This window comes from Borrelia maritima (assembly GCF_008931845.1).
Classification (GTDB): Bacteria; Spirochaetota; Spirochaetia; order Borreliales; family Borreliaceae; genus Borreliella; species Borreliella maritima.
On record NZ_CP044536.1, the window covers coordinates 1 to 52,594 of the forward strand.

A 52,594-nucleotide genomic window follows, 5' to 3' on the forward strand; every position below is an offset into this window, starting at 1 on the left:
TTATATTAGTATACTAATAAATTCTTATATATATAAGAATTTATTAGTATACTAATATAATTTTACTTGATAATAACATACTTATCAAAGCTATTAATATAGCTGTCATTTATATTATAAAGATGTAATTCAATAAACATATCTCGAACAACTTTTAGCATTAAATCTAATAATCTTTCCAACCTAATTAATTAACCAAAGAAATTTACTATTTTATATTAACTTCTTGGTTAAAAGAATCTCAAAAACATGTATAACTGGTAGATAGTACTATTCCCCCCATAAAAGAGCTTTGACTTAATATAGTTGCAATTTTGGTTTCTAATCTACATTAAGAATTGAATTTAATATTAATAATATCTGAGTAAGCTTTCAAACTCATTTCTAACAAAATAAAACGAAAAAACTTAAGACCACATATCCGTCCATTCATTTTATTAAAGAATACTATAAACACTTCCAAAAATTTGTTTTTCAATCTAAAATTGAACTTTTTAAAAATCTTATTTTATTTTTTTAATTCATATTACTATTTTATTCACTTAGATATTTTTTAAAAATCTATTGCCACGGTAGCAAAATAATTTCTAATAGAGACTAAATAGGAATATTTTCAGTAAAACATTAGAATAATTGCTAAAAATAATTTCAAAACCCCAAACTCATATGAATCGTAAGCTAAAAAATATAATTTGCCCTTATACTTCCCTTTTGCATTCATTTACAACTTACAATTAACCCGCAAAAATTAAATATATTTATATTTTTATTAAGATTTTTTCAAAAAGTTTTCCTATTTTGTCCTTAATGTCAGCAAACATTAATAAAAATGCTAATTTAAGCTTCAAAAAACTCAATAAATGCTTAATTAAAGTCACAAAAAATCAATTTTGGCAAACTATGGCTTTTTTTGCTTATAAAAAGCTGATGTTAATTATAAATTGCGCTAATATTTTACTTGTCAAACTTATTATTAGGAGATAATAAAAATATGAAAAAAATTTTCACATTAATATTAATTTTTGGATTGACAATTCAAACCTTTGCCACAAAAGATAAACAAGATAGAATTGAAAAAGGCATTGAAAGTTTCAACAAATATGATAAAGAAAAAAAAGATCCGACAGGACCATTTCTTTTAAATTTATTTTTGCCTTTTGGAATAGGATCCTTTGTCCAAGGAGATTATATTGGTGGTGGCTCAGTACTTAGCTTTAATTTACTAGGAGCAATACTTTTAGGAACTGGAATGATTCTTAAAACTAGTGAAACACAATTAACAACTGGGTCCATACTAATAGGAGTAGGAGCAAGCATAATTTTAGTATCCCATATAACCTCACTTATTATTCCATTTACATTTGCAAATTGGCATAATTACAATCTTAAAAAAAGACTCAGTACTGAGCTTGCGGGTTTTGAGCCTAATTTTGATATTGGGACAAGTGGATTTCAACTGTCGTTTAAAAAAAGTTATTAAATAAATCAATCAATAATAAGAAAAAAATTTTTAAGACCTAAATTAATATTAAGATTAATTCGCAAGTATTTTAAATACCAAATTTATTCAATATTTTTAACAATTAATAATTAAAATGTTCTAAACATAATATTAAAATGATATAATTACTAATTAATAACAATTAAAATACTTTTTAAGGAGACTATTTTGAAAAAAACTATTATTATTTTTATCATATTGGCATTGCTGTCTAATTGTACAAAAAAATCTAATGATACCAAGCCAAATAATGATTTAGATGAAGAATCTAAAAAATTACAATCTAAATCAAATCTAGTTGATGAGGATAGGATTGAATTTAGTAAAACAACACCTTTAGAAAAACTCATAAGCAGATTAAATTTAAACCATACAGAAAAAGAAACACTAACATTTCTAACAAACTCATTAAAAGAAAAACTAGTAGACCCAAATATTGGTTTAAATTTTAAAAATACTGGCGGAGATGAGAGCAAAATAGAAGAAACTGTACACAAATTTCTCTCAAATCTAAAAGAAGACGAAATAAAAGAAATGCTTGAAAAAATTAAAGAAAATAAAAATACAAACGAAAAAAATCCCGAAAAGTTAAACACCTATAAAACCGTACTTGCTAGCGGATTTGATGGAATTTTTAGCCAATCTGATTCAAAGACTATATTCAATACCCTCAAAGACGCTCTATAATACCAAAATAAATTAAAAACTTACAATTTGAAATCTGTAAATTGTAAATTACAAATTGTAACTTACAATTTACAATTAATTAAAAAAAGCTAGTGGTTAAAAACTACTAGCTTTTAAATAGCTTGAAATAACTTTTTAGTTAATCAAAGAATTAAATGCAGGACTTGCACTTTTTATCTTAGGATATTTTTCAATTATTTTTTTCATAGTAACATTAAAAAGCTTAGAATCAAGTGAAATTCTGTAAACTTTTTCATTTTTTGGATATTGCTTAGATTTAATGCTAATCTCAGCAATCATATCGATCCAAATTCCATTATTATAAAGAGAAGTAAAAGCCTCAACCACTTTTTTAGCATCACTAGAGCCAAAAGGATATGCGGTTACAAGTCCAAGCTCAACTGATTTTTCAGACATTGGAAGTCCCCCAAAAAATTTGCCCTTATTTTCATTAAAATTTATATCGCTTCCCTTGTTTATCAATTTAAATCCAGAAACAGAATAAAACGGATCACTCTCATCAGTAGTTTCAAAAATTATTAAAGGCATAGCATAAGAAATGTAGTTTCCGTCAACAGGAGAAACAAGATAAGAATATTTAATCCCCTTAAGCTCCTTAATAAAATTTCCACTCTCATTCAACAAATCTCTAGCTTTAATTTTGATCCAACGAACGTAAACCGGCCAAAAAAAAGTATTTATTGATTTTATTCCTTCCAAAAGCTCTATTTGATTGTAATCAATAAATTTATTTTTATTTTCAAGCGCTTTTAAAGTCTCATAATTTTGAAAATCGGAGGCCAAGCTAGAATCATCTGAAAATCGCCTAAAATTTAATGTGCCTAGATCTCTTTTTTTTTGATCTACCCCATCAGGTCCACTTTCTCCAAAAAGCCTACCACTACTTTCTCTCTCCATTTTTGAATTATCATCTAAATTACAACCTAGAATTAAAACCACAACAGATACAATGACTCTTTTCAAAACGCTCCCCCTTAAACTTTTATTTAATATTTGAAATATTAAATAATATTATTAGAAGCAAATGTAGATCAATTAACAAAAAAAGCAAAACAAAATCCTTAACGCCTGCTAATCTCTTTTATTAAACCGTTTAACATGTGATTTATATAATCATAAAGTTTTTTATTCTTGCCAATATTGTTGTAATAAAGTTTAAAAATTTCTAAAAGAGTACTTCTAGCTTTAAAAATTAACACTCTTTTGTTTTTGTTCCTAATAGCACCTAATGCTTGCTTGAAAGACTTGCGAGATTTCTCCATTTCTTTTAAAAAATTATTAACATCATAATTTAATGTTATTTCTTCTAGCTTTCTCAATATTAACCTAGAATATTCCTTGCCAAGTCTTTTAAATAAATCGTCAAGATTGTCAAAATCTAATTCCCCGTCTAACAAAACCCTGCAACATTGCAAAGTCTCATCTTCTTCGTCTGTTAAATTGCGCTTCCAATTTAAATGCCAGTCAAGCTCTGACTTTGTGGTAAGAGAAAAATTTTTTAATTCAAGAAGTTCTTTACTAACACTACTAATTTGCTGATCAATTGTTTTTTCAAGAGCAATAAGTATGTCCGTATTTGAACCACCAGCATTAATTTTAGTTAAATAAAACTGTTGACATAAATTCATGTCTAAAAGAGAAATTTCATCTTCTCTATCACTTTTATCGGAATAATTTTCAATTAATCTCACTAAAATACTTATTTTGGAAGACAAATCCCCCCAACGCTTTTTACCTATATCAAGCAAAAACTGATTAACATCTTTCTCGCTGTATCTATATTTTGCCAAAACTTCATCATTGTTTAAAAGCCAACCACCAAGAGCATATCTATTCTCATCATTTTGCAAAGATTTCTTGAAAAACTCAAAATTTTTGTCTTCTTCCAAATTTAAATGGGGAATCCAAATTTCATCATTGTTATTTTTCAGTAAAGCTTTACTGTGTCTTGACTTGCCAATATTATGATTTAAAGCACTTTCTTTCAAAAACTCAGCATTATCTAAATTAGCCAAATCATTGCTAGACTGATCCGAATCTTTAGAATTTCTTAAAGTTTGTGAATCCTTTTTAAGGTCTTTGAATTCTCTCAAGCCTGCTTGGCTATTTTTTTTGCTTTTTGAATTAATTAAATTCAAATCTTTAAGCTTATTTTTTCCAAACTCTAAAGATTTTTTTTCATTGTTGATTGATTTTTTTTTATTGTTGGAAATCGGAACTTTTAAATCTTCTTCTGTCGATTTTCTATTACAATTAACAAACAATAGAAGACTAATAATAAATGCAATTTCTATTTTATTCATAAATTAAATTTCCTCTATTTAATTATAGGTTTAAATAAAAATATAGCTCATTTTATATACACTAAATGTATGCACTGCTTTAATTCTTACCACAAAAGGAGTTAAGCTCACAATTAATTTTAATAATTGTTTTTTAAAATAAAAAAACGAATTAAAATAGCGCTAATTAAGCATTAAGCTTAATTTATTTTAAATAATACCTTTAATACAAATTAGTATTAATAACCTGTATTATTTAATAAAGTTATAAAATTTCACAAGTAAGTCAAAAACATTAATATCTACCAAATCATGGAAATTTGAATTTTCAAATCTAAATATATTTAAAAAACAGCAAGAAAAAATAAATATAAATAGAAAGATCAACTCTCTAAAGGAGAGCTAATCTAAACATTAACTACCATGAAAAAAGTTTAAAACGAAACAGATATATCATAGTTTTTAACAAGAGTACAAGCCTCCTCAATGCTTTTAGCAGTAATAAAAGATTGTCTCAAATTCTCTATGTAAGTTTTTTCAACCTGTAACAACTGCTGCTTAACATTAGCAACATTTGCAGCATTTGAATTCTCAAGAGATATTTTGGCCTTTCTTTTAGCTTGTAAACACTTAACAACAGTAGCAAGCATTTCTTTTACTTTCTCTTCATTAACATTAAAAATTTGATTAAACTTATCAGGATTGCTATCAAGAACCACTTGTTTAAGAAAAAACAAAGCTTCTTTTTGGTTATCATTTAATGAATCTACAAAAGAAGTTTTAAGTTCATTGCTTGATGCACCACTAGAAGAATTTAAAAGCTTTGAAGACCTCCTACTAAGATCAGGATAATTAAATTCTTTACAAGAAAAGAATAATAAAACAACAAATAATAAAATATTTTTCATACAATCTCCCGCCAATGCGATTATGAAAATATTTAAATATCAAAATTAAATAAACTTTTTTAAAAAAAATATAAATTATAATATATCTCAACATTTAAAATAATAAACATTTTGTAAAACTTTATAGCAATATCTAACAAAATATGCTAAAATGATTTTGGTAGTTAAAAATGGAAATTAAAATTGATGAAAAATTTAATATAGTATTTAACAATGATCTTAAATTAATAGAAAACATTGAAGAACAAAAACAGAGATTATTCCTTTACCTTAAGACACCAAAAGGCAGATTTAAGGAAAATCCAAGTTACGGATTTGACTACAACTTTTACTCTAAGCTTTGCAAAGCCAATAAACTAGAATCTATTAAAAATTTTTTCAAACCTTTCAAAAGAACTTAAAATAGATCTTATTAATGTAAAGTCAAGCATTAAAAACAATAACAATAAAATTTTTCTTTTTGGGGAAAACTCTTTAAAAATGGATTTTAAAACATGAGTATAATTTTTGATAAAAACTTAGGAATATTAGAAAAAACAATAGAAGAAATTCAAAATGAAAAAAAACATATTTTGAGAACAAAATATGGCATAAACATTAAAGAAAATTCAATTTACGACATAATTAACTTTCCAAGCCAAGTATTGATAAATAAATATTAGAAGTCTTAAAAGAGCTTTTCCCAAAATAAAAGAAAATGGAAGCTATTTTAATGCACTAAAAGAAGATTTAAGTACATCCAAAAGCTCCACTTACGAAGCAATAAGAAAAGCTCTACTAAATATTCAAGGGATTAAATAAATATTTTAAGTGGGCCTGGAACAATTAGCCTATACTTAATACTACAAGACGACTGTTTTAAAAACAAAGAAAAAATCAAATTAAAATTGAGACTAAAAAAAATATTTGGAAAGCAATATACTATACAGCACCAAGTGGAACTGTTTTTAAAGGCGACATTGAGATTGAATTTTTAAACAAACACAATCAGAAAAAACATACAAATTCAGCTTAGACAAAAAAATATGCATATCTTAAAGCAGTCTACAAAACAGAAGCAAAAGACACAATCTACAAAGAAATAGATACTCAAATTAGAGACATTTACAATAAAATATTAACCAAAAAATACATTGAAATGGGAATATCTCTTAGATATCAAGACTTTCTTGAACCAGTTAGCATTATTAGAGGAATTAAAGAACTAAAAATTGGAGTTTGTATTAAAAGTGATGACGCAAAAAAATCACAGAACTTAGTGATGGTGATTTTGCATTCAATAAAGACTAAAACACTAAAGAGAATGAAATCATTATTTTTAATACAAGCAAAAGACTACTTATTAACAGAAAATAAAAATGAACAAAGAAATACCCAAATTTTTAGAAAATACTCAGATTGAAAAATTCATTTACAATGAGCTTGATTACAAAAAAGAGATATTAAGAGAACTAAAAGAACTGCTTGAAAACTTTAACACAATTAATATTAAAAAGAGCATTAACTCTAAATACATTGCATTACTAATACTTTCAATATTTAATGCATTTCACTTTAAAAAAGAACTAGACAAAAATCTTGTCAACTCTTTAGACGCTATTATTTTTGAAATCAAATCTATTGGCACTGACGAGAGCTTTATTGTGCTCTTTAAAGCATTTTTACACGCAAATGTAGAAGTCAACTCAAACGAAAACGCTCCGGGCGAAATAATAATAAAATTAATTGGAAACATTAAGTCTCCGATTGAATTTAATATTGCTGTAAAAATCAAAACAAACTAAAAAAATAACTGCAAAGCACTCTGGATTTAAAAAGCTCTAGCTTCTAGCTATATGCCCAAAGATTACAAAAATTCAGTATATGAATTTATTAAAATATTAATTTCCATAAGAAGGATAGTAAAAATCATAGACAAAAAACAAATAGAAATAAAAAGCACAAGAACAAAAAATTTAACACATTAGATCATTTTTTTGATCTAATGTCTACTAGCACGTGTAAATAACAATTTAAAACTAAAAGAAATTTAAAAAGGAGAATTTATGAATACCAACGAACCGCAAGAAAGTGTGCAAATAAAAGATTTAAACAGAAAAACAAAAGTTAATCAAAGTGATCTTATTCCTATTGATGACATAGTAGAAGATACTTATGCAATCACATATAAAAATCTCCTGGAAGAAATACAAAACGATACATTTTACAACAGCGAATTTCAAAGCTTTAAAAAAGCAATAAAAGACGTAATTAGCAAGGAGCTTTTAAAAAATAAAGAATATATAAAAAACACTTACATTAAAGTAATCTCTAAGCTTTTAGGACTAAGCGAACCACTTGAAAGCATAGATTTGACAATGTTTTTAGAAAGGTTAAATCTACTTTTATTTCAAGCCTAAAGCACACAAACACAAAATTGTCTTCAAACAAAATTTCAATTTATAACTCAGACACAAAAGATCTTGAACTTATTCAATTTGAAATCTTGATTGAAAGTTTAAAAGAAGTTCTTGCAGAAAAATCTGATACAAATAAACTAAAAAACGACTTAAATAATTACTTACAAATAAACAATTTTACAGATAAATTCCAAAGTTTTTTTATATCAATATCTAAAAAAACTCTTGATACAAAAAATGAACAAATTTTAAGCTGTTACCAAAACGGAATCCCACAAATTGTAGATATTCCTATTTGGCGGCAAGGAAAACCACACAACTTTGGAGAAGGAGGAGCACACACAATAGTTAATGACGATACAATAATAGAATTTCAATATAAAAACAAAGCTACAACCATTGTACTTAAAAATAAAAGTAGCACATCAATTGTAATAAACGAATCTTACAAAGCAGATTACATTTACTTACAAATTGACGCAGAAATTAGGCATTCAAGCTCAACAGAAGATCACAACAAACAATTTTACCTTCAATTTATAAAAAGCTCTGCAAAAATTCTAATAGCTTCATTTTCTTCTCAAAACATGCCCACATTTAAAACACCAATTTACAATGGTTGGTACTACGTTGGATCAGGCAGACTAAGCAAAGGAGAAGAAATGCCAATACTATACAAAGTATAAAAATAAATAAAAGGAAATATTTATGGACACAATACTTATTTTTTTGTCAACAATTGACAATACAAAACTCATTATATTAGAAGGATTTATTGTACTAGCAATAATGCAAATCATTTCGACAATAAACCCACAATTTAGAAAAAATTTAAATTTTCTCATAAAAAAGCTTTTAAAAAATAAAAATAAAAAGGAAACAAAATGAATAGTAAAATAAATATTAAATCTGGAATTGACGCTTTAAATAATTTATACGATTTTCTCAAAAATGGAAATTCTCCAACAGAAATGAAAGTAGAAAAGAGAATATATTTAGGACTTAATCTTTACAACCTAATAATGAGCATTTACAAAGACAAAATAAATACCTTGGAAAAGGAAGAATCAATAAAAATATTAAATGACATTGAAAATGTTAATAATAAAATCTCTCAACTTATATCAAGCATTAATGACGAGAGAGATGAAAGCATTATTGAGCATTTAAGAGAAGAAAGAAATTAGCTAATGGCAATCAAAACTCAAGAGATCCAAGAACAACAACTAAAAAAGTTCGCAGAAGATCCACAAAAAAACACCGCCAATAACAAAGATCAAAACTTAAAAGAACCCAAAGGAGATAAAATTGCAAATTAAAAATTTCCCTTTTTTGTTTTTATTAAACACTTTTATAATCTTTTCATGCTCTACAATAGCAAACCTTCCAGAAGAACCAGAATGCCAAAAAAAAAAGAATCAACATTAAAGGCTTTAAGCCTGTACGAAGCACATCCTTCAAGCTACATTATATACTTACAAACATTTCTTGTGAAGACTAAACAAAAAGTAAATGAAAAAATTATCCTGAATTACAACTTTTTGACGCTAGTAAGTTAGAAAAAGATCAAAATCTAAAATCAATCAAGGCTAACATTGCTAATTTAAAAAATCACATTGACAAAATAAAACCAATTGCAATGCAGATTTACAAAAAATACTCTAAAAATGCACCTTAGATCACTAAATAATTAAAATCATTTAACTTCTCTTTTTTCCTAAAGTCCCAAAATTGAGACTTTCTTTTTAAAGAAAAGTACATATTTAATCTATATCTAACTAAAATTTATTATCATTTGATTTTTTTTCAATTTTCTATTTGTTATTTATTAATCTTATAATATAATTATATTTGTATTAAGTTATATTAATATAATATAAAAGGAGAATATATTATGAAAAAATATTTATTGGGAATAGGTCTAATATTAGCATTAATAGCATGTAAGCAAAATGTTAGCAGCCTTGATGAAAAAAACAGCGTTTCAGTAGGATTGCCTGGTGAAATGAAAGTTCTTGTAAGCAAAGAAAAAGACAAGGACGGTAAGTACAGTCTAATGGCAACAGTAGACAAGCTTGAACTTAAAGGAACTTCTGATAAAAACAATGGTTCTGGAGTACTTGAAGGCGAAAAAGCTGACAAAAGTAAAGTAAAATTAACAGTTGCTGAAGATCTAAGCAAAACCACACTTGAAGTTTTAAAAGAAGATGGTAAAACATTAGTATCAAGAAAAGTAACTTCCAAAGACAAGTCATCAACAGAAGAAAAATTCAACGAAAAAGGCGAATTATCTGAAAAAACAATAACAAGAGCAGACGGAACAAGGCTTGAATACACAGAAATCAAAAGCGATGGAAACGGAAAAGCTAAAGAAGTTTTAAAAGGCTATGCTCTTGAAGGAACTTTAACTGCTGAAAAAACAACATTGGAAGTTAAAGAAGGAACAGTTACCCTAAGTAAGAACATTTCAAAATCTGGAGAAGTAACAGTTGCGCTTAATGACACTGCATCTGGTATTGCTAAAAAAACAGCTACATGGGAAAGTAGTACTAACACCTTAACAATTAGTGCTAACAGTAAAAAAACTCAAGACATTGTCTTTACAAAAGAAAACACAATTACAGTACAAAAATATGACTCAGGTGGCACCAAATTAGAAGGTAAAGCAGTTGAAATTAAAACACTTGACCAACTCAAAACCGCTTTAAAATAAGGAGAATTTATGAGATTATACTTACTAGGATTTGCTTTAGTATTAGCTTTAATGGCATGCGCACAAAAAGGTGCTGAACCTAAAAACACTACTCAAAAACACAATGATCAGGAAATTTTAGATTCCACCAAAAAAACATCAACACAGGCTGCTGAACAAGTCCTTCCTGCAGCAACAGAAGACTCCGTATCTTTGTTTAATGGAAAAGAAGTTTTCGTAAGCAAAGAAAAAAATGGCACTGGAAAATATGATTTAAGAGCAACAATTGATGGGGTTGAGCTTAAAGGAACTTCCGATAAAAATAATGGTTCTGGAAGCCTTGAGGGCGCAAAACCTGACAAGAGTAAAATAAAAATGTTGGTTTCTGAAGATCTAAATACAATCACTGTAGAAACATATGATGCTAGCAGCCAAAAAACTTCAAGCAAAGTTACTAAAAAACATGATTCAATAACAGAGGAAACTTTCAAAGCTAATAAATTAGACTCAAAAAAATTAACAAGAGCAAACGAAACTGTGCTTGAATACTCCCAAATGACAGATGCCGAGAATGCTACAAAAGCAGTAGAAACTCTAAAAAATGGCATTAAGTTTGAAGGAAACCTTGTAGGTGGAAAAACAACAGTAAAAATAACAGAGGGTACTGTTACTCTAACAAGAGAAATTGAAAAAGACGGAAAAGTAAAAGTCTTTTTAAGTGACACTGCACACAGTGCTAAAAAAACAGCTACATGGCAAGAAAGTACTAACACCTTAACAATTAGCGCTGAAAGCAAAAAAACTAAAGATTTAGTGTTCTTAACAGACGGTACAATTACAGTACAAAGTTATGACACAGGTGGAAGTGCCCTTGAAGGATTAGCAAAGGAACTTAAAGATATTTCAGAACTTAAAGGTGCTTTAAAATAATATATAAGTAAACTTCCCGCAAAGGCATTCGCCAATGTAGGAAGTTACTCATTACTAAAAATTGAATTTATAGATTTTTCAATTTGTTACTTCTGGAAAAAGTCTCTTAGGAGACTTTTTCTCTTATAAAAATAGAAAACATAAAATAATACAAAAGTCAGACATTTAAGCCTTTAAAATCAAAATAAAAAGCCTTAACAGGCTGAATACATATATCTAAAATCAAGAAAACTAATGGGGCTAATTCCCTCATCCAAGACCAGCTGCTCCCTGAGTGAAGGATCAATATAAATAAAACAATCTAATCGTAAATTTTTAATACAATTGAACCCATCGCTAATAAGCTCACTATTTAAAATAAAAATTAACGCATAAATAACTTACTCCTAATATAAGTTTATTTTTTATTATATTTTATTACAAAAACTTAATTATTGAAAGTATACTTAACAAGTATACTTTCAATATACTTTTTTTTCTCTTTTTTATATGAAAATACTTTACTTTTTTAAGAAACTGTACTATTAATTAAATTAGAATCAAAGAAATTACTTATATTAGGAGTATAAAATTGAAAACAATAAAACAAAATCCGCTAAACACTACAAAAAAGATAAAAAAAACTACAAAGAACTTTCAGCATAACTTAATTGTATTAATCTCGACTCTCAACTTTATAAACTTAAACTTAAAAAAATATACACAAAAACACATACTTTATTTTCTAAATAAAAACCTTGAAAGAAATAAACAAAAACCAATAAAACTAAAAACACTACAAAACTATTTATACATACTAGAGAAAAAATTTAAAGTCACACTAAATTACTGTAAACATTTGGGAAAAAATTCTGGAAGCGAAACTTACTATAAACTTAAATATGAAAAAGAAAAATGCTATTTGATAATTAATACATACTTCAAAGAAAAAATAACTAATAAGATTAATGAATTTATACAAAGAATAAAAAAATTTAATAAAACAAATGGGAGTGTTAAATGGGAGTGTATTAATAATACTAATAATATATATAAATATAAAGAATATAGAAACATACACAAAAATTCTAAAAAAACAATAAATAATGAAATATTAAAAAAATATTTGAGCAAATGTAATTTTAAAACAGAAATTCCGTCTTTAATAATGAATTTAGAAACAACACATAGTATTAAAATACACCACTTAAGAAACTTAAAACATATTGAAAACGACCTTAAGGAAATAGATCCTGAGAACATTGAAAAGCATGTATCAAATGCAATAAAAGAAAATATAAATAATCCGGGATATCTGTGTAAATTTTTTAAAAAAAATGGCTACAAAAAGTTAATAAATAAAATAAAGGAAACAAATAAAAAAAATAAAAAAGAAATTTTAAGGAAAATTCTTAAAGAAAAAATAAAAGAGTTAGAAAATGAGCAATACAAAAAAGAAGATCTTGAAAGGTTTTTTAACAAAACATATGAAATTTACAAAACAAAACCACACTTCATAATAGAATATAAAAAATATCCAGATTTAAATAAGTTGGTTAAAAGAGCAAAAAAGGAAATCTTTAAGATCCAAGACAAAATACTAAGACTAAAAAGTATAAAAAACAACATTTTTAGTATATTATTAGAACAGTTAAGGCATAAAATAGAAGAAGATAAACTCATTCCCGCTTTAAAAAAATTTATCGAGAATGAGCCTAATCTTAGATATAGTAAGGTATTTGACAATTCTTACTATAATAATTTGATTAAAATAGTGAGCTAAAAAAATGTACAGGTTAGCTTTGCTATTAAGGAAAAAGGAAAACAATGACGGCTTTACTTGAACGATTAAAGCAAAAACAAAAAGAATTAAAATTAGACATAGATAATAAACCTAAATTCAAAAAAGAGAAAAAGACCAATGTCTTTTCTAAAATTGAGGAGGCTAAGGGCAGAAAAATATACCACACTAAAATCTTTAATGACTTTTATACATTTGGAATAAGTAAAAACGAACCTACAAAATTTTTCATTTCCTTAAGAGGAATTTTCAACATAGAAGACATAAGCATGTTTCATTTATTCTCTTTAAGAGAAGATGATGAATTCATGGGAATTCACTATGGAATAAGAAAGCTTGACAAAGCTTTTATTGTAAAGAACTTCAATAAAAAAGAAACTTATACTCTGAGAAAGTGCGAGTACATTGAATTTAGATTTAAGAAAGGCTCTGTTTTTTGTTATTTGAATGGTCTTCATATTCTACTTAAAAGGGATAGGATTAACAGTCCCTATTACAACACGCTTTTAAATATTATTTTAGAATTAGAAACTGGACTCTATAATTTTTACAACAAAGAATTATCGAAAGGGGGAATTATTCCTGAATGGATAAAAAAGAGACAAAAGTAATAACAATTGCAAGTATAAAAGGCGGTGTTGGTAAGAGTACAACAAGTTTAATTTTTGCAACATTGCTGTCAATCAAATGTAAAGTTCTTTTAATAGATATTGACACTCAAGCCTCAACAACAAGCTATTTTTTTAATAAAATTAAAGACAATAATGTAAACCTAATAAATAAAAATATATACGAGGTATTAATATCGAATTTACACATAGATAATGCATTAATAACAATTAACGAAAATTTAGATTTAATTCCAAGTTATTTAACGCTGCATAAATTTAATTCAGAATCTATTCCTTACAAAGAATTTAAATTAAAAGAACAACTAAAGTTGCTTAGCAATAATTATGACTATATAATACTTGATACAAATCCCAGCTTGGATTTTACTTTAACAAATGCTCTTGTATGTAGCAATTATATAATAATACCAATAACAGCAGAGAAATGGGCTGTTGAGAGTTTAGATTTGTTTAGTTTTTTTATGGATAAGCTATTATTAAATTTACCAGTTTATTTAATAAATACTAAATTTAAAAAAAACAATACTCATAAAGAACTTTTAAAGGTTTTAGAGAAAAATAATAATTTCTTGGGGACAATATCTGAGAGAGAAGATTTGAATAAAAGAATAGCAAAAAACGATAGATTTGATTTGACGAAGGATTACATAATAGAGTACCAAAATACACTTACTGCGTTTTTAAATAAAGCAGGTACGTACACTAAGTGTACTCAATTGTAAAGGAGGAACACGTGGAAATAAAGATAAATAAAAGGAATTTATCTGAGAGTGCTGTAGGAGAAGAACAAGCTCTTATTCATTATAATAAGCTTAAAGAAAAATTAAACATCAATTTTCAAAAAGAAATTTATTGCAAACTAGAAGCAATGAAAGTTCTAAAAGAAATTAAAGACAAGGAATATTATAGGCTGGATAACTATTCCAGTTTTGATGATTTTGCAAAAGACTATAGGCTTGCTAGAACTCAAACATATAAGTATCTCAAGATTGCAACAGCAATAGAAGAAGGTTTAATTGAAGAAAAGTATGTGGTTAAAAATGGGATTAATGATACAATTTGTCTACTTAAAACAAAAGAGAGCCCGAGTTTAAAAAAATCTAACCAAAATCCAATAAAACCACTAAGATTTCAGCTTAAAAAGGAAGAGTCTTATTCTTTTTATAAAAAAAATGCTAAGCTTACAAGCTTTCTTTTGGAAAAAATTTTTTTTGAGGAAAAAGATTTTTTATTAAAAATAATCAGTGAATTTGAAACTTCAAGGAATAAACGAAAATGAAATATTTATTTTTATTTGCAAAACTTGAAAAGTTAGTGTATACTTTATAGGTACAGACTGACACGCAATGTGTCGCTCTTAATATAAGGACCTGTTACCTTAAAGGGTTTATTGGCATTTCTTGCAATAGAAATCTCAATAAACCCTTTAACTTTTAATTGAATTTTTTATTTTTTAAGATCAATTGTAAAAAAATTTAGAAAAGTATTTACAAAGCACAAATTTTTTTATACTATAATATTAGTAAAAAACTTATATTAAGGGTTGAGATGAAAAGGCTTAATAAGGTCAAAAGAAAAGAATGCTGCAAGTTTTTAATTAAAACTTTTGCCATTAAAAACAATGGGGTTGAGTGGTTTGGTTTTAGTAATATTAAAAATTGGTTTTAAACTAAATATTTTCTTATTAAGCTTTAGATTTTAAATCGAGATTTATTATTGATTTGAGGACTATTAAAATTTAAAAACAAAATATTAGATTTTTAATGTTTTGGAGATTTTAATAGCATCTCTTAATAAGAGATCTCAAATGTGTGCTTCTTGTAAATAAAAATGAAGAAGACACATTTAATGATTTAAATATAGCAATACTTAAGGTGTAAAATACATATTTTAGCGGCTCTGATTAATAAGTTTTAAGAAGTTTGATTTAAATGAAAAACATTTTTACAATTTAAGATTTTAGGAGAATTAAAAAATGTTTATTGAAAAAATATTGCAAAGCAATCAAGAGCTGTTTAAAGATATTCAAAAGTCTGGGTGTTATTTTTTATCTCTACACTATTGGATATTTGTTTTAACAGGTTTTGATTTTAAGGTAAAAGACGTTAATTTAAATTATCAAAGGTTTTTAGAATTAGGGTACATTAGAAATGATTGTTATATTTTAAATCCATGTAAAATTCTTAGCTTTTATAAAAATATTTTCTAAGGTTAGATATGAGAGCCTATTTTATTTGCCTGCAGCTGGCAAAGAGTTTGAAATAATAGAGATCAAGCTAAAAGATCAGTCCTTTGTTCATTTTATTGCAATGGATAACAATAAGGTGCTTTATGATAGTCTTGATTTAAAGTCTAAAGGAAGGAAATTTGAAATAATATCAAAAAGAATATTTAATTATTTTGTTTGATATTGTTAATGTTATTTCTAAATAGTTTTTTCTCATTATTTTTTATTAGATTCCAGAAATGAATTAATCTTTTAGTTACTTTAATTTTTTTATTTCTTGATTATTTACTGTAGAGTTAGACGTATGTCAATTTTTAAGGTTTAAAAAGTTTATATTATTTTTATAGTTTTTACTTCTCAATTTTTGATATTTTTTAATATGTTTTATTGTAAGTTAATTAGTGTAAAATTTGAATGTATTAAAATCATTAAGATTAAGGCCAAACAACCTAAAACTAGTTTTAGGTTGTTTGGCCCATTGTTAGCTAAGCCAAGTACCGAAAATTATTTATTTTTTAGCACTTTTGCCGGCTGATTGGTCTTGTTGTTGTTTTAATTTAACTCTGTATAATTTTTCTTCCATTTTTTTTGCAATCTCAAGTATTCCTCCACCTGTGTTTGCAGGACTGTTTTCAGCCTCCTCTAGGAGTGTTTTTTGCAAGTGTTGTATTCCAACATCTTCTAGCGCTTTTGAGACTTTAAGCATTAAGTCAAACATTGCTGAGAACTGCCAGCTACTTCCACTCTCTTTAATTTTAGTGGCTTCCTCTTTTATTGCTTGTATGAATGTTTCTGCTACCGCAATAGCTCGCAGCTTTGCATTTCTTATGACATCAGGCTTTCCTGATACCCCAACACCTGTTTTTGTATCTGTAAAAGCTCCAAAATTTACGCCTTTTAAAGCAGCATCTTTTCTGATTTGATCTATTTCATCTTTAACGTTTTTAACTGATGATTCTAATTTAACTTTCATTTCTCCTGTTAGTCCACATGACATGAGCAGGTTAACAAGTAGAGCTAGTGTAAGTAAATTTTTAAAAATTATTTTATCTTTATTCATATAATATCCTTTTTGAATTTTAATAAAAGTATTAAATTAAAATAAACATTAAATTGCAAATACTAGGACAAGCTAAAATTTTATTTTTAGCTAATTCTAATTACAATATTTTAAGATTTATTTCTTTTTCTTACTTTTACTATTTTTCTTTTCTCCATCAATATTTTGTTTTGCTTTAATTGCTTCTAGCTGATTTTCTATTTTCACCTTAGCCTTAATCAATCTTTCAGCTGTGTTTATAGGATTGCTTTCAGCTTCTTCTAAAACATGTCCTTTTACATCTGTTATTCCAATTGCTTCTAGTGATTCTACAACTTCAAGCATTAAGTCAAACATAGCGAAGAATTGTTCACTGTTTCCATGTTCTTTAAGTTTTAAAGCCCCTTCTTCTATTTTCTTAAGAAACTTTTCTGTTTCGTCAATAGCTTGTACTTTTGCTTTTCTTAAAGTCTGTCCACCATTTGTCACTTTAGAACCTGTTTTACTGTCTGTAAAAGCTTCAAAATTTACATCCTTTTCGGCAGCTTCTTTTTTTATTTGCAAAATTTTGGTTTTTAAATTATTAGAAGATGATTCAAGGGCTGAATCTATTTTTTTCATGAATTGAAAATTACATGCCCTTAATAGAGAAACAAATAAAGCTGTAATTGTTAAATTCGTTTTTTTCAACTTTATTACCTCCTTTACGATGGATATTTTAAACCTAAATTTTAGTTCATTTTAATAGAAATAAAATAAAATAGATTAATCAATAAAATTAACAAAATTTTTGAGATTTGCACTAAGTTTTAAAACTGTTGAATTGGATTGAATTAAATTAAATTGGAGGCTTAATATTTTGATTTTTTAAGACTTATTTTAAGACTCATAAATTTGTTTTATTCAAATATAGCAATAATATTGTCTGGAATTGCAAGAATCTTTTGTATTCTAGTTGTACCTAGCGTTTTTTGGTTTTATGATTTATTTATAATGACCAGGGCGCTTATTACAAGTTGGTTATTTTATAAATTGAATCAAAGATCTAAATATTTAGGTCTTAAAAATAAAAGAGAAGCCTGCTCCCGCAATTTATTGGCTTCTCTTTTGAGTATTTTGACTATTTTGACATTAATTTTAAAAAATTAAGGAGCAGGACAAGCCTTCTAAGCTTTGTCCTTTTTTTGTGCTCCAGAGACTATTTTTATTTTTTTCTTTGATTACTATTTCTAGCAAACCCCCATTAGGTGTTTTGTTTTCAGCAATTTTGATTGCGCGTTTTATTTTTTCGTTTTGCTTGTTAACAACGATTTCTTTAATTTTTATTTTTTGTTCTTGAGTAAATACCTTGTCTGCATATTGCAGGATAATGTTAAAGATGTTAATAAAATACATTTTCTAAACTTATTTTTTCTTTGCCATCTATTTTAATTGATTTTATTCTATTTAAAAAGTATATCTCGTTAAATTAATTATTCAAATGAAAAACATTTAATTTTTCTAGGGTTTTTAAAAAAACTTAATTAAAATAAAATAATGATATTTAAAAATAGAAAAGAAGAATATATTTTTTTATTTAAAAAAGGGTTAAAAGATTTAGATATTTCAAGTTTTAGGTGTTGGCGAATCTTTTGTAGCAAAAGTCCGAAACAAATATTTTAAGTCCAATGATTCTGTTTGTAAAAGAGACTCTTTTTCTAGTGATTTAGCAGTAGAAAATGTTTCTGGAGTATCTTTTAATGAGGATAATTTTGACAATTTGGTACTACTTGCTACAAAAAAGGCTTGTGAGCTGGAAAATACTAAAAACGAGACCGAAAGACTATTTTACGAGATAGTTTGTTCTTTTATTAATTCTCATCACAGATATAAAAATTTAAGTTTGAAATCAATTAAAAAAGATGCATTAATCTTAGATTTAAAAATTAGCAAGCTTCAAAGCGAGCTTGACACACGCCAAATAAAAAAAGAGGTCTTAATGGGCAAGAAAGCCTTGAAATAGAGCTTGCTGCTAAGATTAAGGAGAGAGAAGATCTTCAAAAAAAGCTTATTAATATTTGCATGAGAGAGGATTTTGATGCTCTTGTTAAGCTTAAATTTGTTTTAAGTAGTAAGAATTTAAAATTGGAGTAAAATTTGAAATTCTTGAGATCCTTAACATTTCTCAATCTTCAGAAAAAGTTTAAAAATAAGTTTAATATTAACATTTTGGATTATATTAAACCAACCAACATTTGTTTTAAAGATTTTGAAAACAAATATTTAACTGCTAAGCAAAAAAAAGTGCTTTTTGACATAGAAAGTCACAATTATTTAAAAGTAATATTTAGGGCGGGATTGCAAGTGGTAAGACGTTTTTAGCCTCATATCTGCTTATTAAAAAGCTTATTGAAAACAAATCTTTTTATGAGCAAGATACTAATAATTTTATTATAGGCAATTCTATTGGCTTGTTAATGACAAATACCATAAAGCAAATAGAGAAAATTTGCGGTTTGTTAGGATTGATTATCAGAAAAAGAAAAGTGGGCAGTCTTTTTGTAAAATAGCAGGTCTTAAGCTTAATATTTATGGGGGTAAAAACAGAGATTCTTTTTCTAAGATTCGTGGGGGCAATAGTGCAATAATTTATGTAAATAAAGCAACAGTAATTCACAGAGAAACTTTGCTTGAGGCAATAAAAAGGCTTAGAAAGGGTAAAGAGATTATTATTTTTGATACAAATCCGGAAAGTTCAGCGCACTATTTTAAAACAGACTATATTGAAAATACAGATGTTTTTAAAACATATAATTTTACAACGTACGACAACCCTTTAAATTCAGCAGATTTTATTCAAACTCAAGAGAAACTTTACAAACATTTTCCTGCTTATAAGGCTCGTGTGCTTTACGGAGAGTAGATTTTAAATGAATCTACACTATTTAATGAAATAATTTTCAATTAAGATTATGAATTTAAAAGCCCAATATATACATTGATCCTGCATTCTCAGTATGTGAAGACAATACAGCTGTTTGTGTTTTAGAGCGCACTTTTGAGAAATTTTATGCATATATTTATCAAGATCAAAAACCAGTAAGCGATAGTTTAATGCTTGCCTCTATTCAAGTTTTAATAGAAAATTTCAATGTAAATACTGTTTACATTGAGGAGAGAGATAGCATCAAAGGGGATGGAATTTTAACTAAAACAATTCTTTTTTTAAGAAGCAAAAGCATTAACTATTTTAAAGTTGCACCAATAAAACCCTTGAGCAATAAATTTAAAAGAATATGTACTCTTATTCCTTTGTTTGAAAGCCGCAAAATAGAATTTTTAAAAATAATAAGTAATAAATGTAGTATCTGATATTTACAACTACAAAGGAGACGGCAAAACAAAAGATGATGCACTTGATTCTCTTGCAAATTCTTATCTTCTTTTGACGCTAAATTATAAAGAAAAATTATTTCATTTCGGCAACTTTAAATATTTATGATTTTATCTAAGTTTTTAGTTAGCAGTTTAAGTTTACACATAATATTTATTTTAAAATTTACTCTCTTTATGAGCTCTTTCAAAAAGAATTTAATTTAAAACAATTAAAATAATTTTTTAAAAAAACAATTTTTTTTAAAAAAAATAAGAGGAATATTAAATCTTTTAAAAGTTTTTAAAAATTTTTTAAGTTTAAATTTTTTTGAAATGTCATTGATGTGATTTATAATTAAATGCTTATTAATTTTTATTTTAAATAAATTATTTTTTTAAAGGCGTTATATGAGAAGTAAATTTTTATTTATTTATTTGTTTTCGGCTATAATCTTTTTGTTTGGCTGTAATGCTTCTTCAGAGGGCAAAGAAAGAAAACAATTAGATTTTTCAGATGCGCAAAGGCAAAAAGCTTTAAATGCTGTCAAAGGTCACTTTAATGGTGATTCTAAGAAAATAGCCAAAGTTGATCAATATTTTGAGCAAGTTGGTGATTCTAAAAGAGATGTTATTTTACAATTATTTATGATTGGTCTTGAGTATGTAAAATTAAAAGAATCAAAAGAAGAATCAAAAGAAGAATCAAAAGAAGAATCAAAAGAAGAATCAAAAGAAGAATCAAAAGAAGAATCAAAAGAAGAATCAAAAGAAGAATCAAAAAATAAAAATCCCGATTTAAAGGCCCTAAAAAGCACTTTTGAATCCAAGCTAAAACAATTTAATTACACAGAAGATGATTTTTATAAGTTAGTAGAGGAGTTTACTAGGTTTGTTGAACCTTTATCGGTTTAATTATTTAATTTAAGAGATTTTAAAATAAGTTTATTTTAAAATTGTATTATTTAAAAATTTTGACCATTTAAAAAGACATTAGATATTTTATTATCTATTCAGGTGTATTTCAGGGGAGAGAAATATGAGAATAGCCTTTTTCCATTTTTTTTTAATATTTCTTTTTGGATGTAGTTCTGTTAAATCAAGCAATAATAATACATTATCTAATAATAAACAGAGAGTTTCTAATTATAACAGAGAATATTATCAAAAAAACAGAGAGAAACTTAAATTAAGAGCTAGAGAACGATATCGTAAAAATAGAGAGAAAATTAAATCAAATAAAGAGAATTAAACTTATTAAAATTTTAAAGCAATTTTATTATTAAGTAATAAATTTATGATTTAAATCTATTAGTAGATTTATATGAAAGATTTGTGTTTATTGGTTATTTAAAATGTTTTATATTTTTAAAATAATTTTTAGCTTTTGAAATAATTTTGTGTTTTTGAAATAAATTGAATTTTGATTAGGAGAATATATATGAAGATATATATTTATATATTAGTAGTAGTACTAAGCTTGTTATTTAAACAATTTTTCTATTATGAATAAAGGTGATCCTAATAAATACAATTTAAACTTTTCTAAGTTTTCTTTAGCCGAGAGAGAGAGTGCTATTTTAAAGATTCAAAGAAAATTTAAAAGTCTTACTGATAGAATAAGCTCTAGAATTTCTAATTATAGTGAGATTAAAGTTAGCAATTTCTTTAGTGAATTTAGTGAACAAAAAATTAATCTTTTAAATAAAATATTAGAGATTTTAAAAGTTCAGCACGGGCTAATGGAAAAAAGTAGTAATAGTTTAAGTAAGCTTAGCACGCTAAGTAGCGGGAATTATACTGTTCTTGATCCACAACCAGAACTGAGACTTTTAAATCAAAAATATTCAGATATAGATGAAAAATTAAGAGAAATATGTAGTTACATTCTTAGTAATAGCATTGACTTTAATAAGGTTTTAAAAGATTTAACCTATTTAAAAGAGAGTTCTTTAGCATTAATGCAAAAATAAGTATTAAAAATTAAACATTTATTAATTTACATATTTAAAAAATTTTTTATAAATAGAGCCCGTAATTTTAGACTCTATTTATAAAAATCATTTATTCTTCTAAAGGCTTTATTTCTGATAGGGCAAATCTTTCTGAATTGTTTGTGCTCCACCCCGTCCATCTGTCATTTTTGAAAAGATAGTTCCCCGAAACATTGTATATAGGAATTATTGGGTAATCGGTTTCAATAATTATTTCTTCGATCTTTTTTAATAGTTCTAATCTATTTTTTTCATCCGCTTCAAGATCAGATTTATTAATCAGCTCGTCAAGTTCAGGATTTGAATATCCGTAAGATGAAAAATGCGAGTTTTTAGTTTCAAATATATTAAAGAATGCCATGGGATCTAAATAATCTCCTTGCCAGGACCTTATTGAGATCTCATATTGTCCTTTTATAACGTTTGACATATGGGTATTCCATGTTTCAGGCTCAATTTCTACATTAATATTTAAGACTTTTTTCCAGTGGCTTTGAATGAAACTGGCAACTTCTTTTTCAAGGTCGCTTTTATTGTATTTTATTGTAAGAGTTGGAAATTTTTTCCCATCCGGATATCCAGCTTCAGCTAAAAGTTTTTCTGCTTTTCGTGGGTTGTATAATTTTAATTTTTTTCCATAATTGTAATCTTTAATGTTGGGGCTAATTTTTCTTGTCGCTTTAAAGTTATTATCAAGCACTCTGTAGACTAGAGTTTCTCTGTCAACTGCAAGAGCCAGCGCTTCTCTAACTTTTACATTGTCAAGTGGCTTAACACTTGTGTTTAATGCAAAAAAACCAATTTGGTTAATGTCAGCTGAATAAAAGTCTTCTCTTAAGATAAGTTCATTAATAAGGCTTAATGGTATATTGTTAAAAATAGCATCTATTTCATTGTGTTCATACATGCTGTAAATTCTGCGTGTGTCGTTTATAGTAACAAATGTAATCTCATTAATAGCAACGCTTTTAGCATCGTAAAACTTTTTATTCTTTTCAAGAGATATTTCTTCGTTTAAAATTCTTCTTTTTAGTTTAAAAGGTCCACTTGTAACTATGTTCTCAGGACTTGTCCATTTATTTCCAAATTTTTTAACAATGTGAGTAGGAATGGGTATAAATATTGGGTTTGTAAGCATATCAAGAAAATATGTTGTTGGGTGAGAAAGAGTTATTTCTAAAGTTTTTTCATTAATTACCCTTATCCCAACTTCATCTGCATTTTCTTTTGTTGTTCGAAATTCTTTTGCATTTTTTATTTTTGATGTTAATAGGTTAATATTTGGGATGTCTAACTCATTTTCTAAGGCCATTATGTATGAGCTTCTAACAGTTTCTGCTGTTATTTTAACGCCATCACTCCAATAAATATCGTCTCTTAAATAGAATGTATAGCAAGTGTTGTCAAAGGAAATGTCCCAATTTTTTGCAAGTCCCGGCCTGTATCCACCAGTTTTGGGATCTCCTCTTAAAAGTCCAATAAATAGTTCATTTATAATTAAACTACCCAATCTGTCACTACAAAATTGTGGATCAAGCGATGTTGGCTCATCTCCAATTCCAACCCCAAAGACAAGGTCATCTTTTGCTTTAGAAATTGTGCACGAGATTGCAACCATAATGCCCAGTATTAAAATTAGTAATTTTTGCGATAACATGTTTTATTCACCTCTCTAGTTATATTTAATTGCAAGAATTAATAGGAAATTATATTGCAATATATTTTTTAAAAACATTTTATGCTTTTGTTTAACGTCTTAAAGTTTTGTTATTTTTGTTTATTTGGCAATTTAATTAATGTTTGTATTAAGAATTTTTATTTTTATCTAATTTAATCTTTTTAAATTAAAAAATTAAATTAGATAAACTTAAAATTTAAGTTTATATTTAAAGGTTATAAAACTCCAAACAAAGGTTCAAATTTTATTTGAAAAAAAACAAAGAGAGATATACTTGTTTATTGTTATAAATCAACAATTCATTGAAAACTTCTTTAAAACTACAAATGAGGCCTTTAAGCCCCATTTGTAGTTTTAAATTTTTATAATTTATTGGGAATGTTAGAAAGTGAACTATAATGACGACTTATTTTAGCGGAGGTTTTAATGCGAAAGATAAGAATTTTATCAATGCTATTATTAGTGTTTTCTTGTAAACAATTTGGTGGTGTTAAGTCGCTTACAGAAATTGATTCTGGGGATGGTAATTCTATCGTTGTTGTTGGCAATACAGTTAAAGATCCTATTATCAAAGAGATTTCTTTAACAGAACAGGAGGCTAAAAAATTAGAGACTTTAAAAAGCTTTTTAAAAGATGCAATGGATTCTAATGGAAAAAAAGAAGAAGATTTAAAAGCAGAGTACGAGAAATCCTATAGAGAATTTTTTGATTGGCTTTCTAAGGATGTTAACAAACAAAAAGAGTTATTAAATTCTTTTGACAATGTTTCTGAAATTCTAACTAAAGCAGTAGATGTAAGTAAAAAACAAAGACCTACTGAACAACAATCTTTAGGGCTTGAAGAATACATTACCCACAAAATTAAAAATAGCACTGGCGGGTATTTGAGTTTATTTTTCCAAAAGGTAGCTGATGCATTTGGTACTGAAGAGTACAAAAAGGGTGATGATGAGAGTGTGCAAAAACCTGTAAAATGTAATGAAGAGATTTTCAAAGTAATTAAAAGAGTGTTTACAGAAAGCGATAGTAATAAAGAATTGAAAAGTTTAAAAAATTGTGAAAATAATAACATTTGATATTATATTTATTACAAGGACAGGTTCTGTTGGGGACTTGTCTTTTTGTTTTTAAAAAAACTTTTAAATCATTTTTCAAGATAATATTTAGGTATGGGTAATAATAATTTAAAGAGCAATTTTCCAGATTTTAAGTTTAATATTAATGATGTTGAATTTGCCAAAGAGTTATCAACTCAAGTTATTGAGTCTTCTTTAATAATAGAGACTAACTTAAATCAAATTTTAAAGGCAAAAAATTTGCATGATGCTCAATTAAAGGCCCAAGAATTAAAATTAGGACTTGTTTCTACGATTAATTTAGCTAAAAAACTCAATAATCATTTACTCTTAGAATTTGACAAAATTCCTTTTGAATTTGATATTCCTATAACATTTAGCATTGTCGACAAGATTTTAAAAATATTTTATTGGACAATAGTCAATTTTGATTCTCACACAGTAAAAGAAATTGAATTAGTAGGGTTAAAAGAGATTAATTTTTTAGATGAAGATGAAGAAGGAATCAAATCAGTCGAGCAAGAGATTAGTAGCATTAAAAATTTTGAGAAAAGAGAATTTCTTTTCGGGTTGCTTTTAGTTATTAAATGCACATTTCAAGCAGACAAGGCGTTAATCAAAGCAATTAAGGCGTCTCTTTTAGCTACATCTTTTATTGCTCAACAGGGAATAGAATGCAAACAGATTTTATTTTTTTATAGTTAGTTTATATTAATTTGATTTTCAGAAGTTTTTAAAATTTTTAAAAGCGTTTAAATATTAAAAGGTAGAGAAACAGCGCTCTACCTTTTTATATTTATTGGGATTGGATAAAGTATTAATTAATTTTCTTTTTAATGTCATTTTATTAATGTTTATCTTTTAACAATGCGTGCAACAACAATTAGAATATTTTGTAAATTTTACTTAGTATTCTTAAGTTAATATTAGCATAAATACTCTCAAACGTATTAATTTTATATAAAATTTTAAATGAATTTTGATATTTAAAATTTTATATAAAATTATCATTTTGTAATTGATATTAAATAATAATAATTTGCATAAAAAATTGTTTTTGATATAATAATGTATAATGATATTTGAAAAGATGATTAATGAATTTAAAATGGAAATAAAAAACAATAAATCCCAAATTAATCCTGTTGATCTTTACAGGTATTCAAATTTTTTTAGGAATTACATAGACAGTGCAGCAGAAGATGCACTAAAGAATGGAATTAATTTAAGTTTAATTGAAACTTCTTGCTTGAGAGAATGCAGTGAATCTCTTTTAAGCTTAAAGGTGGAGTTAAAAGAAGCTCTTCTTGAAGCAATGATAAGCTATAGATTTAATGGAGCAGGCTATATTTTAGTAAAACCCAAAGGCGAAGACGAAGATTTAAGTAAAAAGGTTAACAGCGAATTACCCACAGGTTTTAAATATTTAGATTTTCAAAAAATTATTAACAAAAGAGAGTCTGATTACATAGAGTATTTCTTTGTTTCCTAAGAATTAGGTGTTGAGAGCCAGAAAGCAAAGGTTGTAAAAATAGATAAAAGCAGAGTAATAATTTATGAGAATTATGATTATGTTTTAGGATCTCACGAGTCTGTTTATACGTAAAGTTTGCTTCTTAATATTTCTCTTTTAGAGCAAATTTATTTAGAGATAAAAAAAAGAATAAGAAATTATAATTTTTTGTTTTACAAAGACGAACATTTAGTAGGACTTGTTGAATCATTAGAGATTGCAAAAGAAGAAATTAATGTTTTGGTAAACAGTAAGGGTAAAATATTTTCTACCTTTTTTAAAGCTCAATAGCCAGACAAAAGTTTCCAGGCATTAAGTAGCGTTTCTGATCAGCTTAGCAGAGAGCTTAGCAAGATTAAAAGCGCTCTAAACAATGATGGAATTTTTTATACAGTATCAGAGAATGCACGCCTAAAGGTAATAAAATATGATTTAGAGTTTTTAAAAGACGCATTAACTTGTTAAAGCAAAAATTGGCGCTGATACCAAAGAACCCCTTACTAGAAGTTTTAACGAACAGGTCAAAGGACTTGGCAGCAGTGGCAAGGGAGACAAGAGCAATTATTCCGATTATTTAAAAGGCGTACAAGAATCTGTTGCCAATGCTTGCAATCTCAAACTTAGCAGATATTACAGATTAAATATGAAGTTTAATGAGCTTGAAGTTTTAAGCTATGAGCAAAGACTTCAAAAAGACAATTTACTTCTTGATGTTTATTCTAAATATTTAGAGTTAATTGCAAATGAAAATCTAAGTCTCAAAGCAAAAGAAAATTTGAAAGAATAATTAAGTTTAGTTATTTAAAATTAAAATGAGTAATTACGAAAAAAATAGCTGCAACGGCTTTAAGCTCAGACAAAAGCAGTCAGGAAGATTTAAAAGAGCTTAGCAGTGAAAGAAATGAAGTTTTAAATAGTTCTTTGATTAAGGAGTTTTTAGAATATAAAAATCTTAAAAAAGCAAATAATGCAGTTGGTAATTTTTCTCACAATGATTTTAGAGAATCTGTTGAGATAAATAAGCTTGCAAATGATAATTTAAGTTTTGAATATAATACAGAAAATCTTTTAGCAAAAGGGTCTTCTTTTAAAGAGATTGTAAAAGGTCAAGCTGAAGAGCTTATTAGAAAGTACGTAAAAACAGCTCAAATCTTGGCAATAGTTGGAACTAACAGCTTTGATGAGATTGACTTACGTTCCCGTGCAATATTAATAAGGGTCGCAAAGATTAACATTTATCAGAATAAGAATGCAGAAAATTCGTACAAAACAATAAATTTTCAAAGAATAAAATTAAATAAAGAAAATAATTTAAGAGCCGAAAATGGTTTTTTTAGTACGCATTATGATTTAAGAAAAGCAATGCTTAATGAATGGGAAGAGATTAAGCATGAATTTTATTGTAGTAAAAAAGTATTAGCTTAAATTTTGTAATTTAAGCTTTTAATAAAAAGTTAATTTAAAAAGGAGATATTTATTAATGAGTGATTCAATTAATTTTCAAAAAGAGATAGAAAAACTAAAAGCATCAAAAGTAGAACTTGAGAGTCAGCTTGAAAGTTTAAAGAAAAATCAATCTCAAAAAGTTGTTTTAGACAAACTTCAAAGTGTTAATGCTACTAGCTATCCAGTGTTTGAGAGCCATAAATTTCAAGATGAAGGGCTTTATTTTGTTCAAAAAGGTGGATTTAAAAGCTCTCCTGCTAATAAGTTTGAAAATTATCAGGCTTTAGATTTTTGCTACAAATATGGGGGTCAAACTTATTGTCAATGGTCCACATTTACAAATAGCAAGAGGCGGAGGTAGCGATCTTTACGGAGGTTTGCGTTGACTTTGATGATTTTTCAAGAACTGGCACAGTTGTTCCCATGACTTGTAGTTTTGAATGTGTTTTGATTGCTAAAGACAAAACAATTAAAGCAGAAGATAAATTAATAATAAACAACTAAGGGTTTTTGGAAAAAGCTTTAAAGAATTCACCGGTTATTCACGCTTTAGCATTAAGTCCTGCTGAAGAATTTAAAGACAGAAGAGATGTTTATGGTGTTAGAGTTCTTTTTTTAGTCAAGCAAATAAAAGATGCAATTTAAAATAGGAGAATTTAAAATGGATGAGAGTGTATTAAATAATGACGAGTATGTAAACACAGTAAGGGATGTTTTGGTTAAAGAATGTCCAATTCAAGAATATTATCATTTTTTAGATTCACAGCAAATAGAGAGCAGTAATATTTCTCTTGGAAGTGATAGAATTATTAAGTGGTATTCTAATTTAACAGACATTCCTACATTAAAGGTTAATGATTTTAACACAGTCTCAACAATAAAGTTTCAAAGACAAATAGTAAAAATTAATTATTTGCCTTTTCAGCATGCATTTACTCTTACTATACACCAGATGGAAAATTTAGTGTATAGGCAAATACAAACATTAACATGAGAGAAGGGCTCTTAGGAGCAATAATTGAGATATAAAAGTTAATGAGTGCTCATTATTTAAGGAGTGGGCTTACACTTTCAAAAGATAATAAAAGAACTCTTCTTGTTGATGAGTCTAACAATGAAACTATGTACAGATTTTTGAATCTTCCAAACCAAATAGACAAAACAGTTAAACATGCAAACATATTAGATCGAATAAAATCAATAAATGATGATCTTGGAAAGATTAATTTAGAAGATGAGAGAACATTGCCTTTTAAAATACTTACAACTAGTAAAATCAAAGGTCGTTTGCTTGAAAGACTCCCAAATAATAATTATTCATACAAAGACATGCTTTTTGATTTTATAAGTGCAATTAACAATGATACAAATATTGCCTTGAGACTACAAATTTATTAGACGATGAAGTTTTAATATATCCTAGAAGTAGCAAACTACTACTTTTGCGAGACGGTCACCAACCAATATTAAATTTATACACAGAAGTTTCAAGTAGCAATTTTAGAACAAGTTTTCTTGACTTTTCTATTGGAACAATTTTGGCAACAAAAAATTTAATCCTTAGAATAAAATTGAGCTAAAAAATGAATGAAAACAAAGTAGATGCTAATAATGCCTTAAGTGCAAATTTAAAAACTCAAGAGAGCAAGAATCTAAGCTTGGCTTTAAAAGAAGTTTATGAGCGAATACTTGAGCTTTTAATGCTTGATTTTAAAGATCTTAGCATTAAAGAATTTTCTTTATATTTAAATTTACTTGAGAATATTTTAATTCTTAAGAGAATAAGAATTAAAAGTTTAAATGATTCTACAATGTTTGTTCTGATTTATTATTTTGTTGGTTGTGAATTAAAAAAAACGAAACAGATTAAAAGGTTTTAATTTAAATGACATTAAATCTGAAAAATTTAAAGAGATATCATTAGAATATTTCCCTACAAATCTTGGCATTAGCAGTAGTTGTGGGGGTGATTTTTGCAAATGCTTGGACAGTTTAATAGAAAAGTTGAAATAAAAAAAAAAGACTCTTTAATAGGAGTAGTTAAATGAAATCTTTAGAGATGATTAATAGATCTTTAATCAATATTATAAACACATATTCACAAGATCTTTTTTTCTGTAAATTTAGCACAATCAAAGATCCAATTAATGCATCTTATGAGACCAGGTTTGAAAGCTCTCAAGCTGTTATTTTTAAGGGAATGTTTTTACTAATAAGTCCAGAAGAAGTAGTTGAAGTTGAAGGTGTGAATATTTTTGAAAAAAAGTATACTCTTAAGAATTTTGAATTTGAGTATGGAGATTTGATTAAAGCTTTTGATGATTTTTATTCGATCTTAGGGGACAAAAGATCTACAAAGAAGGTCTAAATTACAACACGCTGGTTTTAAGGAGTTCTTGTTGAGCGTAAAAATTAAATTTAAAGACATTCCTTTTAATGCAGAAAATAGTATTAATATCAAATCCGAAGAACTTGAAAGAGAGATTACTTTCAAACTGGCTAAGGATGCTTACAAAGAGTTTTATTCTAAGATTTTTTCAAACAAAGGAATAAAATCAGCTTTTAGAAAATCTATTCAAAAAGGATTTTTTGAAATAAAGGATCAGTTTAGAGTTTTTTGTAAAAATTATTTACTTAGTAAACAAATGGGCTTTCAGTCAAAAAGATCTTTTAAGCCTGCAAGGGTTAAAGAATTTAAAAGTTTTCTTAACAATATTGAAAAATACAGTCTTTTAAAAGGCAAAAGAAAAGGGGAATCCTGATTGTAGGACTAAATGAATCTGTACAGTTTTTAATAAAAATACTTATGAAATTTAAAAATATTTAGATTTTAAAGAAATAGAAATAGAAATCTTAAACACTTACAACCACCCGTATTTGGAAAAGTTTGCTACAAATACTAGTAATTTAATTGTATTAAAAAGTGAATCTTTCGAAGGGCTTACTCCTAGAAATCTAAGGAGCAAGAATTCTTGTAAAGAGTCTAACGAGTTTAGATTAAGGGTTTCGCTTTATTTTTTGTTTTTCTTTACTTAAAGCTTACAGAGATTCTTATGAGAGTGCGTGCAAAGTGTACGAACACTTTTTAGAATTTTTACATGAGAATAGATTTAGATTTGAGTTTACAAAAGAGCTTGAGAGTGGTTCTTATTTGCTTTTAAATTATTATCTTTGCTCAATTAGCAATTTAAATAATGATGGGCTACTTGGAGTTTCTAATATGCACACCAATATGTGTTTTAGTTTTAATCAGATTTTTTTGCAAATATACAGGTTTTAAAACAAGAAAAATAAATATTTAAAAAACAAAAAAATAAAAATTTAAAAAAGAAATTTAAAAAAGGAAGATAAATGCCAAAAGATACAATAAGCGTTAGTTTGGTGCAAAACAGACTAGTTGCCAATAACATTAATTATTACAATCCGTTTTAATCTACAAAAGCAGTGTTTTAGCAAGTAAATACTTGGCATTAAGTGTTACAAATTTTGAAGATTCGCATAAAAAACTTGAGATGCAAAAAACTCAAGAGTCTGATTCTTCTAAGAAAAGAATAGCAGAAGAACAGTTAAGTGGTTTACAAAAATCAATGGCTGATTTTTTTGGTTAAGCCTGTTAATCCTTATGGGATGATTTTAAATGCTACTCCTGTTTATGATGATACTCTTATTGATTCTTTTAGAAAATCTAATATTAATTTTTATTCTCTTTTAAATGAAACCGGCAATGACGGCATTTTGGCTTTCAAAGAAGGAGTTAGTCTTTCGGGCAATCCGATTTCCCATGTACGAATGGGACAATGTTTTGGGATTTGATGTTGAAAGAGATGAACTTATTAGAAAGCTTAATGATCTTCAAACATTAAAAGAAATAACCAAATTAATGATCTCAAAAGGGTTTTTAGATGAATTTTACGAGATCTTAAACAAAGAGAGAGAAGATATTCTGAGCTTTACAAGTATGCTCTTCCCACAATTCTTTTTCAGTCCAGTATTCACTTTTTAAAACAATAGAGGGTTTTAAACAGCCCGGGTTAGTTTACATTGAAAGTTTTCAAGATAGAAACGGCGATTATATTAAATATGACTACATTAATGAGCGTTGGATTTATGATTTTTTAATTAAAAGTAGCAAGTCTTTAGGCTTAAATCAAGAAGATTTTCTGGAAACCGATTTTGAATCTGTTTTGCAAGAATGTGTTAATGAATAGGCAAGAGATTGTAACAAGTTGTTTAAAATACGTAGACTATTTGACAAGAGAAGCTAATAAGTATTATTTCCCTGTTGTAATGGGTATTTGCCACATGCAAAGATGTTAAAAAATGAGCTACAAGAGCTTGTAGAGGTTAACCGAGTGACCAATTTAAAGCTTAACAAGGAAATTTACGAACGGTTTTTGTCCTTTAGTGGCATGTTTTAAAGGGGTTTATGTACGAAGAAAACAATAATGATGATAAATTTACAATTAAATTAGAAGGCGTGCTTGACAGAAATGCCACTAAGAGCAATTTAAAAAAAGATTTTTTAAGTCTAAAGAGTGAAAATTTTTTCAATCAGATTGGTCTTAGTGGTTTGAGTGTAAAAGTAGTAAAGATTTTTTATCTTTAAGTCTTGAGAGGCTTCAAAGTGACAATCTTTACTCTTTTTTCAAACCAGAAGTAAATAAATTAGATTTAAATTCTAGCAAGCAGTATTCATATTTTAAAACTGAAAATATTAAAAATGCTTTTAAGTAGAATTTTGTTAATAATTCTGGCAATGATAAAATTGGCGTATTAAAAGATTTTAAATTAAATTCCGATTTTGACAAGTACCCCTTTAAAGGTGATTTGCAAGAATGACTAGGTTTGGGAAATTGAAACATTAAGAATCTTTGGGAAGATTTGCGCTCTTTTAGAAATCTTTTTAAAGAATCAGGTTTAATTGATTTTTTTAATGTAAAAAATAGTTTTAACAATTTTAAATTGTCTTTAAAGGAATTTCAAAATTCAAAAGATCAAAAGATCAAAAGATCCCAAAACTAAGTCTTGAAAATTTTATTTGCAAAGATGTTCAAAAAGATAGTGTAAATCAGCTACTAAAAGGGAAAAGGTCTTTTGAAACAGAGCTTGAGAGAAATAATTTTTTAAGAAAATTTTATGTTCTTCAGGGTTCACAAAATTCAAATTTAAATGATTTTTCTTTTATGGTAGAGCTTGCACAGAAATTGAAAAAGGAAGGCTACGCAAAAAATGATTCAAAAGCAATTAGCCTGGTAAGTGATTTTCTTAAGGGTGAGAATAATTTAGAAAAAGTTTCAAGTCTTCAAAGGCCAACAATTTCTTTAAAAAATCAGCTAAAAGGTGAGCCTGAAGTTTAAAACAGCAATAAAATAATAAACAGTGCTTCTGAGCCGGGATTAGATCCACTTTAAGAAAAAATTTTAGAGCTTTTGGAATGGGCTAAAAATTACGATTTTACCAACAATGTATTAGACCCACTAAGAAATACTTTTTCAAATCTTGGCAATATTTTAGCGCAAGCTTTTGAAAGCTTGCCTTTGGTTGAGCACATGAGAAATGTACTAAACGGTAGTGGGTTTAATTCAAGGGGAATTGATAATGATTCTAGAATGCCTTAGCAAATTAAAAGAAGTTTTAAGTGATTAAAGAGCAACCTACTAAGTTAATAAAAGATGTTGTAAATCAAATTTCAAGTTTAGCAAGCATTTCTAATTTTGTTTTACTTTTTCCAAGGCTTGATTTTAAAGGACTTGGGTACATTCCCTAGCTGTTTTTTATTTTTGTAAAGCATGACCTAATAGAAGAAAATCTCTTAAGCGTAAGCTCGGATCGTGCGGTAATTGATTTTACAACTACAAAAAGTGAATATGTAAACTTTAACATTACTCCAAGGCCTGAGATTGTAACAATTAATAAAGGTATTTTGTCATCTATTTATGACAAAACTTTAATAAGAGTGCTAAAAGAAACCCCATTTATGAACAGTGCTTTAGAATTTAATAGCAATTTTATAAAAATGCAATTCAGGCAAAGGTTTAACTTAGGGGTTTACTACAGTATGTACAGCCCCTCAGTAGGATTTCACAAGGTAGTAAGTATTAATTCATTAAAGCTTAAAGACACAGTTTATTTAGAAGAGGTGGAAGTTAGTTTGCAATTAAAAATTTGCAAAACATTTAATATTTTGACTTATAAAGGTTAAAATATTAATTAAAAACATCTAAATATTAGGAGAATATTAATGCGGCAGTTTAAGCTTATTTTGATATTTTTTTTATTTATTGTTTCGATAACATACGCAAGCATGGCAAGACCATTTGATTTTAAAAAATGGAATTTTAAAAAAGACATAGACTTGGCTTATGTATTAATGCATGATATTGACAATGGGGTTTTAACCAAATCTCAAGATAAAGCTGGCAGTATTAAAAGTCAAGAAGTACTTGCTAAGCTTAATAAGTTAAATGTTTATTCTAATAGTTTACAGAAAATAATAAAAGATAGACTTGCTAGGAGTAGGTTTAAAAAAGAAGTAGAATTACCGCTGTTTAAGATCTTTAAAAAGTATAAATATTTAGCAAGAAATTACAAGAACAAAAAATTGATTGAAAATCCAGAATATACAAAACTTATTGCAGAAAGGATCATTAAAAAAGCTCTTTTTCTGGAAAACTATTTTCAATCTAGGATTAAGAATGTAAAATCTAGTGAAAATATTAAAAACAAAATAGATTTTAATCAGAACAGCTTTAAGTCTTCAAGGGATAGAGCTAAAATGCCTGTTAGATCAAAGTTTTCAAGTTCCAAGGATTCAAAAAGCTCACAAGGTGTTAAAAAATGTAGCAAAAAACTAATTTTGGACAAGTATAATCTTAACCGGACAGAGGGAGAGTTTTTATACGAGTCAGAAAGCGAAGATGTAGATGAACTAGAAAGCGAAGATGCAGATTACCCAGAAACTGAAGATCTAGATTACCTTGAAACTGAAGATCTAGATTACCTTGAAACTGAAGATCTAGATTACCTTGAAACTGAAGATCTAGATTATTTAAGTAAAGACTACAAATTTAATCAAGAGATTAAAGGCGAAGATGAGTTTTTTGATTCTTTTGAAGAAAAACTTTAAGCACAAGTTTAACTAATTTTTTAATTTAAATATTATTTATTATTATTTTGATTTACTTTTTAAAGGCTTGCCAAGCCAAAATAATTTTTACTTAGAGGATATTAATGAGGCAATTAATTTTAATTTGTTTTTTAATTTTGAGTTTAAATGCGTATTCTTACAATCTTAAAGATGATGAAGAAATAGCAGTAAAGTTTTTATACAATGAAGTGCAAATTGGTGGCAACTTAAGTGAAGATCATTCTGTCTCTTCTGTTGAAAGTTTAATACAAAATGCAATTAACAAAATAGGAGCTGAGAATATTTTAAACATTGAACATAGTCTAACTTTCAATGGCGTATCTGTAATGGTGGTCTATAAAGTTAAAAAGTAAGCTTGGCAAGCAAGTATTTTAAAGTTTAAGGGAAGTTGGTAAGATTTGTGAGAGAATTTTTTACAATTTTTATTTTATTTTTTTGTTTAGTGTTTAATTTGCATTCCTATTCTGTTAGAAATGATGAAATGATTAAGGTTGAAATTTTCAATTTTAAACTAAATCAGCAGAGATCTTTTGAAGAATTGGAGAGAGATTTAAGACTTTTTATTCGAAAGGTAGGTTCAAAAAATATTTTAGACATAAATCACAAGATCTTGTTCACAGGGATAGAGGTTGCAGTGATAGTAATTTATAAATCAAATAAAGAGTAAAAAATTAAATTTTACTGTTAATGTTTATTTATTAGAATAACAAATAGTTTGTTAATTAAAAAAGGGAGTTTTGTTTAAAAAAGATGTTAATATTCCAATACGATTTTAAGATTGAATTTTACAATGCAGTTGATTCTAAGAACAGCATTGGTGGTAGTCTTGCAGGCCTTAGGCCCAGAGTTGTTATTGTCACTCAAAATGGTGTACCCGATTTAAATATTTTTATTCAAAATACATATTCTGAGAATAATTTAATAGTTGATAAAAAGACTAAACTTCAAATTTTTAATGTACCTTTAAATTTTTCTGATTTTTTAAGACTGCAGATATTGTAAAAATTTATTATAAGAAATTTGCAGATCAGCAAGATTACCAGTTTATTATGGCTGGGTATTTGGGAGCGCCTGTTGAAAAAATTGGTGGGGCTGAGAATTTTAGCTTTAAATGTGAATTGTATCTTTTGTCCAGGGCGACCTTTTTAGAGAGAAAATTTAAGTATAAAAATTTCAAAGACAGCACTATTTATGATGCAATAAAATACGTGTTTAAAGACAAAGCAATATTTTGTATGGACGAACTTGAAAAAACAAAGGAGATCAAGGAAAGCTTTGCTTGCAATTCGCCAAAAGGATTAGTATAACACCTAAGACGACAAGGATACGTTGATTCTGTTGTTGTTGATATTGGCAATTCTGGGCAAGATGTTGATTCAAAATTTATTTTTATGAATTTTGGTAAATTTGTTTCTGGTGAGTGCAAAAGGCTTGAAGATTATGGGCTTTTGTTTTTCCCGCAACAAGATTCAGGCAGTTTTGAGAGTTCCAGTTTAAGTTTGTACCAAGCGCAAGTGATGTTTACTCACAAAATTAGGATTGGAGACAATCTAAGTTTTAAAGACAGGCATGCGAATATTGTTGAGGGCAAGGTTAAAAACACTAGTGCTAGATTAAGCAGTACTAAAGAGTGTGTTTTAAATCTTGAGCTTTATTCTAAGGTTAAAAAGGATGTATTATGAAAAATAATGATTTTTGTGTCGAGAAAGGCAGCCTAAAAGGGTTCTTCTGTTAGTGCTTTAAAGCAGTTTCTTTTTGAGAATGTTTTTATTTGCAGAATAGGCGTTGTTAAAAGTTTTGATTATGAAACTCAAACTGGCGTTGTTACTATTAAAGAATACGAAGGCCTAAATATTAGCACTAGAAATATATCTAACTTTAATTTTGATTTATCAGAAGAAGATGAAGTAGTTTTGTTTCAAAGTAATTTTAATATTTTCCAAGAAAGCGATAATAATCATTTTGACAAAAATTATTTTTACATTTTAAGCGTTCTTAATCCTAAGAAAATTGGCATTAAGCTTGATCAGTTTAAGGTAAGTGTAAAAGAATTTGATACACAAATTGAAAATATAAAATTTGAAGCTAATAAATTGATTATTGATGTAGATAATATTGAAATTAAAGGCAATTTAAAGATTAATGGAATTAAATTTGAAAATCATACGCACAGCTCTGGTACTCTAACTTATGTTAATAGTAGTGGTTTGCCAACAACTACAACCGGGAAACAGGTCCTTTTGCTTAAAGCACACAAAATTGCTTGTTGCTTGGTAAGTGCTTAAGCATAAATTTGCCAAAGATCTATTGATTAGAGTTTTCTACTAACAAGATCAAATTTATTACTTGGTTTGCAAATTCTTTTGTTGCAGCAATTATTTTGCTGATGTTGTTGGTTGTTAATTTAGATTCAACTTCTAGTTGTTCTTTTGTGTTTTTGTATTCATTTTTTACTTCGGTGAATTTTTCAGCTAAAACTTTATACTCTTGAGCTACCAATTTGTTGTATAGCTTTTGGTTTGGGTGAAACTTTGATCCTAAGTCCCAGTTTATTTGACTGGAATTTTCTTTGTTTTGCCATTTCTTAGCAGCATCTATTGTTTGCTTTATGGTTCTTTCTCCAAGGGGATCTTTAGTGTCTTCAAAAATAAGTTCGCTTTTTTTTAGCTCTTCGAGTAATTTATTTTTTATTGTTTCTATATTCTTGGTATTAGTATTGTTGAGATTGTTCTCAGTTGAGTTTTTTGCTTTGCTTCCGGGAGTTTTTTGATCTTTTGGTAGATTTTTCACCTCAAGATTTTCAAGATCTCTAGATTTTTCTAAATTTTTTATTGCATTTATTGCTTTATTTAGAGATTCTCTAACTTCTTCTAGGTATTCTTTTGTTATTAAGTTGTCATTTTTTTCGAATTGATTTTGTGTGTAGTTTCTTGTATTTTTGTCTAAAACTTTATTTTCTTCTTTTTGATCAAAAATTTCGTCTTTGTCGTTATTAATATTTTCTTTTTCGATTGGATTAAATATTGTTTGTCCGTCGGCGGTTCTTGAAATTTTAAATTCTATTGTAGTTGGATTTAAAGATTTTTTTTGTACATTTGTGCCCAATTCTTGTTCTGAGATTTCATCAGAAGCTCCAATTAGCAATAATTGCTCTTGTATTTTTGCAATTTCTTCTTCTGATTTTATCATATTTGCTTCTTCTAGTTCTTCTGGAAGTAATAAGTCTTTGTCTTCTTCAGATTTTAAATCAATCTCTTGTTTTTCAGGTTCAATTTTTTCAATTTCTAAAATAGGAGCAATATTTTGATTTTTGTTTACTTCATGCTCTTTTTTAAGACTAAGGTCTGATTCAAATTGTAAGCTGTTCTTAATAACTTCTGAAATATTTTTTAATTTATCTTCGTTTAAGGCTTTGTTTTTGTCATTTGCGTTCATATTTGTGTTGCAGCTAATAACTAGCAGCAGTGCAAATGTCAAGATGTTTGGAGATTTTCTAAGCTTGCCTTTCAAAGCCTTACGCTCCTTATAAAACAAGAATATTGAGAAACATTATACCACAATTTATTGGATTTTAATTTTGTTTTAAAATATAAAAATCCCCTTTTAAGGGGATTTAAGGGGGTATCATATATTTTATATTATTTTTTTAAATTTTTTATTCTTTATATTTGTAAAAATTAAAACTTAATGCTTTTTTGTGTTTTACCTTTAATTTGGCGCTGAAGCAGTGGCGCTGTTTTAATTTTTCTAACATCTCAGCACCATTCTTCTCTTTATATATCGATGCAAAGGAGTTGCTTTGTACTAAGTGTACAGCAGACTTTAAGTTTTTCAGGATTTACTAATAAAGGAGAACATCGGGTGAAAATCGATGTTCCTTTGAATATATTAATATATTTAAATGTAAGCTTAAAAATTTTAAATACTAACTGATAAACTGTTTGCAAAAATGTTTAAAATATTGAAATGATTGATTATCTTACTCAGTATCTTCATCTTCAATCTCTTCTTCTTCTGTTTCGAGATCTTCATCTTCATTTTCTTTTGTTGTAGGTTTTGAGCGTGAATTTTGTTTTTTTTCTTTTTGCAATTCTTTATGCACATTGCCAAGAACAGAATCTATTAAAATTCCACGACCAATTGCGCTGCAAGACATTATCAATAATAAAAACGAAATAAACATTATTTTTTTAACCATTTAATCATTCCTTTAACCTAAGCAATTTAGGTCTAATTATACATCATAAAAGCTTAATTATCAATTATAATATATTTAATATGTTATTGTTTTAAAGCTTAATGTATTTTATTTTTTTATATATTTGTGTTTTTTAGATATATCCATTTTTAATGACTGATTTTAGATAATTTAAGTTAGTTAGCATTTCTAAGATTAGGGCGAAATTTTTATTTAATCTAAAGACTTGATTGTGGGGTAGCAGGTCTAATTCTATGGTTTCTTGGCCAACAGATACTTTGTTGTAATCTATTGAATGGTAATCTTTATTGTTTTTTATTTGAAATCTATAGATAGGATTTAGGTATTGTTCGCGCACGCCATTTTTAATTATTTTTTTAAGATCCAGTAATGCGTAATCTTTAGGTTTGTTGGTATCGTTTGGCGGGTTGAGCATGAGATTAATAATATTTTTATTGTTTTGGGTTTTAAGGTTTAAAACAAATAATAGATCTTGATTTTGGAAAAAATTCTCAATATTTTCAATCTCTTGAAGATTTTTAAAGTTTAATTTTTTTGAAGTTTTAAAGTCTAGCAGTTTTTTATTTATTAAGATGCTCAAAGATTCTACTTTTCCTTGTGCAGGTAAGATTTTATCTTTTGCTTTTTGAAATTCATTTTCTCTTTTGATGCTAAAATCAAGACTGAATGTTTGAATTGGGTAGGCTTGTTTGTAGTAATAATGAGTGGTTGTTGGGACTTGATTTGATTGTCTTATTTCTACTTTTTGAATTGATACCACGGGTCCTATTTTTGCTGCAGGTTTTTGTTTTTTATTTTTTTTTGGATCTTTAATTGTTTGTTCTGGATTTTCTGGTTCTTTAATTTTTTGCGCCGGGGGCTTTGATTCTTTAGCTGTTTGCTCTCTATTTGGAAATAGATCACAGGATAAGATCAGAATTCCCAGTAGTGTTAAAATTGCCTTTTTGCCCATTTATTCCTCCTTATCCTATATATACGTATTATACTATTAATGATTGTTAATAGCTTGTTTTAAGTTTTGCCAAATTGAGAATGTTTAAAAAAGCGATTTCTTTTTGCAATCTTATTTTTGCAAAAAGAAGTTCTTTAATGCAATAAAAGAACTTCTTTGGAGGTAGTTAAAAGTAGTATTATCCTATGTTGCTTTTGGTAAGCTAATGTTTTTATGCTTGTTTTTAGCTACTTTTAAAGTATAGCTCACATTTTAAAAGATGAATTTTCTTATTTATTTAAATACAAAGAGGACTCACAGCGGAGAGCCTCTTTGAAACGTGTGTGGGAAGTGTTTAATAAATTATTTTTTATTTATTAAAATTATTTGATAAATTCTTTTAATCTTGTGGCATTGGTTAATATTTGAAGTGTATCATAAATGTTTTGACTCATTTTAATGTAATATTTTTTATTAGAGTAAGGTGAATAGATAAGTTTAATCTTATTTAGGTTTTTTTGAAATTTGGTAAAATTTAAATACTTCCAACTGTGATTGGTTGATATGTAAAATGAGCTTCCAAATTCCAAATCACCGGATTTGTTTTTATTTAAGATTGCTTTATTTATACTTAATAAACTGTGGTAATGAAATAAGGGCATTACATTGATTTCTCTTTTATATTTGTCTTCAAAGTTTAAACAACATTTTATGTAATTATTCTCATAAAAATAAATAAAATCTTTATGATTTTTTAATTTAAGCAAAGTTTTTAAACCTTTTTTATCCATATTGTTTTTGTGAGCCAAGATACTTATTGATTTTAGTTTGCCTTTTGTTAGTGTAATTTTGTCGCATTGCTCTAAATATTGTGCTTCTGATTTTATTTCAATTGTTGCGTTTGAATCTATTTCGTAAGTTCTAATGTAAAATTGTGTAGAAAGAATAGGGTTTAAAGGCTTTGTATATTTGCTTTTGTAAATCAGATTGTTTTTAAATGCATTCATATTTATCTCTTGTAATATTAAAATTGTTTAAATTTTTTTTAAAAAAACTCAAAATTATGTACATATAAATATTAAATTATTCCTCAATCCAAATTTATTTACATACAATATCATTTTATATAGATTTTATCAATAGTTTATAAATAATTTAATAATATTTTTATTTGAAATAAAAAACCAAATAATATTGATTTTTTTAAAATTATATTTTAATATAAAATAGATTCTAAACAAGGAGAATTAATAATGACAAAATTAATGTACGCTATATTTTTAAGCGCAATATTATTTGTTGCTTGTGAAACTACAAAAATTTCAGATGAAATGGAAAATACCATGAGTGATGATTTAAAAGTTACAGCTCCAATGACAGACAAGTCTATGATGAAGTCAGACAGAGAAAAACAACCAATGATGAAATCCAATAAACAGCCTATGATGAAGCCAATGAAAAAGTAATAAGATTTACTTTTAATTAATTTAGAATACAACACTAATAATTTTTTTAAAAAAACTTTTTTGATGAATTTTATTAAGAAAGTTTTTTGGTTGTTTGCGTTTTGATTAGGGTTGAATTTTAAGTTTTAATCAAGTGTAAAACCAGAAAATTAAATTTAATTAATATAAATTAAATAAAAAAAGGAAGAAGAGAAAAAGAGATTCTCTTCTTCTCTTTGAATTGAAAAATCAATCTTACTGAATTGGGGCAAGAATATTGGTAGTTGTATTTATTAAAGTTAAAATTGTGTTTTGAATATCTGCAAATTGTTCTCTTGAATTTTTTAATCTTAATGCGTCATTTAATTTTGGATTATCAGTTTGTAATTCAAGATTAGTATTGTATTCATTAATAAAGTCATCTGTGTCTTTTAGCCATTTCTCTTTAAATGTTATAAGTTTGTTAAAGTCATAGTAGAGAGTTTTCAAATTGGGTTTGTTTAGATATTGTAGTTTGTTTTTTACATCTAATATTTTTAAGCTGATTTCTTCTATTGCTAATTGAATGCTAAATCCTCTGTTTATAAGGGTTTCTTTAACTAAGCTTCGGTAGTTTGAATCTTTGCTTAGTTTTGATAAAATTTTTCCAAGATTTAAAATTACCCCTTCGTTGAAGTTTAATGATGTGTAAAGCATTCTTCTTTCGTTTAAGTATTCGTTATCATCAAAATTTGCTGTTGCGCTTGCATTGAAAAATATTTTACTAAATATTTCTGCCTTCATTCCAAATTGGTCATTAGGTTCGCCCTTGTTAGAATCTATTTCACTTATTTGTTTAATATCTTCAGATCTGTCTAATATTTTTTGTAGTAATTCTTTAACCTCGGGATCTGTTATTTGCTTTTTAGTATTAGCATTAGCACCGGCATTAGCAGGGGAATTAGCACTGGCATTAGCATTATTAATACTGGGATTGGCAGTATTTGGTCGTTGTAAGGCTGCTAAATTTGGTTTATTTTTAATGTTTCCAGCTAAGATTTTTGGTGGATTTTTTAAAACGTTAATAGCGTTAAGCAGATTGTCTATTGATTCTTTATCGTTTTGAGACCCTTTGTTAGCGCCCAATAAGTTATTTCCATTTTTGCTTATTTTTGTCTTTGCTTTTTTCCCCTTATTGTTGTCATTATCTTTAGAGATGTCTAACGAGCAAGAAAGCAAAATTAGCATAGTTAATATATGCAATAAAAATATTGCATTTAATTTATTTTTTTTCAAAATGTTACCCTTCAATAAAAATTTTAAGTAATAATTATTAATTAATAATTTTAATTACCCACTTAATAACTTTAATTCAAAATTGTTATTGTACAAAAAAAATCGAAAAAAAAGAGAGCACGAGCTCTCTTTAGGTTCAAGGTTTTATTTTTTGAAAATTTTTTAATTATTATTATTTTTAAATAATGTGTCTAAGTAAATTAATGCTTGCTCGGATTTCAAGCAAATAGAAATCATTTTGTCTTTGTAAAGCTGATCAATGTGCTCTGTTAGCTTTTCTGTATTGTTTTGTAGTTCCAAGGTGGCGTTTGAACTTTTAATCAATGTTTTTATTGTACTAAGCCATTCTTTTTTTATTTCGATTAAATCAATAATTATATTGTAAATTTCTTCTAAAGTTTTTTGATTAAAATTATTTGCTTTTAGCTTTTCCATGTTAATTGCCAAATCTTCAAGCGCAACTTCAAATCTTTGTTGAATTTGTATTCCCCCTGATATTTTTTTTATTGAATCGTGGGTTTTTGAATTCTTGTAAAGTTTGTTTACAATCTCTGCTAAATTGAAAATATCAGTAGTGTTGTAACCTAGTGATGAGTAAAATTGTCTTCTCATTTTTTGAGATTCGGTTAGGCTTGAGTTCATTTTTTCTCTAAGCTTTTCCCCATTTGTAGAGTCAATTTTGTAAACATTAATTAGTTCAAACATGCTATTTTTTAGTCCAAATTGACTAGAAATTTCTGTTTGAAGTTTTTCTTTTTTAATTATTGTCATTTCTCTTGCCAGGATTTCAAAAAGTTTGTCAATTAGATTTGTTTCTTTTTTCTCAGTAACTTTTAAGTCTTTTGCTAATTTTTGATGTTCTTGTTCTTTTGTGTTTTTTTGAGAATTTGATTGATTAGATTCATTGTGTTTTGTTTCTGTAAAACTTGCTACTTTGTTTTTAACATCTTCGTAGTTTAGCTTACAAGAGAACAATATTATTATCTCCAATGTTATAAATGTTAATAATTTTGTCTTATTCAAAATTTAATCCTTTAATAAAAATTTTAAGTAATTTTAATTATTTTAAATTAATACTTAATGATTTAAATTTAGTTCAAATTTGAAATTGAACAATAAAAAAAAAGAAGAGAACTGTTCTCTTCTTTTTTTAAAATCATTGTTAAATAGTTTATTTTCGTTTTTTAAATAAACTATTTAAATTCTGTTATGTTAATATATAAATCAAGAACGGACTGGCGAGCATTTTGCATGTTGTCTAAGTATTTGTTTCGAATGTGCTGTGCTAGATATTGAGAATCTTTTAGGCTTGAATTATAGTTTACATTTGCAATAATGTTGTCAACGTATCTTGACCATTCTGTTTTTTTGTCTATTATATGATTTAATTTTGAGTCAAGCTCTTTTATCTTATCAATGAATGTAAAGCTGTTAATTTTAGCGTTTAAGTATTGCTGGTCAAGGGTTTTAATTTTTTTATCAAGTTCTTCTAGTGCAAGCTCTAAAGAAATTTGTATTCCAAGTCCTGATATTATTAATTCTCTTATTAAGTCGTGATTTTGATTTTCTTTGTAAAGGATTTCCATCATTAATCCAAATTGTTCGGTTTTGTATTGATCAAAATCCATCATTGCGTAGAATTTATTTCTTTCATTTTCTGCTTCTGGAGTGTTAGAGTTAAGCTGCGGTGCGTAACTTCTGTCAAAAACTGAAATATTTGAAATAACATCCAGCAGAGTAAATGCAGAATCTTTCATTCCAAATTGATCGTAATTTTCTCTAAAGCCAACGTTGTTTTTTGCTTTGTTTTGTTCTTCAGAAATTCTTCTAAGAAAGTTATTTTTTAATGGCTGTAATCCGCTGCCCCTAGAAGGTGCTGCTTGCGTAAAGCTTATATGAGAATTATTACTTTGTGGTCCGCTTGAGTTTGTTTGGCTTTTTCTTCGAAGAGAGCTGTTAATGAATGAAAATTGTGGTATTGCAGCTTTTTGTGCATACTGTGTTTGTCTTGTCGGTGCGACTCTTACATTTGTATTTACCCTTGCTGTATTTTTTTTGTTTGATAGAGATAAATCTGTATTAAAGCCTAAGCCTTGTGATTGTAGAGCTTGTGCCAGCTGTTGTGCTTGTGCCTGCTGTTGTGCTTGTGCCTGCTGTTGTGCTTGTGCCTGCTGTTGTGCTTGTGCCTGCTGTTGTGCTTGTGCCTGCTGTTGTGCTTGTGCCATGTTCTTAGCATTTGTTTTATTTTGCACAGTATTTGATTTTGTGTTATTATTTGCTATTTTTTGATCATCTGTTGCTTTATTTAGCATTCCTTTTACTTTGTTTTTATAATCTTCATTTAAATTAGCATCAATTGTACAAGAAAATAAAAACAAGGCTAAAATAAGCTTTAAATGTATGAATAATTTAATTTTCAAAATATTATTCCTCGATTCCTTTTTAATAAATTTTAATAATTAAAATTAATTAAAATTTAAAATTAATTACTAATTAATAAAAATTTAGTTCAAATTAGAAAATAATCAATGAAAATAAATAAAAAAGAATAAAGTGTTGTTCTCTTTTTTATTTAAACTTATAAGTTTTCTTGTAAGTCTCTTTAATTTTTATCATTAAATAAAATAAAAGATTATTGTTTTTAGTTTGGATTTATTTGGATTTAAATTAAATGAGCCTAAAAAAAAGAGAAGAATTAACTTCTCTTTTAAATTAAAAAAATCTCAAGTGTAATATATTATTTTTTGTTTAGATTTATTATTTTTGTTTATTTAATTCCATTTTTTTATATTCAACGTCGCCGCTAACGATAGAATAAAATTTTAGATAATTTTCCTTTATGTGCTCTAATGCCTCAGATGCATTCCAAATAAAATCGCCATTTTTTTCAAATTTTTTTTGTGCTTCGTTGTTAAATTTTGTAACAGTTTCTTTTAATTGTTTTGCAAATTCTGCTTTTAGCTTTAAGCCATATTCTATGTGTATTATTAGATCTTCTAGATCTTTTTGGTTTAGATAGTCTAATAACATTTTTATTGTTTTTAAATGCTCGTCCAGTTGCGATTGGATAAATTCTGCTGTTTGCAAAAGGTATGTTAGAGCTAATTCTTTTTCCTTTCCTTGACTGGTTTTTATAATTTGGTCGAAAATTTCTTTTAATTTTTTTATTTCGTCTGTGTTGTAATCCAAAGATGAGTAAAGTATTCTTTTTATTTGCATTTTAGTTTCTAAATTTGCTTTTTCAAGAAAATAAAGTGCTTTATCGTCGAGAACATTTGTGAAATTATAATCTTCGGTGTTTAATTTCTTTATTTTTTCTTGTTCTTCTTTTTCTTTCTTTTTTTGATTTTCCAGTGTCTTGCCAATTTCTTTTAATTTTAAGATTGTATTTTGTCGTTTAGAGTCTTTTTCATCTTTTTGATGTTCTTGATTAGCAGGTTTTAGATCCCCAGATTCATTTTTAGAATTTTCGGAGCCTCCTTGTGAATTAGTGTGATCATTTATTTTGGGCTCAACTGTATTAACGGGTGCACATGAAATACAAATGAAAGTTAGTATCGCTGTAATAATGTTAATCTTAATTATTTTTAGTTCAAATGTTGTCAAAGTACTCTCCTTATAAATTAAAACTAATATTTATTAATTTTAATACAAAATAATAATATAACTATATTACAACATTTGTCAAATAACAATTTTATTATTTAATATTATTATTAAATAATAATGATAATCTTGAAAAGATTGAATTTTTATTAAGTCTTTTTAGTACATTATTGTTTTTGTGAGGATTTATTTGGATTTAAATTAAATGAGCCTAAAAAAAAAGAGAAGAATTAACTTCTCTTTTAAATTAAAAAAATCTCAAGTGCAACATATTTTTTTTGTTTAGATTAGTGGCTAGGCCTTAAAGAATCCAATTCTTTGTAATTTTCATTCATATGCTTTGCTAGTTCTTCTTCACTACTTTTAATGTTTTTATCATTTTTACTGTAAGCCTCAAGGGTTGCGTTTAAGGTTTTCCCCAATTTTTCTTTTAACTTTAAGTCAGATTCTAATTCCATTAGTAACGCTTCTGAATTTTCTTGATCTTTTTGATCCTCTTGGAGGATCTTGTCCAATATTTCTTTTATTAATTTTAAATTCTTTTCTAGGTTTATTTGAATCCCTAGTGATATGTCATAAATTAATCTTTTGGCTATATTCCTGTGTTCAGGATTTTTTTTAAGTTTTTCAAGAATTTCTTTTAACATTTTTATTTTTTTTGTATCATAATTTAAAACTGAATAAATAATTCTTTTTATTTGTAGTTGTTCAGTTTCGTTATCCCCATAAGAGTCGATTTTAAAAGTATCTTTCAAATCAAGTTGTTTATCAATTGTATTTATTTTTTCATCGTCTTGATCTTCCATTTTTTTTAGAATTTCTTTTGATTTTGAGACTTTAGTTTCTTCTCTAGATTCTTGACTTGCGGGGTTAAGATCTCTAGATTCTTTATTTAAAGGTTTAAGATCTTTAGATTTTTGATTTGAATTTTTTAGATCTCTAGATTCATCTTCAAAATTTTGAGTGGTTTCTTTTGGATTAGTTTGTCTATTTACTTTGGGATCGGTTTTGTTAACAGCACATGAAATGCAAATTAAAGTTAATATTGTTGTAATTGTGTTAAGCTTAAACTTAATTATATTTAGTTTGGGTTTTGTCACAATACTCTCCTTATAAATTAAAACCAATATCGATTAATTTTAATACAAAATAATAATATAACTATATTATAATATTTGTTAAATGGCAATCTTATTATTTAAGATTAATAATCTTAATGTGTTTAAAAAAAAAGAGAAGAATTAACTTCTCTTTTTTTAAAAAAATCTCAAGTGCAATATATTGCCTTTTTTAGATTTATTGTTTTTATTTATTTAATTCTGTTTTTTTATATTCAACGTCGCTAACGATAGAATAAAATTTTAGGTACTTTCCCCTTATGAGATCTATTAAATCAGATATATTCCACACGAAATTATTATTGTCCAGGGTTACTTTGTTTTTTAATTCTTTAACAGTTTCTTTCAATTGTGTTGCAAATTCTTTTTTTAGCTTTAAGCCATGTTCTGCGTGTATTATTAGATCTTCTAGTTCTTTTTGGTTTAGACAGTCTAATCTGATTTGTATTATTTCTAAATAATCGTCCAGGTATGCTTGAATAAATCCTGCTGTTTGCAAAAGGGCTGTTAGAGCTAAGTCTTTTTCCCATCCTTTACTTTTTTCTATAATTTTGTCCAAAATTTCTTGTAATTTTTTTATTTCGTCTGTGTTGTAATCCAAAGATGAGTAAAGCATTCTTTTTATTTGCATTTTAGTTTCTGAATTTGCTTGTTCAAGAAAATGGAGTTCTCCATTGTCGAGAGTATTTGTGAAATTATAATCTTTGGTGTTTAATCTCTCCATCTCTTCTTTTTCTTTCTTTGCTTGAGCTTCCAGCTTTTTGCCGATTGCTTCTAATTTTGATGTTGTAGTTTTTTCTTGAGATGTTGTAGTTTTTTCTTGAGATTTTTGATTTGAAGGCTTGATATCTTGAGATCCATTTTCAAGATTTTCATTGTCTTCTTTTGTATTGGTGTAGCTGTTTACTTTCGGATCTAATGTGTTAACAGCACATGAAATACAAAGTAAAGTTAATATTATTGTAATGATGTTAAATTTAATTTTATTTAGTTTATTATTTGTCAAAATAATCTCCTTATACATATTTATAGGTTAAAATAACGTTTATTGATTTTAATACAAAATAATAATAATAGCCACTTCAATGCTTGTAAAATAACCATATTCTTATTTAATATTAAAAAATTAAATTTCTATTTTTAAGTTTTTTTCAATATTCTTACCCTCCTTTCATGCATATAGCACTTACATACACTACTAATTAGTAGTGTATGTGGTCACAACATTCTTTTAATGCTTTTTGAATATTGTTTAAAATTTGCGCACTTTTAGATGGCTCTAATTTGTGTTTGTATCCAACTCTTATTATTTCTCCTAGAATTCTTCCATCAGCTCTGGATCCTCCCGTATTGTTGTTATATTCGCCAATAATATCATCTACAATTGTTATCCAGGTATTTCTCTCTTGTATTAGTTTTTCAAGATTTTCTTGAATTTCTTTTGCTGTTTTTGTTCTAAAGTTAAGCATTATACGTTTTTGCTCTTTTTTGGTTAAAAGATTAACAGCTTGTTCAAGTGAGTCTTGGATTTTCCATCCTGTCCAAAAAGTTAAGCCAATAAGTTCGTAATGGGTTGTCCCCGAGCTTGATATTTGTGAAAGCACCGTTACTAATTTTTTGATTTTATTTTCATCATAATTGAGAGATGAATAAAACAATCTTCTAAACAGATTATTTGGTGCAAATAATTTAAGATGAAATTCGTTTTCTATTGGGAATTTATTTGCGTTTATTCCAAATTTATCAATAGGTTCTATTTTTTGAACATCCGCATTAATTTTTTGAGCAAATATTTCTACATATGTTCCTATTTTATTAATTAATTTTTCATTCTCATTTAATTCTTGTATAAAATTTTTAATTCCCTTTTCTTTTTCAATTTTTAAGAATTGGTCTTTTTGTAAGTTTTCAATCTTTGTAATATTCTGGATGTCTACAATATTCTCGGTGTTTTGAATCTTCTCTGTTTTTTGCAAAACTTTAACTTTTCCAATTTCAATGGGGCTTGATTGTAATTCACTTGTTGCTTCTGTGTTGTTTGATTTAGAATAAAAAGAGCATGAGAACAGTAAGGTCATTTGTAGCAATTTTAATATTTTGTAAATTTTGTTTTTTGTCAAAACGGAATCCTTTAAATAAATTTAATCGTTAGAATCATTAGTTTTATTAGGTAAGCTCAATATTTTTGATTTCTAATATAAATATATTTCAATTTATTTAATTTTCAACGTTTGTCTTATTTGTTGAAAATAAAAGAGAATAAATTAAATATTTAAAATATTTTTTTAAAAAGCTTGAAATTTTTTATTTGGATTTTTAGATTTATTAATGATTTGTTAGTAATAAAATTAATATTAATGCTGATGCTGTACTTGTGAATTTAAATTAATTTTAAAAATTTTTGCTATTATTTTTGTTTTTGCTGATGGTTGCAGTATATTTTTCATGTGTTATTTTATAATAATAAATTTAACTATTATAAAATAACACCGTTCTCCCCATTTTAATATAAAATTTTAGATTTTTAATCATTATTAAAAGCTATTCTTTTTGTTAAGTTTTTAGTTAAAAAGGTTAATTATATGTTTTTATACAAATATGTATTGATTCTAATTTAGTTATGTTTTAAAATATTAAAAATAAATAGAAATATTTTAAATAAGGAGAATTAACAATGGTTAAAATATTTAGTAATTTAATAATTAATGGATTATTGTTTGGACTTGTAAATTTAAATGTGTTTGCAGATTCTAACAATGTTACTATTCTCAAGTCTCAATCCAACGTTTTAGAACAACCAAATGAAAAAGATGACAAAAAATTAGATCAAAAAGATCAGGTTAATCAAGCTCTAGACACCATTAACAAGGTGACAGAAGATGTCTCTAATAAATTAGAGGAGATTAGAGAATCATCTCTTGAATTGGTAGAGTCTAATGATGCTAGCGTAGTTAAAAAGTTTGTGGGTTCAATGCCTTTGATTACAGACGTTGCTAAGGGGACTGTTGTTGTATCACAAGAAGCAACAATTGTAGCAAAGTTCTCAGGAGGATTAGCTGTTGAGGATGCAAATAGGGTTGTTGAAGTGTCTAAAAAGGCTGTTCAAGAAACCCAAAAGGCTGTTTCTATTGCAGGCGAAGCAACATTTTTAATAGAGAAGCAAATAATGTCAAACAAATCTCCTAATAATAAGGAATTAGAATTAACAAAAGAAGAATTCACTAAAGTAGAGCAAGTTAAAGAAACTTTAATGGCTTCTGAAAGGGCTCTAGATGAAACAGTTCAAGAGGCTCAAAAAGTTCTCAATAAGGTTAATAGTTTAAATCCATCAAATAAGGATCAAGCAGCAGCAAAAAAGGATGTTACAAAGGCTATTACTAATGTTGTTAAAGTAGCTCAAGGTGCAAGAGATCTTGCAAAGGTAATTACCATTTCTTTATCTATGAAATAGTTTCATTATTTAATAATACAGATTTATAAATAGCTATAGGGGTTAAAGCAAAAAGGTTTGAAGCTAATTATAATTAGCTTCTGCCTTTTTTATTTTTTGTTTTGTTAAGATAAATGTTAACTCCCCATTAAGGTTGTTCTTGTGATATAATATTTGCATTCTGAATATTGGCATTTTGAAAGAAAAAGTTAATAAATTTGCTTTTAATTAAGGAGTAGCAATTTTTGAAGAAAGAATATAAAATTTTGGATAATGGGTTTTTAAAGCTTATTGATTTTATGGGAAATGATAAGAGAATAGTTGAGTCTGCAAGGATTTCTTATCGAGGGGAGAGTGTTAAAAGGAAAGATGAAGAACTTATTGACTATTTAATAAGAAATGAGCATACAAGTCCATTCGAGCAGGTGGTTTTTATATTTCATGTTAAAGCCCCAATATTTATTGCAAGGCAATGGATGAGGCACAGAACTGCAAGGATTAATGAAGTTTCTGGATGCTACAGTTTGGCAAGAGATGAATTTTATGTCCCTTTAGAAGAAGATTTGAATTATCAAATTTCTAGCAATAAATCTACAAGAGAATTTAAATCTTTGGAAAAAAGTTTATCAGACAAAATAAAGTGTCATCAAAAACATTCTTATGGGCTTTATCAATATATGGTTAATTCTAATATTCCAAAAGAACTCTCAAGAATAGTTTTGCCTTTAAGTTTATATACTGAATGGTATTGGCAAATTGATTTAAATAATCTTTTTCATTTTATTAAATTGAGATTAGCTTTAAATAGCCCAAAAGAAATTAGAGAAAATTCGCCGAAAGAAATGCGTGAATATGCCAAAGCATTGCTAAGTATAGTAAGAGAAATTGTGCCCATTTCTTTTAATAGTTTTGAAAATCATTTTTTAAGAGGAAGGAGATTTTCTCATGAAGAGATAATGGTAATTGTTAATGCTATAGATTTAAATAAGCTTAGCATGGATGCTAATAAATTAAACTTATTGAAAGATAAACTAGGGATTGGTTGATTTTGGAGCATTCATTTTTATGAATAAAAATAAACTTTTAGAATGTTTTTAGCTCAAAATCCAAATTTTTAATATAAAGTGCAGTTTATAAAAATTATAAAAAGGCAATGTAAAATAAATTAAATAAATAATAAATTATAATATTCTTTAAAGTAAGTATTTGTTTTTATACTAAAAAATTCTTATATATATAAGAATTTTTTAGTATAAAAACAAATAC

The 52,594-nt window shown here is 26.8% G+C and carries 61 protein-coding genes and 12 pseudogenes; 54 read left to right on the forward strand and 19 right to left on the reverse strand.

The window, feature by feature from the left end; all coding sequences use genetic code 11:
* The first annotated feature begins 991 nt into the window (after positions 1-991).
* The gene (locus DB723_RS04265; RefSeq protein ID WP_151552968.1) at positions 992-1,480 is read left to right on the forward strand and encodes a P13 family porin; all 489 of its coding nucleotides are present in this window, start codon (positions 992-994) and stop codon (positions 1,478-1,480) included.
* 189 nt (positions 1,481-1,669) lie between these two features.
* A complete protein-coding gene (locus tag DB723_RS04270) occupies positions 1,670-2,188 on the forward strand; it encodes a BBA03 family outer surface lipoprotein (protein ID WP_151552970.1) in 519 nt (172 codons plus the stop codon).
* 135 nt (positions 2,189-2,323) lie between these two features.
* On the opposite strand, the gene DB723_RS04275 is transcribed toward DB723_RS04270, so the two are convergent.
* From DB723_RS04275 to DB723_RS04285, 3 genes are all read right to left on the reverse strand, one after another.
* Positions 2,324-3,172 (reverse strand): S2/P23 family protein, encoded by an 849-nt coding sequence (locus DB723_RS04275; protein ID WP_151552972.1) that lies wholly within the window; start codon positions 3,170-3,172, stop codon positions 2,324-2,326.
* 98 nt (positions 3,173-3,270) lie between these two features.
* Complete coding sequence (locus DB723_RS04280) at positions 3,271-4,512, reverse strand: hypothetical protein (protein ID WP_151552974.1); 1,242 nt, start codon at positions 4,510-4,512, stop codon at positions 3,271-3,273.
* Between the two features lie 413 nt (positions 4,513-4,925).
* On the reverse strand, positions 4,926-5,399 hold the full coding sequence (locus DB723_RS04285) for a BBA07 family lipoprotein (RefSeq protein ID WP_151552976.1): 474 nt from the start codon (positions 5,397-5,399) through the stop codon (positions 4,926-4,928).
* A 170-nt stretch (positions 5,400-5,569) separates the two neighbouring features.
* Between DB723_RS04285 and DB723_RS04290 the strand changes: the two genes are divergently transcribed.
* The 17 genes and pseudogenes from DB723_RS04290 (at position 5,570) to DB723_RS04355 (ending at position 16,240) form a co-directional block, all read left to right on the forward strand.
* Entirely contained in the window at positions 5,570-5,800 is a 231-nt protein-coding gene (locus tag DB723_RS04290) for a contractile injection system sheath initiator (protein WP_228459396.1), read from the forward strand.
* Positions 5,801-5,893: 93 nt separating this feature from the next.
* A complete protein-coding gene (locus DB723_RS05645; protein ID WP_267128465.1) occupies positions 5,894-6,061 on the forward strand; it encodes a DUF276 domain-containing protein in 168 nt (55 codons plus the stop codon).
* A 25-nt stretch (positions 6,062-6,086) separates the two neighbouring features.
* Positions 6,087-6,801, forward strand: a pseudogene (locus DB723_RS05655) (DUF276 domain-containing protein).
* Positions 6,758-7,366 (forward strand): annotated as a pseudogene (locus DB723_RS04300) (DUF735 family protein). Before DB723_RS05655 ends, DB723_RS04300 begins: the two co-directional pseudogenes overlap by 44 nt.
* Before the next feature lie 78 nt (positions 7,367-7,444).
* Positions 7,445-7,798: a DUF685 domain-containing protein gene (locus tag DB723_RS05425; protein WP_228459399.1), complete on the forward strand. Its 354-nt coding sequence runs from the start codon at positions 7,445-7,447 to the stop codon at positions 7,796-7,798.
* 17 nt (positions 7,799-7,815) lie between these two features.
* Complete coding sequence (locus DB723_RS05430; RefSeq protein WP_228459400.1) at positions 7,816-8,484, forward strand: DUF685 domain-containing protein; 669 nt, start codon at positions 7,816-7,818, stop codon at positions 8,482-8,484.
* 22 nt (positions 8,485-8,506) lie between these two features.
* A complete protein-coding gene (locus DB723_RS04310; protein WP_151552978.1) occupies positions 8,507-8,686 on the forward strand; it encodes a BlyA family holin in 180 nt (59 codons plus the stop codon).
* Positions 8,683-8,985 carry a BlyB family putative holin accessory protein gene (locus DB723_RS04315; protein WP_228459401.1) on the forward strand — a complete coding sequence of 101 codons (303 nt, stop codon included), beginning with the start codon at positions 8,683-8,685 and terminating at the stop codon, positions 8,983-8,985. The genes DB723_RS04310 and DB723_RS04315 overlap by 4 nt, the downstream gene beginning before the upstream one ends.
* Positions 8,986-8,988: 3 nt before the next feature.
* Entirely contained in the window at positions 8,989-9,117 is a 129-nt protein-coding gene (locus tag DB723_RS05660; protein ID WP_267128466.1) for a hypothetical protein, read from the forward strand.
* 260 nt (positions 9,118-9,377) lie between these two features.
* Positions 9,378-9,476 (forward strand): annotated as a pseudogene (locus DB723_RS05670) (BBA14 family lipoprotein); the annotation flags it as partial.
* A 216-nt stretch (positions 9,477-9,692) separates the two neighbouring features.
* On the forward strand, positions 9,693-10,511 hold the full coding sequence (gene ospA, locus DB723_RS04325) for an outer surface lipoprotein OspA (protein ID WP_151552980.1): 819 nt from the start codon (positions 9,693-9,695) through the stop codon (positions 10,509-10,511).
* Between the two features lie 9 nt (positions 10,512-10,520).
* Positions 10,521-11,420, forward strand: a complete 900-nt coding sequence (gene ospB, locus DB723_RS04330; RefSeq protein ID WP_151552982.1) for an outer surface lipoprotein OspB — start codon at positions 10,521-10,523, stop codon at positions 11,418-11,420.
* A gap of 571 nt (positions 11,421-11,991) precedes the next feature.
* Positions 11,992-13,182, forward strand: a complete 1,191-nt coding sequence (locus DB723_RS04335; RefSeq protein ID WP_151552984.1) for a plasmid maintenance protein — start codon at positions 11,992-11,994, stop codon at positions 13,180-13,182.
* Between the two features lie 44 nt (positions 13,183-13,226).
* Positions 13,227-13,811, forward strand: coding sequence for a DUF226 domain-containing protein (locus DB723_RS04340; RefSeq protein WP_151552986.1), 585 nt, complete (start codon positions 13,227-13,229; stop codon positions 13,809-13,811).
* Positions 13,787-14,554, forward strand: coding sequence for a ParA family protein (locus DB723_RS04345; RefSeq protein WP_151552989.1), 768 nt, complete (start codon positions 13,787-13,789; stop codon positions 14,552-14,554). The genes DB723_RS04340 and DB723_RS04345 overlap by 25 nt, the downstream gene beginning before the upstream one ends.
* Before the next feature lie 11 nt (positions 14,555-14,565).
* Positions 14,566-15,111 (forward strand): chromosome replication/partitioning protein, encoded by a 546-nt coding sequence (locus DB723_RS04350; protein ID WP_151552991.1) that lies wholly within the window; start codon positions 14,566-14,568, stop codon positions 15,109-15,111.
* 696 nt (positions 15,112-15,807) lie between these two features.
* Positions 15,808-16,240: pseudogene (locus DB723_RS04355) on the forward strand (DUF261 domain-containing protein).
* A gap of 327 nt (positions 16,241-16,567) precedes the next feature.
* On the opposite strand, the gene dbpA reads toward DB723_RS04355, so the two are convergent.
* From dbpA to DB723_RS05435, 4 genes are all read right to left on the reverse strand, one after another.
* The gene (gene dbpA, locus DB723_RS04360) at positions 16,568-17,119 is read right to left on the reverse strand and encodes a decorin-binding protein DbpA (RefSeq protein WP_151552993.1); all 552 of its coding nucleotides are present in this window, start codon (positions 17,117-17,119) and stop codon (positions 16,568-16,570) included.
* A 117-nt stretch (positions 17,120-17,236) separates the two neighbouring features.
* Positions 17,237-17,794, reverse strand: coding sequence for a decorin-binding protein DbpB (gene dbpB, locus DB723_RS04365; protein ID WP_151552995.1), 558 nt, complete (start codon positions 17,792-17,794; stop codon positions 17,237-17,239).
* 441 nt (positions 17,795-18,235) lie between these two features.
* Entirely contained in the window at positions 18,236-18,493 is a 258-nt protein-coding gene (locus DB723_RS04370) for a hypothetical protein (protein ID WP_151552997.1), read from the reverse strand.
* A 210-nt stretch (positions 18,494-18,703) separates the two neighbouring features.
* Positions 18,704-18,856: a hypothetical protein gene (locus DB723_RS05435; protein ID WP_228459403.1), complete on the reverse strand. Its 153-nt coding sequence runs from the start codon at positions 18,854-18,856 to the stop codon at positions 18,704-18,706.
* A 1-nt stretch (position 18,857) separates the two neighbouring features.
* Between DB723_RS05435 and DB723_RS05440 the strand changes: the two genes are divergently transcribed.
* The 5 genes and pseudogenes from DB723_RS05440 (at position 18,858) to DB723_RS04390 (ending at position 22,422) form a co-directional block, all read left to right on the forward strand.
* Positions 18,858-19,100, forward strand: a complete 243-nt coding sequence (locus DB723_RS05440; protein WP_228459404.1) for a hypothetical protein — start codon at positions 18,858-18,860, stop codon at positions 19,098-19,100.
* A gap of 134 nt (positions 19,101-19,234) precedes the next feature.
* Positions 19,235-20,579: pseudogene (locus DB723_RS04380) on the forward strand (PBSX family phage terminase large subunit).
* Positions 20,580-20,860: 281 nt separating this feature from the next.
* A complete protein-coding gene (locus tag DB723_RS05350; RefSeq protein ID WP_188093268.1) occupies positions 20,861-21,364 on the forward strand; it encodes a hypothetical protein in 504 nt (167 codons plus the stop codon).
* 124 nt (positions 21,365-21,488) lie between these two features.
* The gene (locus tag DB723_RS04385) at positions 21,489-21,701 is read left to right on the forward strand and encodes a hypothetical protein (RefSeq protein ID WP_151552999.1); all 213 of its coding nucleotides are present in this window, start codon (positions 21,489-21,491) and stop codon (positions 21,699-21,701) included.
* 253 nt (positions 21,702-21,954) lie between these two features.
* The gene (locus DB723_RS04390) at positions 21,955-22,422 is read left to right on the forward strand and encodes a hypothetical protein (RefSeq protein WP_151553001.1); all 468 of its coding nucleotides are present in this window, start codon (positions 21,955-21,957) and stop codon (positions 22,420-22,422) included.
* Between the two features lie 91 nt (positions 22,423-22,513).
* Here the strand turns inward: DB723_RS04390 and DB723_RS04395 are convergent, their stop codons facing one another.
* Positions 22,514-24,100: a peptide ABC transporter substrate-binding protein gene (locus DB723_RS04395; RefSeq protein ID WP_151553003.1), complete on the reverse strand. Its 1,587-nt coding sequence runs from the start codon at positions 24,098-24,100 to the stop codon at positions 22,514-22,516.
* Between the two features lie 447 nt (positions 24,101-24,547).
* On the opposite strand from DB723_RS04395, the gene DB723_RS04400 reads away from it, so the two are divergent.
* The 27 genes and pseudogenes from DB723_RS04400 to DB723_RS04495 all read left to right on the forward strand — a co-directional run bounded on the left by DB723_RS04400 (position 24,548) and on the right by DB723_RS04495 (position 37,589).
* Positions 24,548-25,198, forward strand: a complete 651-nt coding sequence (locus DB723_RS04400; RefSeq protein WP_151553005.1) for an Mlp family lipoprotein — start codon at positions 24,548-24,550, stop codon at positions 25,196-25,198.
* 93 nt (positions 25,199-25,291) lie between these two features.
* The gene (locus DB723_RS04405) at positions 25,292-25,903 is read left to right on the forward strand and encodes a hypothetical protein (RefSeq protein WP_151553007.1); all 612 of its coding nucleotides are present in this window, start codon (positions 25,292-25,294) and stop codon (positions 25,901-25,903) included.
* A 385-nt stretch (positions 25,904-26,288) separates the two neighbouring features.
* A pseudogene (locus tag DB723_RS04410) lies at positions 26,289-27,498 on the forward strand (anti-CBASS protein Acb1 family protein).
* Between the two features lie 44 nt (positions 27,499-27,542).
* The gene (locus DB723_RS04415) at positions 27,543-28,136 is read left to right on the forward strand and encodes a DUF1357 family protein (protein ID WP_151553009.1); all 594 of its coding nucleotides are present in this window, start codon (positions 27,543-27,545) and stop codon (positions 28,134-28,136) included.
* 55 nt (positions 28,137-28,191) lie between these two features.
* The gene (locus tag DB723_RS05675; protein ID WP_267128469.1) at positions 28,192-28,518 is read left to right on the forward strand and encodes a DUF228 domain-containing protein; all 327 of its coding nucleotides are present in this window, start codon (positions 28,192-28,194) and stop codon (positions 28,516-28,518) included.
* 62 nt (positions 28,519-28,580) lie between these two features.
* Positions 28,581-28,802, forward strand: a pseudogene (locus DB723_RS05680) (DUF228 domain-containing protein).
* Positions 28,803-28,818: 16 nt separating this feature from the next.
* Positions 28,819-29,151, forward strand: coding sequence for a hypothetical protein (locus tag DB723_RS05445; protein ID WP_228459405.1), 333 nt, complete (start codon positions 28,819-28,821; stop codon positions 29,149-29,151).
* Positions 29,152-29,192: 41 nt separating this feature from the next.
* Positions 29,193-29,555 (forward strand): hypothetical protein, encoded by a 363-nt coding sequence (locus DB723_RS05450; RefSeq protein ID WP_228459406.1) that lies wholly within the window; start codon positions 29,193-29,195, stop codon positions 29,553-29,555.
* Between the two features lie 185 nt (positions 29,556-29,740).
* Positions 29,741-30,037, forward strand: coding sequence for a DUF3890 domain-containing protein (locus DB723_RS05455; RefSeq protein ID WP_228459407.1), 297 nt, complete (start codon positions 29,741-29,743; stop codon positions 30,035-30,037).
* Between the two features lie 164 nt (positions 30,038-30,201).
* Positions 30,202-30,525, forward strand: a complete 324-nt coding sequence (locus DB723_RS04435) for a hypothetical protein (protein ID WP_228459408.1) — start codon at positions 30,202-30,204, stop codon at positions 30,523-30,525.
* A 31-nt stretch (positions 30,526-30,556) separates the two neighbouring features.
* Complete coding sequence (locus DB723_RS04440; RefSeq protein WP_151553011.1) at positions 30,557-30,919, forward strand: hypothetical protein; 363 nt, start codon at positions 30,557-30,559, stop codon at positions 30,917-30,919.
* A gap of 115 nt (positions 30,920-31,034) precedes the next feature.
* Positions 31,035-31,437 (forward strand): annotated as a pseudogene (locus tag DB723_RS04445) (DUF764 family protein).
* Positions 31,438-31,508: 71 nt separating this feature from the next.
* Positions 31,509-31,765 (forward strand): annotated as a pseudogene (locus DB723_RS05460) (DUF787 family protein).
* Positions 31,734-31,934, forward strand: a pseudogene (locus DB723_RS05465) (DUF787 family protein); the annotation flags it as partial. The pseudogenes DB723_RS05460 and DB723_RS05465, both read left to right, overlap by 32 nt.
* A 25-nt stretch (positions 31,935-31,959) precedes the next feature.
* Positions 31,960-32,160 (forward strand): DUF1473 family protein, encoded by a 201-nt coding sequence (locus tag DB723_RS05685; protein WP_267128471.1) that lies wholly within the window; start codon positions 31,960-31,962, stop codon positions 32,158-32,160.
* A 4-nt stretch (positions 32,161-32,164) separates the two neighbouring features.
* On the forward strand, positions 32,165-32,365 hold the full coding sequence (locus DB723_RS05690; protein WP_267128481.1) for a DUF1473 family protein: 201 nt from the start codon (positions 32,165-32,167) through the stop codon (positions 32,363-32,365).
* Positions 32,358-32,474 carry a DUF1322 family protein gene (locus tag DB723_RS05695; RefSeq protein ID WP_267128473.1) on the forward strand — a complete coding sequence of 39 codons (117 nt, stop codon included), beginning with the start codon at positions 32,358-32,360 and terminating at the stop codon, positions 32,472-32,474. Before DB723_RS05690 ends, DB723_RS05695 begins: the two co-directional genes overlap by 8 nt.
* The gene (locus tag DB723_RS05700) at positions 32,468-32,575 is read left to right on the forward strand and encodes a DUF1322 family protein (RefSeq protein WP_267128483.1); all 108 of its coding nucleotides are present in this window, start codon (positions 32,468-32,470) and stop codon (positions 32,573-32,575) included. The genes DB723_RS05695 and DB723_RS05700 overlap by 7 nt, the downstream gene beginning before the upstream one ends.
* A gap of 8 nt (positions 32,576-32,583) precedes the next feature.
* The gene (locus DB723_RS05470; protein WP_228459409.1) at positions 32,584-32,763 is read left to right on the forward strand and encodes a hypothetical protein; all 180 of its coding nucleotides are present in this window, start codon (positions 32,584-32,586) and stop codon (positions 32,761-32,763) included.
* Positions 32,764-33,361: 598 nt separating this feature from the next.
* Positions 33,362-33,514, forward strand: coding sequence for a hypothetical protein (locus DB723_RS05475; protein ID WP_228459410.1), 153 nt, complete (start codon positions 33,362-33,364; stop codon positions 33,512-33,514).
* Between the two features lie 72 nt (positions 33,515-33,586).
* A complete protein-coding gene (locus DB723_RS05480; protein ID WP_228459411.1) occupies positions 33,587-33,775 on the forward strand; it encodes a hypothetical protein in 189 nt (62 codons plus the stop codon).
* Positions 33,776-33,795: 20 nt separating this feature from the next.
* A pseudogene (locus tag DB723_RS04470) lies at positions 33,796-34,359 on the forward strand (DUF792 family protein).
* Between the two features lie 39 nt (positions 34,360-34,398).
* Positions 34,399-35,283, forward strand: coding sequence for a hypothetical protein (locus tag DB723_RS04475; protein ID WP_151553013.1), 885 nt, complete (start codon positions 34,399-34,401; stop codon positions 35,281-35,283).
* Positions 35,284-35,387: 104 nt separating this feature from the next.
* The gene (locus DB723_RS04480; protein ID WP_151553015.1) at positions 35,388-35,657 is read left to right on the forward strand and encodes a hypothetical protein; all 270 of its coding nucleotides are present in this window, start codon (positions 35,388-35,390) and stop codon (positions 35,655-35,657) included.
* Positions 35,658-35,704: 47 nt separating this feature from the next.
* A complete protein-coding gene (locus tag DB723_RS04485) occupies positions 35,705-35,971 on the forward strand; it encodes a hypothetical protein (protein WP_188093269.1) in 267 nt (88 codons plus the stop codon).
* Between the two features lie 83 nt (positions 35,972-36,054).
* A pseudogene (locus DB723_RS04490) lies at positions 36,055-36,986 on the forward strand (DUF693 family protein).
* Between the two features lie 96 nt (positions 36,987-37,082).
* Entirely contained in the window at positions 37,083-37,589 is a 507-nt protein-coding gene (locus DB723_RS04495) for a DUF777 family protein (protein ID WP_267128484.1), read from the forward strand.
* A gap of 19 nt (positions 37,590-37,608) precedes the next feature.
* On the opposite strand, the gene DB723_RS04500 is transcribed toward DB723_RS04495, so the two are convergent.
* The 4 genes from DB723_RS04500 to DB723_RS04520 all read right to left on the reverse strand — a co-directional run bounded on the left by DB723_RS04500 (position 37,609) and on the right by DB723_RS04520 (position 41,461).
* Positions 37,609-38,814 (reverse strand): hypothetical protein, encoded by a 1,206-nt coding sequence (locus DB723_RS04500; protein ID WP_151553019.1) that lies wholly within the window; start codon positions 38,812-38,814, stop codon positions 37,609-37,611.
* Positions 38,815-39,283: 469 nt separating this feature from the next.
* Complete coding sequence (locus tag DB723_RS04510) at positions 39,284-39,502, reverse strand: hypothetical protein (protein ID WP_151553021.1); 219 nt, start codon at positions 39,500-39,502, stop codon at positions 39,284-39,286.
* 133 nt (positions 39,503-39,635) lie between these two features.
* Entirely contained in the window at positions 39,636-40,475 is an 840-nt protein-coding gene (locus DB723_RS04515; protein WP_151553023.1) for a hypothetical protein, read from the reverse strand.
* A 362-nt stretch (positions 40,476-40,837) separates the two neighbouring features.
* Positions 40,838-41,461, reverse strand: a complete 624-nt coding sequence (locus DB723_RS04520) for a hypothetical protein (RefSeq protein WP_151553025.1) — start codon at positions 41,459-41,461, stop codon at positions 40,838-40,840.
* 246 nt (positions 41,462-41,707) lie between these two features.
* Between DB723_RS04520 and DB723_RS04525 the strand changes: the two genes are divergently transcribed.
* Positions 41,708-41,920 (forward strand): Lp6.6 family lipoprotein, encoded by a 213-nt coding sequence (locus DB723_RS04525; protein WP_151553027.1) that lies wholly within the window; start codon positions 41,708-41,710, stop codon positions 41,918-41,920.
* Between the two features lie 234 nt (positions 41,921-42,154).
* On the opposite strand, the gene DB723_RS04530 is transcribed toward DB723_RS04525, so the two are convergent.
* The 7 genes from DB723_RS04530 to DB723_RS04560 form a co-directional block, all read right to left on the reverse strand.
* Positions 42,155-43,174: a complement regulator-acquiring protein gene (locus DB723_RS04530; RefSeq protein WP_151553029.1), complete on the reverse strand. Its 1,020-nt coding sequence runs from the start codon at positions 43,172-43,174 to the stop codon at positions 42,155-42,157.
* A 162-nt stretch (positions 43,175-43,336) separates the two neighbouring features.
* Positions 43,337-44,197 (reverse strand): complement regulator-acquiring protein, encoded by an 861-nt coding sequence (locus DB723_RS04535; protein ID WP_151553031.1) that lies wholly within the window; start codon positions 44,195-44,197, stop codon positions 43,337-43,339.
* 170 nt (positions 44,198-44,367) lie between these two features.
* Entirely contained in the window at positions 44,368-45,594 is a 1,227-nt protein-coding gene (locus DB723_RS04540; protein WP_151553033.1) for a complement regulator-acquiring protein, read from the reverse strand.
* A gap of 337 nt (positions 45,595-45,931) precedes the next feature.
* Positions 45,932-46,780, reverse strand: coding sequence for a complement regulator-acquiring protein (locus DB723_RS04545; protein ID WP_188093270.1), 849 nt, complete (start codon positions 46,778-46,780; stop codon positions 45,932-45,934).
* 287 nt (positions 46,781-47,067) lie between these two features.
* Positions 47,068-47,880 (reverse strand): complement regulator-acquiring protein, encoded by an 813-nt coding sequence (locus tag DB723_RS04550; protein WP_151553038.1) that lies wholly within the window; start codon positions 47,878-47,880, stop codon positions 47,068-47,070.
* A gap of 205 nt (positions 47,881-48,085) precedes the next feature.
* On the reverse strand, positions 48,086-48,904 hold the full coding sequence (locus DB723_RS04555) for a complement regulator-acquiring protein (protein WP_188093271.1): 819 nt from the start codon (positions 48,902-48,904) through the stop codon (positions 48,086-48,088).
* A 196-nt stretch (positions 48,905-49,100) separates the two neighbouring features.
* Positions 49,101-50,018 (reverse strand): complement regulator-acquiring protein, encoded by a 918-nt coding sequence (locus tag DB723_RS04560; RefSeq protein WP_151553042.1) that lies wholly within the window; start codon positions 50,016-50,018, stop codon positions 49,101-49,103.
* A 554-nt stretch (positions 50,019-50,572) separates the two neighbouring features.
* Between DB723_RS04560 and DB723_RS04565 the strand changes: the two genes are divergently transcribed.
* Both DB723_RS04565 and thyX read left to right on the forward strand, forming a co-directional pair.
* Positions 50,573-51,349, forward strand: coding sequence for an OMS28 family porin (locus DB723_RS04565; RefSeq protein ID WP_151553044.1), 777 nt, complete (start codon positions 50,573-50,575; stop codon positions 51,347-51,349).
* 224 nt (positions 51,350-51,573) lie between these two features.
* Positions 51,574-52,374 (forward strand): FAD-dependent thymidylate synthase, encoded by an 801-nt coding sequence (thyX, locus tag DB723_RS04570; RefSeq protein WP_151553046.1) that lies wholly within the window; start codon positions 51,574-51,576, stop codon positions 52,372-52,374.
* Positions 52,375-52,594: the final 220 nt, after the last annotated feature.

What these genes read in the sequence shown, in the direction of transcription:
- DB723_RS04265 (WP_151552968.1), top strand. Translation starts at nt 992, where the DNA reads ATGAAAAAAATTTTCACATTAATATTAATTTTTGGATTGACAATTCAA.
- DB723_RS04280 (WP_151552974.1), bottom strand. Translation starts at nt 4,512, where the DNA reads ATGAATAAAATAGAAATTGCATTTATTATTAGTCTTCTATTGTTTGTT.
- DB723_RS04285 (WP_151552976.1), bottom strand. Translation starts at nt 5,399, where the DNA reads ATGAAAAATATTTTATTATTTGTTGTTTTATTATTCTTTTCTTGTAAA.
- DB723_RS04290 (WP_228459396.1), top strand. Translation starts at nt 5,570, where the DNA reads ATGGAAATTAAAATTGATGAAAAATTTAATATAGTATTTAACAATGAT.
- DB723_RS05645 (WP_267128465.1), top strand. Translation starts at nt 5,894, where the DNA reads ATGAGTATAATTTTTGATAAAAACTTAGGAATATTAGAAAAAACAATA.
- DB723_RS05425 (WP_228459399.1), top strand. Translation starts at nt 7,445, where the DNA reads ATGAATACCAACGAACCGCAAGAAAGTGTGCAAATAAAAGATTTAAAC.
- DB723_RS04310 (WP_151552978.1), top strand. Translation starts at nt 8,507, where the DNA reads ATGGACACAATACTTATTTTTTTGTCAACAATTGACAATACAAAACTC.
- DB723_RS04315 (WP_228459401.1), top strand. Translation starts at nt 8,683, where the DNA reads ATGAATAGTAAAATAAATATTAAATCTGGAATTGACGCTTTAAATAAT.
- DB723_RS05660 (WP_267128466.1), top strand. Translation starts at nt 8,989, where the DNA reads ATGGCAATCAAAACTCAAGAGATCCAAGAACAACAACTAAAAAAGTTC.
- ospA (WP_151552980.1), top strand. Translation starts at nt 9,693, where the DNA reads ATGAAAAAATATTTATTGGGAATAGGTCTAATATTAGCATTAATAGCA.
- ospB (WP_151552982.1), top strand. Translation starts at nt 10,521, where the DNA reads ATGAGATTATACTTACTAGGATTTGCTTTAGTATTAGCTTTAATGGCA.
- DB723_RS04340 (WP_151552986.1), top strand. Translation starts at nt 13,227, where the DNA reads ATGACGGCTTTACTTGAACGATTAAAGCAAAAACAAAAAGAATTAAAA.
- DB723_RS04345 (WP_151552989.1), top strand. Translation starts at nt 13,787, where the DNA reads ATGGATAAAAAAGAGACAAAAGTAATAACAATTGCAAGTATAAAAGGC.
- dbpA (WP_151552993.1), bottom strand. Translation starts at nt 17,119, where the DNA reads ATGAATAAAGATAAAATAATTTTTAAAAATTTACTTACACTAGCTCTA.
- DB723_RS04370 (WP_151552997.1), bottom strand. Translation starts at nt 18,493, where the DNA reads ATGTATTTTATTAACATCTTTAACATTATCCTGCAATATGCAGACAAG.
- DB723_RS05350 (WP_188093268.1), top strand. Translation starts at nt 20,861, where the DNA reads ATGAGAAGTAAATTTTTATTTATTTATTTGTTTTCGGCTATAATCTTT.
- DB723_RS04385 (WP_151552999.1), top strand. Translation starts at nt 21,489, where the DNA reads ATGAGAATAGCCTTTTTCCATTTTTTTTTAATATTTCTTTTTGGATGT.
- DB723_RS04390 (WP_151553001.1), top strand. Translation starts at nt 21,955, where the DNA reads ATGAATAAAGGTGATCCTAATAAATACAATTTAAACTTTTCTAAGTTT.
- DB723_RS04395 (WP_151553003.1), bottom strand. Translation starts at nt 24,100, where the DNA reads ATGTTATCGCAAAAATTACTAATTTTAATACTGGGCATTATGGTTGCA.
- DB723_RS04400 (WP_151553005.1), top strand. Translation starts at nt 24,548, where the DNA reads ATGCGAAAGATAAGAATTTTATCAATGCTATTATTAGTGTTTTCTTGT.
- DB723_RS04405 (WP_151553007.1), top strand. Translation starts at nt 25,292, where the DNA reads ATGGGTAATAATAATTTAAAGAGCAATTTTCCAGATTTTAAGTTTAAT.
- DB723_RS05675 (WP_267128469.1), top strand. Translation starts at nt 28,192, where the DNA reads ATGAGTGATTCAATTAATTTTCAAAAAGAGATAGAAAAACTAAAAGCA.
- DB723_RS05445 (WP_228459405.1), top strand. Translation starts at nt 28,819, where the DNA reads ATGGATGAGAGTGTATTAAATAATGACGAGTATGTAAACACAGTAAGG.
- DB723_RS05450 (WP_228459406.1), top strand. Translation starts at nt 29,193, where the DNA reads ATGAGTGCTCATTATTTAAGGAGTGGGCTTACACTTTCAAAAGATAAT.
- DB723_RS05455 (WP_228459407.1), top strand. Translation starts at nt 29,741, where the DNA reads ATGAATGAAAACAAAGTAGATGCTAATAATGCCTTAAGTGCAAATTTA.
- DB723_RS04435 (WP_228459408.1), top strand. Translation starts at nt 30,202, where the DNA reads ATGAAATCTTTAGAGATGATTAATAGATCTTTAATCAATATTATAAAC.
- DB723_RS05695 (WP_267128473.1), top strand. Translation starts at nt 32,358, where the DNA reads ATGAATAGGCAAGAGATTGTAACAAGTTGTTTAAAATACGTAGACTAT.
- DB723_RS05700 (WP_267128483.1), top strand. Translation starts at nt 32,468, where the DNA reads ATGTTAAAAAATGAGCTACAAGAGCTTGTAGAGGTTAACCGAGTGACC.
- DB723_RS05470 (WP_228459409.1), top strand. Translation starts at nt 32,584, where the DNA reads ATGTACGAAGAAAACAATAATGATGATAAATTTACAATTAAATTAGAA.
- DB723_RS04475 (WP_151553013.1), top strand. Translation starts at nt 34,399, where the DNA reads ATGCGGCAGTTTAAGCTTATTTTGATATTTTTTTTATTTATTGTTTCG.
- DB723_RS04480 (WP_151553015.1), top strand. Translation starts at nt 35,388, where the DNA reads ATGAGGCAATTAATTTTAATTTGTTTTTTAATTTTGAGTTTAAATGCG.
- DB723_RS04510 (WP_151553021.1), bottom strand. Translation starts at nt 39,502, where the DNA reads ATGGTTAAAAAAATAATGTTTATTTCGTTTTTATTATTGATAATGTCT.
- DB723_RS04515 (WP_151553023.1), bottom strand. Translation starts at nt 40,475, where the DNA reads ATGGGCAAAAAGGCAATTTTAACACTACTGGGAATTCTGATCTTATCC.
- DB723_RS04520 (WP_151553025.1), bottom strand. Translation starts at nt 41,461, where the DNA reads ATGAATGCATTTAAAAACAATCTGATTTACAAAAGCAAATATACAAAG.
- DB723_RS04525 (WP_151553027.1), top strand. Translation starts at nt 41,708, where the DNA reads ATGACAAAATTAATGTACGCTATATTTTTAAGCGCAATATTATTTGTT.
- DB723_RS04565 (WP_151553044.1), top strand. Translation starts at nt 50,573, where the DNA reads ATGGTTAAAATATTTAGTAATTTAATAATTAATGGATTATTGTTTGGA.